Annotated in this window: 50 protein-coding genes, 4 tRNA genes and 1 pseudogene (1 of these 55 only partly in view); 22 read left to right on the forward strand and 33 right to left on the reverse strand. The window is 61.4% G+C overall.

Annotation, left to right across the window (positions count from 1 at the left end; all coding sequences use genetic code 11):
• Together CRO59_RS16410 and CRO59_RS16415 are read right to left on the reverse strand one after the other, a co-directional pair.
• A protein-coding gene (locus tag CRO59_RS16410; protein ID WP_003227083.1) for a MotA/TolQ/ExbB proton channel family protein crosses the window boundary here: on the reverse strand, window positions 1-129 show its 5' portion. 507 nt of this gene lie to the left of the window's left edge; the window shows 129 of its 636 coding nt (coding positions 1-129); the start codon lies at window positions 127-129; its stop codon lies off the left edge, out of view.
• A 111-nt stretch (window positions 130-240) separates the two neighbouring features.
• Entirely contained in the window at window positions 241-2454 is a 2214-nt protein-coding gene (locus CRO59_RS16415) for a DNA internalization-related competence protein ComEC/Rec2 (protein ID WP_097088474.1), read from the reverse strand.
• A gap of 136 nt (window positions 2455-2590) precedes the next feature.
• Here CRO59_RS16415 and CRO59_RS16420 point away from each other — a divergent pair, with 136 nt between their 5' ends.
• Window positions 2591-3109 carry a DUF2062 domain-containing protein gene (locus CRO59_RS16420; RefSeq protein WP_097088476.1) on the forward strand — a complete coding sequence of 173 codons (519 nt, stop codon included), beginning with the start codon at window positions 2591-2593 and terminating at the stop codon, window positions 3107-3109.
• Between the two features lie 140 nt (window positions 3110-3249).
• Here CRO59_RS16420 and CRO59_RS16425 read toward each other — a convergent pair whose 3' ends face one another.
• The 4 genes from CRO59_RS16425 to CRO59_RS16440 form a co-directional block, all read right to left on the reverse strand.
• The gene (locus CRO59_RS16425) at window positions 3250-4029 is read right to left on the reverse strand and encodes an ABC transporter permease (RefSeq protein WP_027612336.1); all 780 of its coding nucleotides are present in this window, start codon (window positions 4027-4029) and stop codon (window positions 3250-3252) included.
• Window positions 4026-4958 (reverse strand): ABC transporter ATP-binding protein, encoded by a 933-nt coding sequence (locus CRO59_RS16430; RefSeq protein WP_027612335.1) that lies wholly within the window; start codon window positions 4956-4958, stop codon window positions 4026-4028. Before CRO59_RS16430 ends, CRO59_RS16425 begins: the two co-directional genes overlap by 4 nt.
• 133 nt (window positions 4959-5091) lie before the next feature.
• A complete protein-coding gene (locus CRO59_RS16435; RefSeq protein ID WP_096794868.1) occupies window positions 5092-5715 on the reverse strand; it encodes a glutathione S-transferase family protein in 624 nt (207 codons plus the stop codon).
• 43 nt (window positions 5716-5758) lie between these two features.
• Complete coding sequence (locus CRO59_RS16440; RefSeq protein WP_097088478.1) at window positions 5759-6418, reverse strand: transglutaminase family protein; 660 nt, start codon at window positions 6416-6418, stop codon at window positions 5759-5761.
• A 248-nt stretch (window positions 6419-6666) separates the two neighbouring features.
• Between CRO59_RS16440 and CRO59_RS16445 the strand changes: the two genes are divergently transcribed.
• Together CRO59_RS16445 and CRO59_RS16450 are read left to right on the forward strand one after the other, a co-directional pair.
• Complete coding sequence (locus tag CRO59_RS16445; RefSeq protein WP_097088480.1) at window positions 6667-9114, forward strand: acyl-CoA dehydrogenase; 2448 nt, start codon at window positions 6667-6669, stop codon at window positions 9112-9114.
• Between the two features lie 89 nt (window positions 9115-9203).
• Entirely contained in the window at window positions 9204-9611 is a 408-nt protein-coding gene (locus CRO59_RS16450; RefSeq protein ID WP_007967565.1) for a PA2817 family protein, read from the forward strand.
• Window positions 9612-9675: 64 nt separating this feature from the next.
• Here CRO59_RS16450 and CRO59_RS16455 read toward each other — a convergent pair whose 3' ends face one another.
• The gene (locus tag CRO59_RS16455) at window positions 9676-10674 is read right to left on the reverse strand and encodes a LysR family transcriptional regulator (RefSeq protein WP_027612331.1); all 999 of its coding nucleotides are present in this window, start codon (window positions 10672-10674) and stop codon (window positions 9676-9678) included.
• 90 nt (window positions 10675-10764) lie between these two features.
• Here CRO59_RS16455 and CRO59_RS16460 point away from each other — a divergent pair, with 90 nt between their 5' ends.
• The 4 genes from CRO59_RS16460 (at window position 10765) to CRO59_RS16475 (ending at window position 14833) form a co-directional block, all read left to right on the forward strand.
• Window positions 10765-11391, forward strand: coding sequence for a hypothetical protein (locus CRO59_RS16460; protein WP_097088482.1), 627 nt, complete (start codon window positions 10765-10767; stop codon window positions 11389-11391).
• A gap of 91 nt (window positions 11392-11482) precedes the next feature.
• A complete protein-coding gene (locus CRO59_RS16465; protein ID WP_047600411.1) occupies window positions 11483-12253 on the forward strand; it encodes a 2OG-Fe(II) oxygenase in 771 nt (256 codons plus the stop codon).
• Between the two features lies 1 nt (window position 12254).
• Complete coding sequence (locus CRO59_RS16470) at window positions 12255-12893, forward strand: LysE family translocator (RefSeq protein ID WP_097088484.1); 639 nt, start codon at window positions 12255-12257, stop codon at window positions 12891-12893.
• Window positions 12894-13093: 200 nt separating this feature from the next.
• Window positions 13094-14833 carry a dipeptidase gene (locus tag CRO59_RS16475; protein ID WP_027612327.1) on the forward strand — a complete coding sequence of 580 codons (1740 nt, stop codon included), beginning with the start codon at window positions 13094-13096 and terminating at the stop codon, window positions 14831-14833.
• A gap of 131 nt (window positions 14834-14964) precedes the next feature.
• On the opposite strand, the gene CRO59_RS16480 is transcribed toward CRO59_RS16475, so the two are convergent.
• The 4 genes from CRO59_RS16480 to CRO59_RS16495 all read right to left on the reverse strand — a co-directional run bounded on the left by CRO59_RS16480 (window position 14965) and on the right by CRO59_RS16495 (window position 15327).
• A tRNA-Gly gene (locus tag CRO59_RS16480) sits at window positions 14965-15040 on the reverse strand.
• Window positions 15041-15042: 2 nt separating this feature from the next.
• Window positions 15043-15118: transfer RNA gene (locus CRO59_RS16485), tRNA-Glu, on the reverse strand.
• 55 nt (window positions 15119-15173) lie between these two features.
• Window positions 15174-15249, reverse strand: a tRNA-Gly gene (locus CRO59_RS16490).
• 2 nt (window positions 15250-15251) lie between these two features.
• A tRNA-Glu gene (locus CRO59_RS16495) sits at window positions 15252-15327 on the reverse strand.
• Window positions 15328-15711: 384 nt separating this feature from the next.
• On the opposite strand from CRO59_RS16495, the gene CRO59_RS16500 reads away from it, so the two are divergent.
• Complete coding sequence (locus CRO59_RS16500) at window positions 15712-16470, forward strand: hypothetical protein (protein WP_171061878.1); 759 nt, start codon at window positions 15712-15714, stop codon at window positions 16468-16470.
• 736 nt (window positions 16471-17206) lie between these two features.
• Here CRO59_RS16500 and CRO59_RS29295 read toward each other — a convergent pair.
• The 4 genes and pseudogenes from CRO59_RS29295 to CRO59_RS16515 all read right to left on the reverse strand — a co-directional run bounded on the left by CRO59_RS29295 (window position 17207) and on the right by CRO59_RS16515 (window position 21588).
• Complete coding sequence (locus CRO59_RS29295; RefSeq protein WP_371917821.1) at window positions 17207-18088, reverse strand: methyl-accepting chemotaxis protein; 882 nt, start codon at window positions 18086-18088, stop codon at window positions 17207-17209.
• Between the two features lie 27 nt (window positions 18089-18115).
• Window positions 18116-19174, reverse strand: a pseudogene (locus tag CRO59_RS29300) (methyl-accepting chemotaxis protein); the annotation flags it as partial.
• A 108-nt stretch (window positions 19175-19282) separates the two neighbouring features.
• Window positions 19283-20635 (reverse strand): PLP-dependent aminotransferase family protein, encoded by a 1353-nt coding sequence (locus CRO59_RS16510; RefSeq protein ID WP_027612324.1) that lies wholly within the window; start codon window positions 20633-20635, stop codon window positions 19283-19285.
• A gap of 191 nt (window positions 20636-20826) precedes the next feature.
• The gene (locus tag CRO59_RS16515; protein ID WP_027612323.1) at window positions 20827-21588 is read right to left on the reverse strand and encodes an SDR family oxidoreductase; all 762 of its coding nucleotides are present in this window, start codon (window positions 21586-21588) and stop codon (window positions 20827-20829) included.
• A gap of 239 nt (window positions 21589-21827) precedes the next feature.
• On the opposite strand from CRO59_RS16515, the gene CRO59_RS16520 reads away from it, so the two are divergent.
• The gene (locus CRO59_RS16520) at window positions 21828-22832 is read left to right on the forward strand and encodes an NADP-dependent oxidoreductase (protein ID WP_027612322.1); all 1005 of its coding nucleotides are present in this window, start codon (window positions 21828-21830) and stop codon (window positions 22830-22832) included.
• Window positions 22833-22958: 126 nt separating this feature from the next.
• Here CRO59_RS16520 and pyrF read toward each other — a convergent pair whose 3' ends face one another.
• Entirely contained in the window at window positions 22959-23657 is a 699-nt protein-coding gene (gene pyrF / locus CRO59_RS16525; RefSeq protein WP_007968913.1) for an orotidine-5'-phosphate decarboxylase, read from the reverse strand.
• Window positions 23658-23940: 283 nt separating this feature from the next.
• Between pyrF and CRO59_RS16530 the strand changes: the two genes are divergently transcribed.
• The 3 genes from CRO59_RS16530 (at window position 23941) to xopAW (ending at window position 26833) form a co-directional block, all read left to right on the forward strand.
• The gene (locus CRO59_RS16530) at window positions 23941-24702 is read left to right on the forward strand and encodes a response regulator (protein WP_371260451.1); all 762 of its coding nucleotides are present in this window, start codon (window positions 23941-23943) and stop codon (window positions 24700-24702) included.
• Window positions 24702-25751: a HAMP domain-containing sensor histidine kinase gene (locus CRO59_RS16535; RefSeq protein WP_097088488.1), complete on the forward strand. Its 1050-nt coding sequence runs from the start codon at window positions 24702-24704 to the stop codon at window positions 25749-25751. The genes CRO59_RS16530 and CRO59_RS16535 overlap by 1 nt, the downstream gene beginning before the upstream one ends.
• A gap of 233 nt (window positions 25752-25984) precedes the next feature.
• Window positions 25985-26833 (forward strand): EF-hand domain-containing protein, encoded by an 849-nt coding sequence (xopAW, locus tag CRO59_RS16540; protein ID WP_097088489.1) that lies wholly within the window; start codon window positions 25985-25987, stop codon window positions 26831-26833.
• Between the two features lie 638 nt (window positions 26834-27471).
• Here the strand turns inward: xopAW and CRO59_RS16545 are convergent.
• The 9 genes from CRO59_RS16545 to CRO59_RS16585 form a co-directional block, all read right to left on the reverse strand.
• The gene (locus CRO59_RS16545; protein ID WP_097088491.1) at window positions 27472-28512 is read right to left on the reverse strand and encodes an AI-2E family transporter; all 1041 of its coding nucleotides are present in this window, start codon (window positions 28510-28512) and stop codon (window positions 27472-27474) included.
• A 69-nt stretch (window positions 28513-28581) separates the two neighbouring features.
• Window positions 28582-29388 carry a DUF4892 domain-containing protein gene (locus CRO59_RS16550; RefSeq protein WP_096796782.1) on the reverse strand — a complete coding sequence of 269 codons (807 nt, stop codon included), beginning with the start codon at window positions 29386-29388 and terminating at the stop codon, window positions 28582-28584.
• Window positions 29389-29503: 115 nt separating this feature from the next.
• Window positions 29504-30358 (reverse strand): alpha/beta hydrolase, encoded by an 855-nt coding sequence (locus CRO59_RS16555; RefSeq protein WP_027612316.1) that lies wholly within the window; start codon window positions 30356-30358, stop codon window positions 29504-29506.
• Window positions 30355-31161, reverse strand: coding sequence for an alpha/beta fold hydrolase (locus tag CRO59_RS16560; protein WP_027612315.1), 807 nt, complete (start codon window positions 31159-31161; stop codon window positions 30355-30357). The genes CRO59_RS16555 and CRO59_RS16560 overlap by 4 nt, the downstream gene beginning before the upstream one ends.
• Before the next feature lie 118 nt (window positions 31162-31279).
• Window positions 31280-31723, reverse strand: coding sequence for a hotdog fold thioesterase (locus CRO59_RS16565; protein WP_027612314.1), 444 nt, complete (start codon window positions 31721-31723; stop codon window positions 31280-31282).
• Between the two features lie 31 nt (window positions 31724-31754).
• Complete coding sequence (locus tag CRO59_RS16570) at window positions 31755-33410, reverse strand: AMP-binding protein (RefSeq protein WP_097088493.1); 1656 nt, start codon at window positions 33408-33410, stop codon at window positions 31755-31757.
• A gap of 122 nt (window positions 33411-33532) precedes the next feature.
• Window positions 33533-33985: a phosphohistidine phosphatase SixA gene (sixA, locus tag CRO59_RS16575; RefSeq protein ID WP_027612312.1), complete on the reverse strand. Its 453-nt coding sequence runs from the start codon at window positions 33983-33985 to the stop codon at window positions 33533-33535.
• Window positions 33982-34329 (reverse strand): DUF4389 domain-containing protein, encoded by a 348-nt coding sequence (locus CRO59_RS16580; protein ID WP_007968953.1) that lies wholly within the window; start codon window positions 34327-34329, stop codon window positions 33982-33984. Before CRO59_RS16580 ends, sixA begins: the two co-directional genes overlap by 4 nt.
• 18 nt (window positions 34330-34347) lie before the next feature.
• Complete coding sequence (locus tag CRO59_RS16585) at window positions 34348-35373, reverse strand: NAD(P)H-dependent glycerol-3-phosphate dehydrogenase (RefSeq protein WP_097088495.1); 1026 nt, start codon at window positions 35371-35373, stop codon at window positions 34348-34350.
• A 196-nt stretch (window positions 35374-35569) separates the two neighbouring features.
• Between CRO59_RS16585 and CRO59_RS16590 the strand changes: the two genes are divergently transcribed.
• From CRO59_RS16590 to CRO59_RS16615, 6 genes are all read left to right on the forward strand, one after another.
• Window positions 35570-37693 (forward strand): TonB-dependent siderophore receptor, encoded by a 2124-nt coding sequence (locus CRO59_RS16590; RefSeq protein ID WP_097088497.1) that lies wholly within the window; start codon window positions 35570-35572, stop codon window positions 37691-37693.
• Between the two features lies 1 nt (window position 37694).
• Window positions 37695-38627 (forward strand): ABC transporter substrate-binding protein, encoded by a 933-nt coding sequence (locus tag CRO59_RS16595; RefSeq protein WP_097088499.1) that lies wholly within the window; start codon window positions 37695-37697, stop codon window positions 38625-38627.
• Window positions 38624-40528, forward strand: a complete 1905-nt coding sequence (locus tag CRO59_RS16600) for a response regulator (protein ID WP_027612308.1) — start codon at window positions 38624-38626, stop codon at window positions 40526-40528. The genes CRO59_RS16595 and CRO59_RS16600 overlap by 4 nt, the downstream gene beginning before the upstream one ends.
• A gap of 247 nt (window positions 40529-40775) precedes the next feature.
• On the forward strand, window positions 40776-41291 hold the full coding sequence (gene fabA / locus CRO59_RS16605) for a 3-hydroxyacyl-[acyl-carrier-protein] dehydratase FabA (RefSeq protein WP_003227150.1): 516 nt from the start codon (window positions 40776-40778) through the stop codon (window positions 41289-41291).
• Between the two features lie 11 nt (window positions 41292-41302).
• On the forward strand, window positions 41303-42523 hold the full coding sequence (gene fabB, locus CRO59_RS16610) for a beta-ketoacyl-ACP synthase I (protein ID WP_007968959.1): 1221 nt from the start codon (window positions 41303-41305) through the stop codon (window positions 42521-42523).
• A 390-nt stretch (window positions 42524-42913) separates the two neighbouring features.
• Complete coding sequence (locus CRO59_RS16615; protein ID WP_095137166.1) at window positions 42914-43102, forward strand: hypothetical protein; 189 nt, start codon at window positions 42914-42916, stop codon at window positions 43100-43102.
• A gap of 70 nt (window positions 43103-43172) precedes the next feature.
• On the opposite strand, the gene CRO59_RS16620 is transcribed toward CRO59_RS16615, so the two are convergent.
• The 7 genes from CRO59_RS16620 to CRO59_RS16650 all read right to left on the reverse strand — a co-directional run bounded on the left by CRO59_RS16620 (window position 43173) and on the right by CRO59_RS16650 (window position 51658).
• Window positions 43173-43715, reverse strand: a complete 543-nt coding sequence (locus CRO59_RS16620) for a DUF2058 domain-containing protein (RefSeq protein WP_007968960.1) — start codon at window positions 43713-43715, stop codon at window positions 43173-43175.
• A 26-nt stretch (window positions 43716-43741) separates the two neighbouring features.
• Window positions 43742-44575 carry a nucleoside triphosphate pyrophosphohydrolase gene (mazG, locus tag CRO59_RS16625; protein WP_097088501.1) on the reverse strand — a complete coding sequence of 278 codons (834 nt, stop codon included), beginning with the start codon at window positions 44573-44575 and terminating at the stop codon, window positions 43742-43744.
• A 123-nt stretch (window positions 44576-44698) separates the two neighbouring features.
• Window positions 44699-46942 (reverse strand): GTP diphosphokinase, encoded by a 2244-nt coding sequence (gene relA, locus CRO59_RS16630; protein WP_027612305.1) that lies wholly within the window; start codon window positions 46940-46942, stop codon window positions 44699-44701.
• A 101-nt stretch (window positions 46943-47043) separates the two neighbouring features.
• Window positions 47044-48420 (reverse strand): 23S rRNA (uracil(1939)-C(5))-methyltransferase RlmD, encoded by a 1377-nt coding sequence (rlmD, locus tag CRO59_RS16635; protein WP_097088503.1) that lies wholly within the window; start codon window positions 48418-48420, stop codon window positions 47044-47046.
• Window positions 48420-49322: a cysteine synthase CysM gene (gene cysM / locus CRO59_RS16640; RefSeq protein WP_027612303.1), complete on the reverse strand. Its 903-nt coding sequence runs from the start codon at window positions 49320-49322 to the stop codon at window positions 48420-48422. The genes rlmD and cysM overlap by 1 nt, the downstream gene beginning before the upstream one ends.
• Window positions 49323-49524: 202 nt before the next feature.
• Window positions 49525-50949 carry a sensor histidine kinase gene (locus CRO59_RS16645; protein WP_097088506.1) on the reverse strand — a complete coding sequence of 475 codons (1425 nt, stop codon included), beginning with the start codon at window positions 50947-50949 and terminating at the stop codon, window positions 49525-49527.
• On the reverse strand, window positions 50936-51658 hold the full coding sequence (locus CRO59_RS16650; RefSeq protein WP_097088508.1) for a response regulator transcription factor: 723 nt from the start codon (window positions 51656-51658) through the stop codon (window positions 50936-50938). The genes CRO59_RS16645 and CRO59_RS16650 overlap by 14 nt, the downstream gene beginning before the upstream one ends.
• Window positions 51659-51875: 217 nt before the next feature.
• Here CRO59_RS16650 and CRO59_RS16655 point away from each other — a divergent pair, with 217 nt between their 5' ends.
• On the forward strand, window positions 51876-54629 hold the full coding sequence (locus tag CRO59_RS16655) for a response regulator (RefSeq protein WP_097088524.1): 2754 nt from the start codon (window positions 51876-51878) through the stop codon (window positions 54627-54629).
• Between the two features lie 83 nt (window positions 54630-54712).
• Complete coding sequence (locus CRO59_RS16660) at window positions 54713-55702, forward strand: 2-hydroxyacid dehydrogenase (RefSeq protein WP_027612299.1); 990 nt, start codon at window positions 54713-54715, stop codon at window positions 55700-55702.
• Window positions 55703-55714: 12 nt separating this feature from the next.
• Here CRO59_RS16660 and CRO59_RS16665 read toward each other — a convergent pair whose 3' ends face one another.
• The gene (locus CRO59_RS16665; RefSeq protein WP_097088510.1) at window positions 55715-56155 is read right to left on the reverse strand and encodes a hypothetical protein; all 441 of its coding nucleotides are present in this window, start codon (window positions 56153-56155) and stop codon (window positions 55715-55717) included.
• A 133-nt stretch (window positions 56156-56288) separates the two neighbouring features.
• Between CRO59_RS16665 and CRO59_RS16670 the strand changes: the two genes are divergently transcribed.
• Both CRO59_RS16670 and CRO59_RS16675 read left to right on the forward strand, forming a co-directional pair.
• The gene (locus CRO59_RS16670) at window positions 56289-56723 is read left to right on the forward strand and encodes a hypothetical protein (protein WP_025112952.1); all 435 of its coding nucleotides are present in this window, start codon (window positions 56289-56291) and stop codon (window positions 56721-56723) included.
• Window positions 56723-57127: an META domain-containing protein gene (locus CRO59_RS16675; RefSeq protein WP_097088513.1), complete on the forward strand. Its 405-nt coding sequence runs from the start codon at window positions 56723-56725 to the stop codon at window positions 57125-57127. The genes CRO59_RS16670 and CRO59_RS16675 overlap by 1 nt, the downstream gene beginning before the upstream one ends.
• Window positions 57128-57243: the final 116 nt, after the last annotated feature.

The following is a 57243-nucleotide window of genomic DNA, read 5'->3' on the forward strand; positions in this document are numbered from 1 at the left end:
CAGATGCTCGGGGGTGACGCGGCTGGCGCGCAGGGTCCACAGACGCTCGGCGACAATCGCCATGGCCGCGATGGAACTCAGAATGATCGGCAACATCATCCAGCCGCCGGATTTGACCAATTCCCACACAGTGACAGTCCCCTCGAAAAAGTGCGCCACTTTACCATACCGGTTCGCGATTAAGACCCGCTGCCCCGACGACCTGATGCCGCATTCGGCGATCCCGCGATCAATGGTGTTTCAGCGCCAGAAACGCCGTTGTTGACGCATCAGCCACGGCGCCTGAAAGCCGCCCAGGCGCAGTTGAATGGCGCCGTGCTGCGCGCTGTCGTAGATGCGCAGCCCTTGCTGGCGATAACGCGCGAGCACCAGCGGGTGCGGATGACCAAAGGAATTGCCCTGCCCCCGGGAGATCAGCACCGAATGCGGACGTAATGCCCGCAGCAAAGCCATCGAAGAGGAACTGCGGCTGCCATGGTGCGGCGCTTGCAGCCAGTGCGTCGGCAGCGCCAACGGACTTTCCAGCAAAACCCGTTCGGCAGCCGTGTCGATATCGCCGGTCAGCAGCAGCCGCTCGCCATTGGCCTCGATCTGCAACACACAGGAGCGCTGATTGCTGTCATGGGCCGCCGACCATTGCCACAGCTGAAAACTGACCCCGTCCCACTGCCATTGACGTCCACTTTCACAGGCCTCGGCCTGCAGGATGGCGGGCAGCCCCGGCGGATCGCCGCTGATCACCCGCGTCACTTTCAAGCCCCGCGATACTGCCAACGCACCACCGGCATGGTCGGCGTCGGCATGACTGAGCAGCATCAAATCAATGCGCTCGACCCCCAGTTTGTGCAGCGCCGGCAGCACCACCCGCTCCCCCAGATCGAAATCGCCGAAGCGTGGACCGGCGTCGTAGAGCAACGCGTGATGACGCGTGCGGATCAGGATCGCCAGGCCCTGACCGACATCGAGCTGCCAGACATCGGCCTGGCCCTCGGCTACTCGCTCGCGCGGCGGCGCCAGCAGAATCAACAGCAACGGCCAGCCCAACGGTCGCAACGGCACCCCACGCGGCAACAGCAACAGCAAGGCGCCGAGACTGCCGAGCAGCAAAACCCACCACGGCAGCGACGGCGAGATCCACGCCGGCCAAGCCCCGGCGATCAGCGACAAGCCACGAAACAGCCAGTCGATCAAACCACCGGCCAGCCACAACAAGCCTGCACCGACGTAAGGCACCGGCAACAACAGCGTGCCGAGCAGCGCCGGTGGCAGCACCAGCAGACTGACCCACGGCACCGCGAGCAGATTTGCCAATGGCCCGCTGAGGCTGATCGGCAGGTTCAGCGCCAGCAACACCGGGCACAGACCCAGCGCAATCAGCCATTGCGCGCGGGTCCAGGTCTGCCACCATTTCCACGCGCCGAGTCGCCCGCCGAAGGTGAAAATCAAAATCCCCACCGCGGCGAACGACAGCCACAAACCCGGACGCAAACTGGCTAACGGGTCGAGCAACAGCAACGCATCGAATGCCAGCAACAGCGGCCACCACGCGCCGAGATGGCGAAAGCGCAGGCGCCACAACAACACCAGCCCGACCATCACGCAGGCCCGTTGCACCGGTACATCAAACCCGGCGAGCAAGCCGTAGCCGAGCGCCGCGGCAAACGCCAGCCCGCAGGCCCATGGCAGCCATGGCCAGCGCAGCGGCCACCAGCCGTAGCGCGCCAGCCCGGCGACCAACAGATAGATGACCGCTGCCAACATCCCGATGTGTTGACCGGAAATCACCAGCAGATGCACGGTGCCGGTGTCCTGCAGGATCTGCCAATCCTCGCGACTGAGCCCGGAGCCGTCGCCGAGCACCAGTGCCGCCAATGCACCGCCCCGGCCTTGGGCATCGACTGCCAGCAAGCGCTGACGAATGCTGTCGCGCCATGCCCAATTTGCCTCGGCCAGGCGCTGACCATCCTTGATCGTGCCGGTCGCGCCGATGCGTTGCGCCAACAGCCAGGCTTCGTAATCGAAGGCGTCGGGATTGAGCAAACCACCGGGGCGCCTGAGCTTCACCGCCAGGCGCCAGCGCTCGCCGCTGTTGAGCGGCGGCCCGGCGTACCACGCCAGACGCATCAACGACGGCAATTTTTCGTGTCGCGAGCGGGCATCGGCCAACTCGAACCGCACCACGCCCTCGCTGGTTTGCGGCAAACCGACCACCCGCCCTTCGACCCAACGGGTTTCGCCGTCAAGCGCTTCCGGCAGGCGATCATTCAACGCCCATTGCGCACTGACGCACGCCCAGGTGAAACCGAATAGCAGAAACGCCAGGGGATAGCTGCGAAACGGCAGCAACATCAGTCCCACCAACGGCAACAACATCATCAACCCGACCGGCGGTAAAACCGGCAAAAAAACCGGAACCAGCAGACCGACTGCCAGCGCCATCATCCCTGTGCGCATAAGCCCGTCCTTGAGAGTTCCTGCATTAGGCGTAGCTGGTATGAGGGCGGGTCGTCGTCAACAATTGTCACAAAGTCTGAATGGGCGCTTCGTAGAATCCAGACATACTTGCCGCCTTAACCGACCGAGAAGCCTTATGCCCCGGCGCTTATTCAAACGTTACATGCCCGATCCGACGAGCATCAGGGAACACAAATCCTTACGCTTTCTCGGCAAGTTGCTGCATGACCCGAACCTCTGGCACCTCAATCGGCATTCGGTGGCCCGGGCGATGGCCGTCGGCCTGTTCGCCGCGTTCCTGCCGATTCCGGCGCAGATGCTGGTGGCGGCGGCACTGGCGATCACCGTGCGCGGCAACATGCCGATTGCCGTCAGCCTCGTGTGGCTGACCAACCCGATCACCATGCCGGCGGTGTTTTTCTGTACTTATCAGGCCGGAGCCTGGTTGATGAATGTGCCCGCCCGCACCCTGCCCGATTCGTTGACCTGGGAATGGATCAGCGGAGAGTTGTCGACCATGTGGCAGCCGTTTTTGCTCGGGTCGGTGGTATGCGGGCTGCTACTCGGCATCCTCGCCTACTTCACGGTGATGCTGTACTGGCGCTGGTGGGTGGCGCGGCAATGGGCGCGGCGCAAGAAAAGCCGCAAGTCTTGAATGCAAAACGGCCTCCGCAGTGGAGGCCGTTTTTTTGTAGCGTCTGAATAGGCCCCATCGCGAGCAGGCTCACTCCTACATAGGAACGCGCCCTTCTGTAGGAGTGAGCCTGCTCGCGATGGCAGCGACGCGGTTTCGGATCAGGTCCGCATCCCGCGCCCACTCACCAGCAACCGCGCACAACCGAGGTACAACACCACCGTCGCCACCAGCATGAAGGTGATTGCGATACCGATGCGGATATCCGATACGCCAAGAATGCCGTAACGGAAGGCATTGACCATATGCAGCACCGGGTTGGCCAGCGACACGGTCTGCCAGAACGGCGGCAGCAAGGTGATCGAGTAGAACACGCCACCGAGGTAAGTCAGCGGGGTTAGCACAAACGTCGGGATGATCGAGATGTCATCGAAGTTGCGCGCAAACACAGCGTTGATGAAGCCGAGCAGCGAGAAGATCGTCGCGGTCAGCACCACCACAAGGATGGTCACGCCCAGGTGATGCACCTGCAGATGAGTGAAGAACAACGACAGGATGGTCACGATCACCCCGACCATCAAGCCACGCAGCACGCCGCCAATGGTGAAGCCGATCAGAATCGTGTGCGGCGACACCGGCGAGACCATCAGTTCCTCGATGGAACGCTGGAACTTGCTGCCGAAGAAGCTCGAGACCACGTTGCCGTAGGAGTTGGTGATCACCGACATCATAATCAGCCCCGGCACGATGTACTCCATGTAACTGAAGCCACCCATGCCGCCAATCTGCTTGCCGATCAGGTTACCGAAGATCACGAAGTACAGAACCATGGTGATCGCCGGCGGCAGCAGGGTCTGCGGCCAGATCCGCGTGAAGCGTTTGACCTCGCGATAAACGATGGTCTGGAGGGCGACGAGGTTGGGGCGGAACTCGGAACTCATACCGCCACCTTCGACAGATTCTTCTCTACCAGAGACACGAACAGCTCCTCGAGGCGATTGGTTTTGTTACGCAGGCTCAGCACTTCGATGTTCTGCTGCGCCAATTGAGTGAACAGCGCGGTGATGCCCATGGATTTGTCGACCTGGACTTCCAGGGTATGGCCGTCGAGCAACCGGGCGGGATAGCCGATCAATTGCGGCGCGGCGTGCAAGTCGTTTTTCAGATCCAGCAGGAAGGTCTCGACGTGCAACTGGCCCAGCAACTGTTTCATGCTGGTGTTCTCGACAATGGTGCCGTGGTCGATGATGCCGATGTTGCGGCACAGCTGCTCAGCCTCTTCCAGATAGTGCGTGGTGAGGATGATGGTGATGCCTTTCTGGTTCAGCTCGGTGAGGAACGTCCACATCGAGCGACGCAGTTCGATGTCGACGCCAGCGGTCGGCTCATCAAGGATCAGCAGGCGCGGCTCATGCACCAGGGCGCGAGCAATCATCAGTCGGCGTTTCATGCCGCCGGACAGCGAACGCGACGGCACATCGCGCTTGTCCCACAGGCCGAGCTGGGTCAGGTACTGCTCGGCGCGTTCCTTGGCGATCTTCGCCGGGATGCCGTAGTAACCGGCCTGGGTCACGACGATGTCGAAAGTCTTTTCGAACTGGTTGAAGTTGAATTCCTGGGGCACCACACCGATCGAGCGCTTGAGCGCGGCGGGGTTCTTGTCCAGGTCATGACCGAAGATATTCACCGTGCCGCTGGTCTTGTTGACCAGGGTCGAGAGAATGCCGATGGTCGTGGATTTGCCGGCGCCGTTGGGGCCGAGCAAGGCGAAAAAGTCACCTTCGGCGACGTCCAGATCGATACCACTCAAGGCCTGGAACCCGTTGCCGTAGGTTTTGGTTAGCTGCCGGATGGACAGAGCGGAACTCATATCGGATTTACGCACCAAGAAGGGAAGAAAAGGAAAGATTGGGCCGGGCGGCAAACAAAACAACCACGGCGCATGAGCGCAATGGTGCTTGCCGCCGCCACACAAGTACAGTCAAGAGTGTCGATAGTTATTATCAAGTCAACGCGGTCATGACTGCTTTCTGATAAGCCGGACGCTGCTTCAACCGTGCATACCAAGCCTGCAGATGCGGCTGCGCGGCACGTTCGATGGGCATCTCGAACCAGGCATAAATGAAACTGCCCAGCGGAATATCGCCCATGCCGATTTCGCTGCCGGACAGATATGGCTGGCTGGCGAGGGCCTGATCGGCCATGGCCAGTAGCGCGGTGCATTCCTTGATTGCGGCGTTGATCGCCGGCCAGTCCTGCTGGTCCGCTGGGGTACGCAACACGCCCCAGAACACGGTGCGGAACGGCCCGGCAAAACTCGAGGTGGTCCAGTCCATCCACTTGTCCGCGATGGCCCGGGCTTGCAGGTCTGCCGGATACCAGGCGCTGTTCGGCGCATGTTTGGCCAGCAGGTAACGGACGATCGCATTCGATTCCCACAGCACGAAGCCGTCATCCTCGATCACCGGCACCCGGCCGTTCGGGTTCATCGCCCGGTATTCAGGCGTGTCGACCACACCAAAGGCGCCACCGGCGTCAATCGCCTCGTAGGCCAGGCCCAGCTCTTCGGCGGCCCACAGTGGCTTCCTGACATTCGATGAGTTTTTCCGTCCCCAGATCTTCAGCATGACCGCCTCTTTTCCAATGCGTGGGCAGGCAGCATACGCCGGATCAGACCCGACTCAAATCACTCTGCATATCGCCCAAGACCTTCGCCTGATGTTCGCCGAACAGATGCGGGTAGCACTTTTCCAGGTGTTCGAAAAAGAATCGCTCCGGCACATCGGCGAACTGGCCGTGATCGACCAGATATTCCATCAGCAGCGCGCCGTCACGGTTGTACGGGTGGAAAACGCTGTCGTTGATCCCGTCAAAGTCCAACGGTGCGACGTTGAACAGCTCACAAAGTTGCTGATTGAAGGCCGGCGTGGCTTTGACCCAGCGCTCGTTGAGAAACAGCTCGGTGTAGCCGTGCATGGCAAACACATCGCTGCGCAGCAGTTCCAGCAGACGCGGGGTCGACAGGTGATTCTTGACGTCGGCCAGACCGATGCGTGCGGGAATGCCGCAATGCCGTGCGCACCCGGCCAGCAATGTGGCCTTGGGCACGCAATAGCTTTCCCCGGTGGCCAGCGCATAGCTGCCGCACAGGGTTTGCGGGTCGAGGCTGAAGGTATACGGGTTGTAGCGCACCGCTTCACGCACGGCGTAATAGAGACTGATCGCCTGCGCGAGCGGGTCGCGGCTGGCACCACGCTGTTGTTCGGCGAACTCCACCACCGCCGGGTGGTCACTATCGATGAAGCGGCCGGGGCTCAGATACTCGCGCATGACGATGTTCTCCTGGGTGAGCCCCGAGTCTAGCGACAGCTCAAGCACAGAGATAACGACGTTTCGGCCAAACATGCACGCAAAGACGCGGGAACGGCGAACGATTTCCTACGGGTGTTGCCCACCGAACCTACGAAAACCATCCGGGGTTTCCCACGAGTTCAATCACCATGTTCTGACCACCCCGTTTTACAGATGCCGTCTAAGCTCTGGAGGGTCGGTTTGCCTTGGTTCACGGAGGATTACATATGCTGTTGTTGTGGATACTGGTTCTGATCGTCGGTGTGGCGTATCTCGCCCACCGCCGCATCGCCCCCCTGCCCGCGTTGGGTATCGTCGCCGTATACCTGCTGGCGATGGGCATTTTCAGCCATGCCCCGGGCTGGTTGCTGCTGGTGTTGTGGATCGTGCTTGCTGTGGTGGCCGCGCCGTTGTTGCTGCCTGACCTGCGCCGCAAACACTTCACCGCGCCGCTGTTCAACTGGTTCCAGAAAACCCTGCCGCCGATGTCGCAGACCGAACGCGACGCGATCGATGCCGGTACCGTGTGGTGGGACGGTGAGCTGTTCAGCGGGCGTCCGGACTGGGACAAGTTGCTGTCCTACCCGAAAGCGCAACTGAGCGAAGAGGAACAGGCCTTTATCGACGGCCCCACCGAAGAACTCTGCGCGATGGTCACTGACTGGCAGATCGGCCAGTCGATGGACCTGCCGCCAGAAGCCTGGAGCCACATCAAGGAACACGGCTTCTTCGCCCTGATCATTCCCAAGGAATTCGGCGGCAAGGGCTTTTCCGCCTACGCCCACTCGCAAGTAGCAATGAAACTCGCGACCCGCAGTGGCGACCTCGCCTCCACCGTGATGGTGCCCAACTCCCTCGGCCCGGCCGAACTGCTGCTGCACTACGGCACCGATGAGCAACGCAATCATTACCTGCCGCGGCTGGCCCGTGGCGACGACATTCCGTGCTTCGCCCTTACCGGCCCGCTGGCTGGCTCTGATGCTGGCGCCATGCCGGACACCGGGATCATCTGCAAAGGTGAATGGGAAGGCCAGGAAGTCATCGGTCTGCGCCTGAACTGGGAAAAGCGCTACATCACCCTCGGCCCGGTCGCGACCCTGCTCGGTCTGGCCTTCAAAGCCTATGACCCGGAGCATCTGCTGGGCGACAAGGAAGATCTCGGTATCAGTCTGGCGCTGATCCCCACCGATACACCGGGTGTGGAAATCGGCCGTCGCCACCTGCCACTGGGTGCCGCATTCATGAACGGCCCGAACTCGGGCAAAGACGTGTTCATCCCGCTGGACTACCTCATCGGCGGCCAGGACATGCTCGGCAAGGGCTGGATGATGCTGATGAACTGTCTGTCGGTCGGCCGTTCGATTTCGCTGCCGGCAGTCGGCACTGGCGCGGCCAAATTCACCAGTCTGGTGACCGGTCAGTACGCGCAGATTCGTGAACAGTTCAACGTCCCGCTGTCGGCCTTCGAAGGCATTCAGGAAGCCATGGCGCGCATCGGCGGCAACGCCTGGATGATGGACGCCGCACGCATGCTCACCGCCAACGCGGTGGATCTGGGCGAGAAACCGTCGGTGCTGTCGGCGATCCTCAAGTATCACCTGACCGAACGCGGCCGCGAGTGCATCACCCACGCCATGGATGTGCACGGTGGCAAGGCGATCATCATGGGGCCGAACAACTACCTCGGGCGCAGCTGGAACGGCGCGCCGATCTTCATCACCGTGGAAGGCGCGAACATCCTCTCGCGCAACCTGATGATCTTCGGTCAGGGCGCCATTCGCTGCCATCCGTTCGTCCTCAAGGAAATGGCCCTCGCCGGCCGCGAAGACAAAGAACAGGCATTGAAAGAATTCGATGGCCTGCTGCTCAAGCACATCGGTTTTGCCGTCGGCAATGCCGCCAGCACCCTGGTGCTGAACCTGGGCTTCGGCCACTTCGAACATGCACCCGGGGACAGGATCAGTCAGGGCTACTTTCGCGCACTCAATCGGCAGGCAGCGGCATTTGCCATGCTGGCCGATTTCAGCATGATGTTGCTGGGTGGCGAACTGAAGCGTCGCGAGCGCCTGTCCGCACGTCTTGGCGATGTGTTGAGCAACCTGTATCTGGCCTCCGCTGCGCTCAAGCGTTATCACGACCTGGATTCGCCGGCGCATATGGAGCCGCTGTTCCGCTGGGCCATGGAAGAAAGCCTCGGCCAGTCGGAACGGGCGCTGGATGAGCTGCTGAGCAACTTCCCGAACAAAGTGTTTGGCTGCCTGCTGCGAGTGATCGTTTTCCCGTTCGGCCGTCGCCATAAAGGCCCGTCGGACAAGCTCGGCGCCGAAGTGGCAGCGGTGATCGGTCGTGCCAAAGGCGATCCGACCCTCGAAGAACTGCTCGCCGGCTGCTATCGCCCGCAGTCCGTCGACGATGCCGTCGGTGCCCTGCAACACGCCAGCGATCTGCTGAATGCCGCCCAACCGCTGCACAAAAAACTGCACACCTCGCTCAAGAGCGGTCAGGTCAAACCGGTGGCTGGCGAACACGCCATCGACGCCGCACTGGAGGCCGGGGTGTTGCAACCGCAGGAAGCACAGACCCTGCGCGATGCCGAAGCGGCACGGCGCAAGGTGATCGACGTCGATGATTTCGACAAGGAAGAGCTGAAGCAGGCTGAGGGCAAAGTCCGCTGATGCCGACGACCGTGTAGCTGTTTATTTGTGAAAAACGGGCACGAGAGCTTTATACTCCCGCGCCCGTTTTGCTCTTGAGGACTTATCTCGTGTCCAACGTCGTTGCCGATCATCTGGTTTTGCTCGACCATCTGCGCAGTATCCTGGTCGCCGTAGGTGAGGCCGAACAGGTTCCCGAAGAAAGCCATGCCTTGTTCCTGGAGCGCTTTGACGAACTGCTGGCGTCCCTGCCGATCGATCCGATCGAAAGCCAGTACCTGGGCCAGGACATCCTGACCCAAGTGATTACCCGTTACCCGCAAATAGCCCACCTGATTCCACGGGATCTGCTGTGGTTCTTCGCTGGTGACTGCCTGCACTACCTGTCCGATGAAGAAATCGACCTGTATCAGGCACTGGAAGAACGTCGCTACGAGGCCGAACAGAACGACGAACCGTTCGACTGGAATCAGGAAAAACAGTTGCTGGCGATGTCTGCTCAGGACAGCAAGCACTGATTTTCTGCCCGGTTGAGAAAAGGCCCGCATGGTGATCCATGCGGGCCTTTTTATTGTTCGGCGTTTACAACAATCCTTCGCTTTCGGGCAACTCGTAGGCCAGCGCCAGATTATTCGGCGCCCCCGCCTTCCCCGGCTTGCTCAACGTCGGCTCCTTCTCCAGGCACTCCACCAGATAATCGATGAATACCCGCAGCTTCGGCGGCAGGTAGCGCGTGGGCGAATGCAGCAACCACAGACCACCGTGGTAGGAAGCGAGGAACGTCCACTCCGGCAACACCTGCACGATCAACTTCTGCTCAAGCGCATAACGCGCGGTGAAGTACGGCAGGCTGCCAATACCAATGTGCTGCAACACTGCCCCGAGCCGCACGCCCGTATGGTTGGCGGCATAACGGCCACGTACGCCGACGGTCACCGCTTTGCTGCCCTTCTTGAATTTCCAGCGTGCATCGCTCGGGGTTTCCCCCAGATAGATGCAACTGTGATTGAGCAGATCGTGCGGATGCGTCGGCGTGCCATGTTCGGCCAAGTATTGCGGGGTGGCGCAGAGCAAATGGTCGATGGTCAGCAACTGCCGTCCGACCAGACCGGCCGGCGGACGGTCAGTGATACGAATCGCCAGGTCGACATGATCGTCAATCAAATCAACCTGGCGGTCTTCCAGCAGCAACTCGACATCGACTTTCGGATAACGCCGCAGAAACTCAGGCATGTGCGGATGAATCACGAAACGCCCGACCGCTTTCGGCACACTGACCCGCACCAGCCCTTCCGCCTCGTGGGTGAACTGCCCACTGATCTCCATCACCGATTTGGCGGCGCTGACCATCTCCTGACAGCGCTTGAACACTTCCTCGCCACCGTCACTCAAGCGCAGTTTGCGCGTAGTGCGCTGCAACAAACGCGTGGCCAAGGCCTTTTCCAGGCGGGAAATGCTGCGACTGATCGCCGACGGCGACGAGCCCAACTGGCGGGCCGCCTCGGAAAAACTGCCGGTCTCCACGACCTTGACGAAGATCGCCATTTCACCGAGCAGCGGCAGCGGAAGATTGATGCTCACAGCGCACAAGTCCTTTGATGTTTGAACGGATTATCACGTTATTGCACGATTCATATAATAAAAACAGACACTTTAATAAGGGCATGGAATATGACGCTTCGCCTCTTTTTCCATAGTGATGACCTCAAGGCTAATGTGGAAGTCCTCGACTGCACGCCCCACGAGAACGAATTTGCCGTGGTGCTGCGCGCCACGTTGTTTCATCCGCAAGGCGGTGGTCAGCCTTGTGACACCGGCATGATCGGCGAAAGCCAGGTGCTGCGCGTGGTGCAGGAGCCTGACCGGATCGTGCATTACGTCGATCGTCCGGTAAAACCCGGCATGACCTGTATTCATGTGGATGAACAACGTCGCCGCTACAACACCCGCATGCACTCGGCCGGGCACCTGATCGGGCATTTCGTGCAGGCCATGGGCTGGACGCCGATCAAGGCGCACCACTGGCCGGACGAGGGCCGAGTGCAATTCAAGCCGGGCGATGCCGCTCAGGAAGTCGACGCGCCAACCGTTCAACACGGTATCAGTCAGTGGATCGAACACGATCTGCCGCGCCTGACCTCACTGCGCGAAGGCGCGCGGGAAATCGGTTTTGGCGAGCTGCCGGCCTATGGCTGCGGTGGCACCCATGTACGCAGCCTGAAGGATTTGGGCGCAGTCACGATCGCCTCGCTTTCGCAGAAGAAAGGCACGTTATCCGTCCACTACAGCGTGGATTAAGCTTCTCGGGCGCTGCTCCGCGCAGCGTCCGACGCCGGGGGAACCGCACTCGCCGGTTCCGTTGACTATCGATAGATGGACCTAAAAAACAATGATGCTAGACGTCGAGCGTCTCGATGAGACGTGCATAAAAAAACTGGCCAACGAAGAAGTCCTCGCCATCCGCGTCAAAGGCTTCTTGCCCGAGCCGCTGGCGATCGAGATTGGCGACAAGATTCTTGCACCGGGCTTTGAGGGCTACATCAACGCGCCGAGTATCGGCCGGATCGGCATGGCGTTTTACGAGGCGGAAAACCAGCCGTTGCTGATCGAGGACTACTTCGAGCGCGCCACCCGCAACATCGCCGAACTGCGCGAGCGCTGTGCGCCCTATTCCTCGCCGGTCGACACCCTGCGCTGCATGCTCGACGAGTCGTGGCCGGCCGGCGCGCATCTGGAAAACCTCTATGGCCGCAAGATGTATGTCGGCCTGTCGCGGGTGGTCAAACCCGGCGTGTGCTTCCTCGCCCACCACGACATTTTCGCCAAGGACGCCCCGGACAGCTTTCAGGCCCGCAGCCTGGAGGCGCAGTTCGCCTGCAACGTGTACCTGAACATGCCGACCGAGGGCGGCGCACTGCAGATGTGGGACGACGACATCACCCCGGATCAGTTCGACCAGATGCGTGGCGACAGTTACGGCATCGACCCGGCGCTGCTCGGCCCACCGACCCTGGAAGTGCGGCCTGAGCCGGGCGATTTCATCATGTTCAATTCGCGCTGCATGCACTCGGTGACCCCGGGCGTGGCGGATCCGCGTCTGAGCCTTTCGTTCTTTGTCGGCTATCGCGGCAATGCTTCACCCCTGACCTTCTGGAGCTGAGATGTTATCGAACTACCTGGGCGAGTTTCTGGCGCTGGCCACCATTCACTTTCTGGCCGTGGTCGCTCCCGGCCCGGACTTTGCCGTGACCATTCGCCAAAGCGTGCGCTTCGGCCGACTGGTGGGCATCTGCACCGCACTGGGCATCGGCGCCGGCATTTCCGTTCACGTTCTCTACACCTTGCTCGGCGTTGGCGCCCTGATGCACACCACGCCGTGGTTGCTGACGGTGGCCAAGGTGATCGGTGGCGCATACATCTTTTACCTCGGCATCAGCCTGATCCGCAGTAAACCGAAGACCACGCTCGAAGGCGAAAAAAGCGCTGACGAACCGCTGGTCGAGCAGTCGCTGTTCAAGGCGTTCAGCACCGGTTTTCTGACCAATGCCACCAACCCCAAGGCCACGCTGTTCTTCCTGGCGATTTTCACCACGATCATCAGCGCCAGCACCCCACTGGAAATTCAGGCGCTGTATGGGGTGTGGATGTGCTTCGTCAATGCGCTGTGGTTCGTGATCGTCGCGCTGTTTTTTTCCAGCAGCCGGGTGCGGACCCTGTTCATGCGCATGGGCCATTGGTTCGAGCGCAGCATGGGCGTGATCCTGATTCTGTTCGCCGGCAGGCTGGTGCTGTCGATGTAAACGCTGCGCCCAAAGACAAGGCCCGATCAGTTGCACACTGCTCGGGCCTTTTTCGTTTGTGCGCCGCTTTTGCATTTCTGTGCGACGGATCCCACTTCAGGGACTCCCCTTCAACACCTTCGTGGTGTTAGTTTGGAAAAGATTTGTTTCAACTTTCAAACACTTCCCTCTCAACTGCCTGCAAAGGAATGCCCACCGCAATGAATTTTTCTCTCAAGCGACTGGCCGCTACCAGCCTGATCCTGGCCAGCTTTTCTGCGTTCACCCTGCCCGCGCAGGCCAACATCACTCCGCAACAGAGCGCAGCCATTCTCAAGAGTTTCGATGAGGCGAGCCTCACCGACTTCCGCCAGTTTCTGGGTGCCGTAGGCAAGAGCGACCTGGGTAAAACCGACAACCTCGGCCCGGCGATCAACGCCTTTCTCGACAACAAGACCCCGAGCGCGGAACAGCAGAACGAGATCTACCGCCTGCTGGGCATCTACACCCGCGCCAAGTACGGCAAAGCCGCCCTGGAAACCCTGCGCGAACTGGTGGAAATCCCGACCTTCCAGAAAGAAGGCGTGGCCCAGCACGACAATCCGGAGTTCATCAAGATCGCCGAAAAGATCAAGAACCTGGCCGAATCGTTCAACCTGAAGTTCCGCAACGTCGACAACCGCGTCTATGAAATCTCCCTCGACGGCAGCGGCGACGAAGTCGTGGGCATTCACGCGCATGCCGACGTGGTGCCGGTCACCCCGGAAAACTGGGTGCTGAAGGACGGCACCAAACTCGACCCGTTCAAAGTCACGCTGATCGGCGACCGCATGTACGGTCGCGGCACCGAGGACGACAAGAACGGCATCGTCGTCGCGATGTACGCGATGAAAGTGATCAAGGAAGAAAAGCTGCCGCTGGCACGCAACTTCAAACTGCTGGTGGACACCACCGAAGAAACCACCGGCGACGCGATCCCGTATTACTTCGAACACAACCCGACGCCGAACTACAACATGGCGCTGGACGGTGGCTACCCGGTGGTCATTGCCGAGAAAGGCTACGGCACGGTCATGGCCAGTTTCCCGCTGCGCAAGGCTGAAGGCAGCGGCGCAGAAATCATATCGATGACCGGCGGCCTGGCAACCAACCAGATTCCATCGGTTTCGGTGGCGACACTCGTCACCGACAAGCCTGAGCAACTGGCTGCGAGTCTGCAGAAAGCCGGCAGCGAATACGCGAAAAAACACGGTGGTGACTTCGAAGTCGCGGCCAAGGTTGACGGCAAAGACGTCAAGCTGAGTGTCACCGGTGTGTCCGCGCATTCCTCCGAACCCGAGTCCGGCGTCAACCCGGTCGCGCGAATGCTCGACTTCATCAACAGCCTCGACGGCAAGGTGGCGCTCAAGCACAACCAGATCACCGACGCTGCACGCTATGCGTCCACCAACTGGGGCCTGGATTATCTGGGTAAAAAACTCGGCGTGGGCTTCTCCGATTCGTTCATGGGTCCGCTGACGACCTCGCTGACCTACGTCGGCGTGGACGACAAAGCCTTCAAACTGGCAGTCAACCTGCGCGTGCCAAAGGGTAAATCGCCAGAAGTGCTGAAGAAGCAAATCGCTGACAAACTGGCGGCCTGGAGCAAGAAATCCCACGTTGCCGTGGACTTCACTTACTCGATCGCCGAACCGATGTACCGCAATCCGGAAGGCGAATGGGTCAAGGCACTGTTGGCGGTGGCCACTGAAAACCTCGGCATGAAGCACGAGTTCGGCACGTCTGCCGGCGCGACCTCAGTGCATGAACTGCCGAACGGCGTGCAATTCGGCCTGGCCCGCCCTGAAGTCAAATACACCGGGCATACCGATGGCGAGTTCAAGACGGTTGACCAGTTCCTGCTCGACCTGCAGATCGTCACTGAGATGATGGGCCGTGTCGGCCAGCTACCGAAGCTCTGATAAGGCATGGGCCCGTGATTCAGCGGGCCTGACGTGAAAACAAAAAAGGACCCGAAGGTCCTTTTTTGTTGCGCGCTGAATGCTGCACAAACAAAAACGCCGATCATCACTGATCGGCGTTTTTGTGAAATTGGAGCGGGAAACGAGACTCGAACTCGCGACCCCGACCTTGGCAAGGTCGTGCTCTACCAACTGAGCTATTCCCGCAATGGCGTCCCCTAGGGGACTCGAACCCCTGTTACCGCCGTGAAAGGGCGGTGTCCTAGGCCACTAGACGAAGGGGACAGGCTACAACTTTCACTAATAAAAACGCCGCTCACTGAGCGGCGCTTTTAGAATTTGGAGCGGGAAACGAGACTCGAACTCGCGACCCCGACCTTGGCAAGGTCGTGCTCTACCAACTGAGCTATTCCCGCATTGGCGTCCCCTAGGGGACTCGAACCCCTGTTACCGCCGTGAAAGGGCGGTGTCCTAGGCCACTAGACGAAGGGGACACGCTACAACATTCACTCCCTGCCGCGTTTCGCTGTGTGCTTTACGCTGCAAGTGGCGCGCATTCTATGGATGGTTTGAGAGGTCGTCAACCCCCGAATATAAATTTATTTAAATCAATGACTTCGACCTGCTTTACGGGAGCATTCGGGCTTTTCCGTCGCCCGACGATTGACGCCTATATTCCGCCACCCGCCAAGGCGTTATAGTCCGCAACACAATGATGGCAATCTGCGCACCTTGCGCCAGCATTCATATAAGCAGTGGGCAGCCGATATAGACAGAAGCTGCTGAATCAACTCGTCGAGCGGCGCTGGGCGCCTGAATGTCCAGCCACTACACTCGCATGCGAACCCTATAAAGAGGTCTTACCGGTGACACCACTCATGATCACCCTGCTAGTCATAGCCGGGATCGCAATTCTGATCGCCATTGGCTACATGAACCATGTGGTGGAAAACAACAAACTGGAGAAGGCCCGCACCAAAGTCGAACTCAACGACCGCCTGCGCCGCTGCGGTGAGCTGACCGAAACCTTCCCCGGCCAGTTCATGACCCCGGCACTCAAGCTGCTGCTGACCCGTCTGGAGCTGAACGTCTGCCAGCGCCTGCTGAACCTGGAAAAAACCAGCGCCACGACCAAGGCACGGATCACCGAACTCAGCGCACTGGTGGCCCAAGGCGAATCGATCCCGGTCAACAACCCGCCGGCACCGATCCTGACCGAAGCCAAAGCCAAGGACGTCCGCTTCCTGCTCGAAGCCTTGCACGGCCAGATCACCCGCGCCGCCCATGACGGCTTCCTGCCACCGAACGAAGCCAAACACTGGATCAAGGAAGTCCGCCACATCCTGGTCCTGCTGCACATCGAATTCTTCAACAACCTCGGCCAACAATCCCTGCAACAAAACCAACCCGGCCAGGCCCGCCTCGCCTTCGAACGCGGCGTGCAATACCTGCGCAAACAGCAAGACCCGCAGATGTACTCGGAACAACTGCAATACCTGGAAAAACTCCTGGCCCGCGCCAATGCCCAGGTCATGGACAAGATTGCCCCGGTTGAAGGCGAAGTGAACCAGTTGACCGAAGGCCTCAAAGAAGTCGAAGCCGATGCGGACTGGAAGAAGAAAGTGATTTACGACTGATGGTCGAGAGTTAAGAGAAGCCACCGAGAGGTGGCTTTTTTGTGGGGGGTGGGCTGACTGCCATTGCGAACATTCAGTTAGAGATTGGTTGGCAGTAAGGCCGCCTTCGCGAGCAAGCCCGCTCCCACAGTGGGCATGAGTTTATTCAGTTGGAGATTGGTCGGCTGTCAGGCCGCCATCGCTGGCAAGCCAGCTCCCACAGTTGGAATGGGGGCGCTCAGTTGGAGACTGGTCGGCTGTCAGGCCGCCATCGCTGGCAAGCCAGCTCCCACAGTGGGATAGGGTGAGTGAGTTAGAAAACTGGTCGGCTGTCAGGCCGCCTTCGCGAGCAGGCTCACTCCTACAGAAGAGCGAGATAGTGCACCGCTTCGCTCTTCACCACTCAAATGGCCGAGTGTCAGCTCGCCGAAAGCTCTTGATCTTGCCGTGCCGGCCCCTTCGGCAGGCTGAGTGGAGGGGTTCATCCGGGGGTGGGAGCGCAGCGACCGTTTGGCGAAGCCAAACACATCGAGAGGAGGTGCAGCGAAGCAAACCGGAGGCGATGCCCCCGGATGAATCCCGCAGCGAAGGAACCCGAGCCTAAGCGAGGGCCGAACGCTGGGGCCAAGCGTTTTGGTTACTTTTGGGCGTCTGCAAAAGTGACTCGCCGTAAGGGCGAAACCGCCAGCCGCAGCCCCCGAAGCAACGGATATTCACCCAAAACCCCCAGAACCTGGTCGGCCCAGAGGCCGCCAAGTCAAAGCCGAAAATGCCCAACCATCCCCTTGAGCTCCCCTCCCAACCGCGCCAGCTCAACACTCGAAACCGCATTCCCCCGCATCGCCATCGAAGACTGATCCGCACTCGCACGAATACTCGTCACACTGCGATTGATCTCCTCAGCCACCGAACTCTGCTCCTCGGCCGCCGCCGCAATCTGCTGATTCATCTGCTGAATCAACGAAACCGCCGCCGCAATACTGCCCAGCGCACTCTCGGTCTGCAGCGCATCACTGACCGCCAGCTTCACCAAGTCACCACTGCTCTGAATCTGCTGCACCGACGAATGCGCCGCCGAACGCAACGCACTGACCAGACGCTCGATCTCCTCGGTGGATTGTTGTGTACGCCGCGCCAACGCGCGAACCTCATCAGCCACCACCGCAAAGCCCCTGCCCTGTTCCCCGGCCCGCGCCGCCTCGATCGCGGCGTTGAGCGCCAGCAGATTGGTCTGCTCGGCAACGCTCTTGATCACATCCAGCACCGTACCGATGTTCTGGATCTGCGCACTGAGGCTTTCGATGCTCGAACTGGCTGATGTCGCCGAATCCGCCAGTTGCTCGATCCGCACCATGCTCTGGCGCACCACCTGCTGCCCGCTCTCGACCTTGGCATCCGCCGTTTGTGCGGCCAGCGCGGCCTCCTCGGCGTTACGTGCCACATCATGCACGGTGGCGGTCATCTGGTTCATGGCCGTGGCCACTTGCTCGGTCTCTTCCTTCTGGCTGTTGACCTCAAGGTTGGTCTGCTCGGTTACCGCCGACAGCGATTGCGCGGAACTGGCCAACTGCTCGATGCCCGCCTGCAAACCGCTGACGATCGTGCTCAGCCCAGTGCCCATCTGCTGCATTGCCAGCATCAGTTGCCCGATCTCATCACGCCGGGTGACCTCCACCCTCGCACCCAAATCCCCCGCCGCAATCTGTTGCGCCACCCGCATCACACTGCGCAACGGCGCGACAATCAACCGGGTGATGACCCACGCGGCAATCAGCCCGACCAGCAATGCCAGCGCCGAAGAACCGATGATCAACACCGAGTTTTTCTTCAATTCCGCCTGCATCGCGCCGTCCTCGGCGCCATACGCCTGATCCACGCGCTCCATCACCTGCGCCGCACGCTGGTGCAACTGTTCGTAGACGGTTTTTTCCTGGGCCAGCAGGCCGGTGTACTCGGCGAGCTTGTCGTTGAAACCGGCGATGTGCCCGGACACTTCATTGAGTACCGTCAGATAGCCCTCATCCTTGACCGTGGTCTTCAACTGCTCGGCCTGAGCCTGCGCCTGGGCGGCCTGCTCGATATTGCCCTTGCCGGCACTCTCGGCATCGCCCTTGCGGCTCTGATCCAGACGAACCCGCGCCTCGTTCATCGCCTGCAACATCAGCCGCGACACCTGGCTGACCTGGCTGGCCTGTTCGATGAACTGTGCGCCGTCCTTGCCCTCGCTGTCCTTCAAGGTATACGCGCCATCATCGGCCAGCCCGGCTTGCAGCACGTCCAGGTTGTTGGCCACGCTGGACACCGACCAACTGGCCATTTCCAGCGCCAGATCCTTGGCCTGGGTCAGCGAGACAAACTCATCGAAAGCCTTGCGATAAGCGCCCAGTGCCTGTTCGACATCGCTCATCACCGCCACGTTGGCCGGGGACTGCGCCTTGAGTTGCGCGGCCTGGGCCAGCAAACCGTCTACGCCTTCGTGCAAGGCATCGACGGTTTTCGGATTGCTGTGCAGCGCATAGTCCTGCTCCAGCAGCCGCACCTTGAGCAGTGCACTGTTGAGCGACGACATCTGCTTCAGTCCATCGAAGCGCTGACTGATGGTCTGCAGGGACCAGACACCAATGGCAGCCACCAGCGCAGTCAACAGCAGCACCAGCACGAACCCGATACCCAGTTTCTTCGCCATACCGAGGTTGGCAAAACGTCCTTGCACGGCGGAAATCATTGCGCGTAGTCCCCTGCCAAAGTCTGTTGCCGAAGATTCGCAACGGCCATGGAGCAGCACAAGTCTCTGGCGACGGAATAATGGCAAAAAGCTACGCACGCGTCGTTTTCAGAACGCTTGAGGTCGATTCACACCGGTACTGCGAAAAAACTGCCGGGCCCTCGGATCACAGGCATAGGCCACGTTGATCCGCTGCCACTCACTGGGTTCGCCACTCGGACTGAAGGCCCCCGGGTCGCAAAGGCTGACACCATTGCACTGCGCCTGACTGTGCAAGCGGCCAGTATCGCCCAGCGGGGCACGGGCCCAGATGAACAGGCCGCCACACGGCTTACCGAAAACCTCCCAGTCGGCGTCCTCCAGCGCCTGCAACGCGGCGACCCGATCGGTATTCAACCGTTGACGCTGGCGCTGGACCATTTTGCGATAGGCGCCATTGGCCAGAAGACTGGTCAGCACCGCCTCATTGAAACTCGAAGCGCCCATGCTACTGATCATCTTGATTCGCCCCAGCCGCGCTATCAGCGCTGGCTCGGCGTAGACAAACCCGACGCGCAGCGAGCTGCTCAGTGTCTTGGAAAAGCTGCCGACATAGATCACTCGCTCATCGAGTGCCGCCAGGCGTGTGCCATTGCCATTGTGCAGGTCGGCGTAGACATCGTCCTCGATCACTCGCACATCGTGAGCGTTGCACAACCGCAGGATCTGTTGGGCAACGCCAAGTGTCAGGCAAGAGCCGGTGGGATTGTGGTGGTGACTGTTGATGAACATCGCGACCGGCCGGAACTGCCGCAACAGTGCTTCCAGCGCCTGGGGATCCGGCCCGCTCGGCGTGCGGCGCACTTCCAGCAACTGCACGCCGTACAGGCGCAACAGCTCGAACAGCGGCGCATAGCCCGGGGTTTCGACGACAACGCAGTCACCGGCCTTCAACAATGTGCGCGCGAGCAGATCAAGCGCCTGGCTCGCACCGGAGGTCGTCAGCACCTGTTCATCCAGAGCCTCGACGCCGATCAGCCTGAGGCGTTTGACGATCTGCTCGCGTAACGCCGGCAGCCCCAGCGGGCTGCTGTAATTGAACAGACTCGCCATGTCGGTACGGGCCACCTGACGGATCGCATAACTCAGGTCGTCGGATTCACGCCAGCTCTGCGGCAAGCCTCCCTCGCCGAGTTTCAACCCGCTGTGTGCCTGCCCGCAGTCAATCCCGATCACCCCACGGCCCTGCGCGGCCACCATGAACCCGGCGCCCTGACGCGGGGCCAGAACGCCTTGCGCCACCAGCCGTTCGCAGGCCTCGGCCACACACGACTGACTCAGCAGATTGGAGCGCGCAATCTGCCTGACGGAGGGCAAACGCGTGCTCGGCGCCACACCGCTTCGCGAGATCCACTCAGTCATGCCATCAACAATCTGCTGTACGACCGGCACCATTGCCTGTCGGTCAATTCTCAATTCCATGAGCACGCAAACTCCTGTCCATTTTGCTGGCGGCAGTAAATCACAGCCGCGTCGCTCAGGCTGTGCGACAACGCCGTCAAAAGCAGCCGTTCTAACCGTTTGATACACATTGTTTAGCGGTTTAACGGAACTGGCGCCCAGCAACAGGAAAACCCGCACTGAGGCGGGTTCCAGAGTCTTGCCACTCGGCGTCAGAAAGCCGTGACGCCGCCATCCACGGCCAGGGAATGACCGGTGGTAAACGCCGCGCCATCGCTGCACAGATACAGCACGGCGCTGGCGATTTCCTCGACCTTGCCGATGCGCCCCACCGGGTGCATCGCGTTGGCGAATTCGCCTTTCTTCGGGTCAGCCTCGTAAGCGCGACGGAACATGTCGGTATCGATCACCGCCGGGCACACGGCGTTGACGCGGATTTTCTTCTTCGCGTATTCGATCGCCGCCGACTTGGTCAGGCCGATCACCGCGTGTTTCGACGCTGCATAAATGCTCATCTTCGGCGCCGCGCCAAGGCCCGCCACCGACGCGGTGTTGACGATCGCCCCGCCGCCCTGAGCGAGCAACAACGGCAACTGATACTTCATGCACAACCACACACCTTTGACGTTGACGCCCATGATCGCGTCGAACTCGTCCATCGAGCCGTCGGCCAGTTTGCCCTGCTCGATTTCGATCCCGGCATTGTTGAAGGCGTAGTCCAGGCGACCGTAGGTATTGATCACCTCGTCCATCAGATTTTTCACTTCGCTTTCGACGGTAACGTTGCAGCGTACGAAGGTCGCTTCGCCGCCGGCTGTACGAATCAGCGCCACGGTGCCTTCGCCCCCTGCCGTGTCCAGGTCGGCCACCACCACTTTCAAACCTTCGGCGGCGAACGCCTGGGCGGTCGCCCGGCCGATACCGTTGGCCGCTCCAGTGACTACGACCACTTGGCCGGAAAACGTCATGCTCATTGTTATGTCCTCGAAGGGAGAGATGCAGGAGGGATATGCAGACTCGCAGCATAGTCACCGGGGCCCGTCCCGAGTCAGCACTATCAGAAGGCTGTTTATGCCTTCATCCGTCGCAGTGATAAAAGCCTGTGGGCCACTATCACTGCACTGGATCATTGCGCATTCGCCACATCAGCCGACCTTGCAGCATTGGCCTCGAGGGTCTATCAACAAGGCTTCATTCAGTTCGAGTGCCTGCCATGACCAGTCAGACCAATCGCCAGTTCCTCCTCGCCAAACGCCCGGTGGGGGCTGCAACCCGTGAGACCTTCACCTACCAGGAAGTCCCGGTCGGCGAACCGGGCGCTGGTCAGATACTGGTGAAAAACCAATACCTGTCCCTCGACCCGGCCATGCGCGGTTGGATGAACGAGGGCAAGTCCTATATCCCGCCGGTAGAAATCGGTGAAGTCATGCGCGCCTTGGGCGTGGGCCAGGTCATCGCTTCGAACAACCCGGGCTTTGCCGTCGGCGACTACGTCAACGGCGCCCTCGGCGTGCAGGATTATTTCCTTGGCGAACCCAGAGGTTTCTACAAAGTCGATCCGAAACTGGCGCCGCTGCCGGTGTATCTGTCCGCGCTGGGTATGACCGGCATGACCGCTTACTTCGCCCTGCTCGACGTCGGCGCACCGAAGGCCGGCGACACCGTGGTATTGTCGGGAGCTGCCGGGGCAGTGGGCAGCATTGCCGGACAGATCGCCAAGATCAAAGGCTGCCGGGTCGTCGGCATCGCCGGTGGTGCCGACAAGTGCAAATACCTGATCGATGAACTGGGCTTCGACGGCGCTATCGATTACAAGCACGAAGACGTGCTGGCCGGACTCAAGCGTGAGTGCCCGAAAGGCGTTGATGTGTATTTCGATAACGTCGGCGGCGAGATCCTCGACGCTGTGCTCAGCCGTCTGGCGCCGAAAGCCCGGGTGGTGATCTGCGGCGCCATCAGCCAGTACAACAACAAGGAAGCGGTCAAAGGCCCGGCCAACTACCTGTCACTGCTGGTCAATCGTGCGCGCATGGAAGGCTTTGTGGTGATGGACTATGCCGCGCAGTACGCCGGTGCCGCGCAGGAAATGGCCGGCTGGATGGCCAAAGGGCAGCTCAAGAGCAAGGAAGACATCGTTGAAGGTCTGGAGACCTTTCCGGAGACGCTGATGAAACTGTTCAGCGGGGAGAATTTCGGCAAGTTGGTGCTGAAAATCTAAGACCACTCAGAAACCAATGTGGGAGCGAGCCTGCTCGCGAAAGCGGTGGATCAGTCGGCAAGGAATTCGACTGACACGCCCTATTCGCGAGCAGGCTCGCTCCCACATTTGGATCTTCGGTGTTGCTTAGGCGATTTCGGCCACGACCGAAGCCAGTGCCTTGGCCGGATCCGCCGCCTGACTGATCGGACGGCCGATCACCAGATAATCGGAACCGGCATCCAGCGCCTGACGCGGGGTCAGGATACGGCGCTGGTCATCTTGCGCACTGCCCGCCGGGCGAATCCCCGGGGTCACCAGTTGCAGCGACGGGTGCGCCGACTTCAGTGCGGTGGCTTCCAGCGCCGAGCACACCAGACCGTCCATCCCGGCCTTCTCGGCCAGCGCAGCCAGACGCAGCACTTGCTCCTGCGGTTCGATATCCAGACCGATACCGGCCAGATCCTCGCGCTCCATGCTGGTCAGCACGGTCACACCGATCAGCAGCGGTTGCGGGCCGCTGCGCTTGGAAAGCTCTTCACGGCAGGCCGCCATCATGCGCAGGCCACCGGAGCAATGCACGTTGACCATCCACACGCCCATCTCGGCCGCGGCTTTCACGGCCATCGCGGTGGTGTTGGGAATGTCGTGGAATTTCAGGTCGAGGAACACCTCGAAGCCTTTGTCACGCAAGGTGCCGACGATTTCCGCGGCGCAACTGGTGAACAGTTCCTTGCCCACTTTGACCCGGCACAGTTTCGGGTCCAACTGGTCGGCCAGCTTCAGTGCGGCGTCACGGGTGGGGAAATCCAGGGCGACGATGATAGGAGTCTGGCAGGCGGACATGGATGGGCTCTCAGGCAAGTCGAAATCGGCGCGCATTGTAGCGGAAGCGGCGCCAGCGCGGCACCCGATGATCGGTAAATCGTCGCCGCAAACGTGATCAGCATAGCGCTCGCGGCTATTGTGTCGAATCCGATACACAACCGACACGCCGCCAACAAGCGCCCGCGCTAGCCTCGCCAGCCGCAACACGTCCTTACATCAGCACTTCCCGCCTCACGGCAGGACGCCTATGCTGAAACCACCACCTCGCAGCCCATCTTTGTGGTTGGCGGCCTACTGGCAGATGAACAGCCCCATGCACAACACCCAGACCACCGTGACTGATGAGCAGAAAGACGACAAGCGCTGGAGCATCCGTGCGCTGATCGTCGATGACGATGTGCCGATCCGCGAGCTGATGATCGACTACCTCGCGCGTTTCAACATCCACGCCAGCGGCGTCACCGACGGCGCGGCCATGCGTCAGGCGATGCAGGCCGAGCATTTCGACGTGGTGGTGCTCGACCTGATGCTGCCCGGCGAAGACGGCCTGTCGCTGTGCCGCTGGCTGCGCGCCGAATCGGACATCCCGATCCTGATGCTCACCGCCCGCTGCGAACCCACCGACCGCATCATCGGCCTGGAACTGGGCGCCGACGACTACATGGCCAAACCGTTCGAGCCACGGGAGCTGGTGGCGCGGATCCAGACCATCCTGCGTCGGGTACGCGATGACCGTACCGAACAGCGCGCCAACATCCGCTTCGACAACTGGCGCTTGAACAGCGTGCTGCGGCAGTTGATCGCCGACGATGGCCTGGTAGTGCCGCTGTCCAACGCCGAATTCCGCCTGCTCTGGGTCTTCATCGAACGCCCGCGCCGCGTACTCAGCCGCGAACAACTGCTGGATGCCGCCCGTGGCCGGTCGATCGAAGCGTTCGACCGCAGCATCGATTTGCTGGTGTCGCGCCTGCGGCAAAAACTCGGCGACGACCCGAAAGCCCCGCAGTTGATCAAAACCGTGCGCGGTGAAGGTTACCTGTTCGACGCGCGAGACATCGGCTGATGCGAGCGCGCTTCGACACGCTGTTCGGCCGCCTGTTTGGCATGCTGTTCGTGGCGATCGTCCTGGCGCACCTGCTGGCCTTTGCCTGGTTTCATCACTATGGGCCACCCCCACCGCCACCCCCGCCGGAATTTGCCGCGGGCGTCGACGGTCAGCGGCCGCCGCCGGATCCACGTTTCGCCCATCGCCCGCCGCGTCCGTGGTTCGGCGGGCCGCTGGTGCCGCTGACTTTCCAGTTCATCTCGCTGATGATCGCTGCGTGGTACGGTGCCAAACTGCTCACCCGGCCGATCCAGCGCCTGAGCGACGCCGCCGAACGCCTCAGCGAAAACCTCGACAGCCCGCCGCTGGACGAATCCGGCCCGCGTGAAGCCCGACAAGCGGCGCACACCTTCAACCTGATGCAACAACGCATCCGCGAACAGGTGCAGCAGCGAGCACGCATGCTCGGCGCCGTCTCCCACGACCTGCGCACTCCGCTGTCGCGGTTGAAGCTGCGCCTGGAACAGATCGACGACGAAAAACTGCAAGGTCAGATGCGCCAGGACCTTAACGACATGATCGGCATGCTCGACGCCACTCTCACCTACCTGCACGAACAGCGCACCAGCGAAGCGTTGCAGTTGATGGACGTGCAGGCGCTGGTCGAATCGCTGTGCGAGAACGCTCAGGATCAAGGTGCAGACGTTGAAGTCAGCGGCCATTGCGCACCGCTGCAGGTGCAGCCGATGGCGCTGCGCTCGTGCATCAACAACCTGATGGACAACGCCCTGCGCTACGCCGGACAGGCACGCATCGAATTGCAGGATCAACGCGAGCAATTACTGATCCGCGTGATCGACCACGGCCCGGGGATTGCCGAAGACAAGCGCGAGGCGGTGTTCGAACCGTTCTTTCGCCTGGAAGGCTCGCGCAACCGCAACTCCGGCGGCGTCGGCCTGGGCATGACCATCGCCCGCGAGGCAGCGCAGCGTTTGGGTGGACAATTGAATCTGGAAGAAACCCCGGGTGGCGGCCTGACCGCAATCATCCGCCTGCCGCGCACTTAAAAAACACACCTATCCACCGTGGGAGCGGGCTTGCTCGCGAAAGCGGTGTGTCAGTCGACTTCTGTGTTGAATGATCGGCCGCCTTCGCGAGCAAGCCCGCTCCCACAGAGGATTTTTGGTATTCCCGCCACTGTGTACCACTCGGTACAAAGCCAAAACACCCAGGACATCTTGCCCCTTGAGTCTGCACAAGCCGGTACACCCACCGGTTTTACAGTCCAAGGAGTGAGCCCATGATCGGTAGCGTCAGCAACTACACGAGCTATACCAGCACCAGCAGCACCACCCAGAACGCCCGCAGCCAGCAATTGCAAAAGCAGCTGTTCGCCAAACTCGACAGCAACGGCGACGGCGCGGTGGATCAGGACGAACTGAAAAGTGCCCTGTCGCAGAAATCCGACGATGGCCTGCTGGTCAACCTGAGCAAACAATTCGGTGATCTGGACAGCGACGCCAGCGGCAGCCTCAGCATCGAAGAAATGACCGCCATGGCGCCCCCACCGCCACCGCAGGATCAAGCCCCCAACACCGATCTGGCCGACGCCCTGATCAGCGCCCTCGACGCCGATGGTGATGGCGCCATCAGCAGCGACGAACTGAGCAGCGGCCTGACCAGCGCCGGCAGCAGCGCCGACAGCAACCAAATCTTCTCGGCCCTGGACAAGAACAAGGACGGCACCGTCAGCCAGGAGGAACTCACCGCCAGCCTGACCCCGCCTCCACCTCCGCCGCCTCAGATTTCCAGTGATGAATTGTTCAGCCAACTGGATGCCGATGGTGACGGCAGCATCAGCGCGACCGAACTGAGCAGCGCGCTACAAACCAGTGACAACAGCTCAACGAACAGCACCGACACCAGCGCCGCGCTGCTCAAGGTACTCGACAGCGACAGCAGTGGCGGCGTGAGCAGCGATGAACTGAAAGCGGCGCTACAGGCAGGTCGGGAACACCCGCCCGAAGATCAGACCACCAGTACCCAGACCACCAGCGAAGCGCTGAACCGGATGATTGCCAACTTGAGCAAACAGTACTCGCTGGACAATGCTGCGTCGGTGGGCAAGTACCTGAATGTGGCGACTTGAGTTGATGGGGTGATGGGTGATCGTTTCCATGCAGCGGTGTGGGAACGGTCATTTGGGTACAGCGGGAAGAGAGTAGTTGGTTGAGAAGGCCTCATCGCCAGCAGGCTGGCTCCTACAGTTGGATGGAGTGCATTCAGTTGGAGATTGTTTGGTTATAAGGCCGCCTTCGCGAGCAAGCCCGCTCCCACAGTGGGAATGGGTTTATTCAGTTGGAAATTGGCCGGCTATAAGGCCGCCATGGCGAGCAGGCTCACTCCTCCAGAAGAGCGAGATAGTGCACCGCCTCGCTCTTCACCACTCAAATGGTCGAGTGTCAGCTCGCCGAAAGCTCTTGATCTTGCCGTGCCGGCCCCTTCGGCAGGCTGAGTGGAGGGGTTTATCCGGGGGTGGGAGCGTAGCGACCGTTCGACGCAGTCGAACACATCGAGAGGAGGTGCAGCGAAGCAAACCGGAGGCGATGCCCCCGGATGAATCACGGAGCGAAGGAACCCGAGCCACGGCGAGGGCCGAACGTTGGGGCAAGCGTTTTGGGTTACTTTTTAGGCGTTTGTAAAAAGTGACTCGCCGTAAGGGCGAAACCGCCAGCCGCCACACCCAAACCAACGGATATGCCCACAACCCCAAAAAAGCCAGGGCGCCTAAACCCGAGCCTGACTCTTACTCCAATCCGTCAACAAACTATAGGCCACCGCCAACAACGTAGGCCCGATAAACAACCCGATAAACCCAAACGCAATCAACCCGCCAAACACCCCAAGCAACACAATCACCAACGGCAGATTCCCCCCGCGGCTGATCAGATAAGGCTTCAACACGTTATCCACGCCACTGATGATGAACGTCCCCCAGATCCCGAGAAACACCGCCATCCCGTATTCACCTTTCCAGGCCAGCCAGGCCGTGGCCGGAATCCACACCAACGGTGGCCCCATCGGAATCAGACTCAACAGGAAGGTCACGATCCCCAGCACCAACGCCCCCGGGACCCCGGCAATCAGAAAGCCGATCAACGCCAGAACCGCCTGCGCCGCCGCCGTACCGATCACCCCGTTGACCACCCGCTGCACAGTACCGGCCACCAGCTCGATGTAATACCCGGCACGCTCACCAATCAGGCGCTGCAGCAGACCGTGCACAAACGCCGCCAAGCGCGGCCCGTCGCGATAGAAAAAGAACACAAAGACAATGCTCAGGGTCAGCTCGAGAATCCCGCCGCCGATCTGCGCACTGCGCGCCAGCAACCAGTTACCGACCTGCCCCAGATACGGTTTGATCGACACCATCAGCGCTGCGCCCTGCTGATCAATGCTGTTCCAGATCCCCACCAGCCGCTCGCCCACCAATGGCACGCTGCCGAGCCAGACCGGCGCCTCCGGCAGACCATCGACCTGCACATCCTTGATGAACGCCGTGGCATCGCGCACGTGATCGGCCAGGTTGAACCCGAGCCACACCAGCGGCGCCGCCACCAGCAACATCCAGCCCAGGGTCAAAATGGCCGCGGCGAGTGATTCGCGGCCATTGAGCCAGCGGGTCAGCAGACGCATCAGCGGCCAACTGGCGAACGCCAGCACCGCGCCCCAGAACAGCGCCGACCAGAACGGCGCCATCACCCACAGGCTGGCACCGAACAGCACCAGCAGGAGGATTTGCACCAACAGCCGATCGTTATTGAGCATGTACAGTCTCGAAGAAGTCAGTCGGTCAAAGAGTAGGCGAACACGCCGCGCGTGCACGCCCGATGCAGCTTACCGCAACAGATCGATGCGCAGGCCAGAGCCGTCGGCGCTCCCCGCCTCCATCCGTGCCGCCCGCACCCCCTGACCGATCAGCGCCTGACGCCAGGCCTCGGCCTTGGGTCCGGCAATCGTCACGCGTTGGGTGGTGTCGAGGTTCAAGCCACGGGAAATCAGTCGTAACCAGGTGTCATCCGGATCGCCGGTCAGCTTGGGAAAGTCCAGTTCACCGGTACTTTTGAGCTGTCGCAACAGCGTGGCCGAGGTCGGCAGCAGCTCGCCCAACGGTGCGCCCGCTTCGAACTGTTCGACATGCAGATAGGCTTTGCGATTGCCGCGGGTGATGCTGTAGAGCGCCACCAAGGTGTTGTCCTTCGGTGCGGCCAGACGCAACAGCAGATAGGCCTGTTGCTCGTCGGCGCCGTACAGCTTGGCGTTACCGAACACTTCATTGGCCCACAGGCTGCTTTCGCCACAATCGCGGGCCTGGCACCAGAACAGCAACTCGGCGTCCTGCTTTTGCAGGGCTTCGCGGGCGGCGGTGAAGGCTTCGGTGGCGGAATGCTCAGGCGGCAACTCGTAGGTGACCGAAGTGGTCTGGCCGCGCGCCGTGACCTGGCCGTCAAAGCGCAACTGGCCGCTGATCTTGCGGATCGAGCCCAGCGGATAGATCCGCTCAAGCTCCACAGGAGGGCGATAGTCAACGATCTGCGCATCGGCCAGACGCGGCACGATCTGCAAATCCTGGCTGCCGGGCACGTCGGCGGCGAACGAAACGGAACTGAAACAGCACAGCGCCAACAGACTGAGTGACCGCATAGTCAGGCTCATCGGATCGGCATGGCTTGGCGGGTCGGGGGCGCAGCGGTATAGAAATCCATCGTGTTTGTCTCCCATTTCAACCCGCCCAGCCTCGACAGTTGCCCGGTGCAAGTCAAGGAATGGCGAAGAAGCGATTGAAACAGTCTGCGACAAGGTCGGCACCGGACTCATCGTTCAGGTGCAAATGATGCCCGCCCGCCAGCTGTTCCTGGCTAAAGGGTAGCCGCTCCAGCAACTCCGGATGTTTGGCCAGCATGCCGTCGGCGGCGACCACCAGTTGCGCCGGGCAGGTGATGCGCTGGACGAAAGCCATCGCCTGCTCCTGCGTCAGGCGCAACGGCGACGGCAGGGTCAGGCGATTGTCGGTGCGCCAGGTATAACCGCCGGGCACCGGCATCAGACCGCGTTGCGCCAGCAGTTCGGCGGCTTCGCGACTGACCGCCACCAAGCCCTTCATCCGTGCTTCGATAGCGCGGTCGAGGGTGTTGTAGACCGGCTTGCGCTTCTCGCGCAAATCCAGTTGCGCCTGCAGGGCCATGCCCATGCGCTCGGCAGCATTTTCGCCTTTGTCCGTAGGAGGAATCACCCCGTCGATCAACGCCAGGTGGCTGATGCGCTCCGGCAACGAACCGGCCAGCACCAGCGAAACGATCGCGCCCATCGAATGCCCGAGCAGGCCGAAGCGCTTCCAGCCCAATTGCTCGGCGACCTGCAACACGTCGTGCGCATAGTCCCACAACGCATAACCGGCGCCGTTGGGCCGATGCCCGGAATGCCCATGCCCGGCCATGTCCAGCGCGATGATGCGCAGGCCTTTGAGCTTGGGCGCCAGGCGCGCAAAGCTGTTGGCGTTGTCGAGCCAGCCATGCAGGGCAATCACCGGCAGACCGTCCTCCGGGCCGAACAAATGCGCGGCCAGTTCGATATGCGGCAGGCTCAAGCGCACTTCTTCGAAGGTCGGGCTCATGCGCAGTCCTTCTGTTGGCGGCGCTCCCAGCGCGTAAACAGCTCTTTGAGCAGGCGCGCCGTGTCTTGCGGACGTTCCAGCGGAAACATGTGCCCGCCCGGCATGCTCAGTGCTTCACCCTGCGGCAGGCGCCCGACGAATCGGCTGTGATGACGCATGACCACGCGGCTCTTGTGGCCACGCACCACCGCCAGCGGCACTTTCAGCTGACGAGTGCGACCGGGACTGGTGTGCGGCACGCCGCGATAGATGCTGATTTCAGTGGCCGGATCAAAGCGCAGACGCAGCTTGTCGCCAACCGTATGCAGCCCGTGCTGCAGGTAGGCATCGAAGCATTCCGGATCGAAACCGCGAAACAGGGTCTTGCCGGCAAAATAGCTGCGCGCCGTGTCGAGATCGGCGAACTCTTCGCGCCGCCCCAACGTACGTCCGGCCGGGGTCAGTTTGTCGATAAAACCGAAGCGCTTGGCCGCGCGGATCACCCACTGGTCTGTGCGAGTCAGCACCGGCGAGTCGAGCATGACCACGCCGCGATACAGCTCAGGGCAACGCAACGCCGCGTGCAGGTGCAACACACCGCCAAACGAATGGCCGACGCCCCACACCGGCTGATCCTGTTGCTGCAGATGGTGGATCAGTTCGTCGACCAGGTTGTACCAGTTGTCGTCCGCCGGGAAACGCGGGTCATGGGCATGCTGTTCCAGATGCGCGACCCGATACTCGGGCGCCAGCGCCGCGAACAACTTGCCATAGGTGCCCGAGGGAAACCCGTTGGCGTGGGCGAAAAAGATCGGTTGCGACATGCAGGTTTATCCATGAGCGGAAACATGCCGCTGATTGTCCGCAAGAGCGCGGCCCTGAGCAATGACCGTAACTGCCAGGAATGATGACAGTCCGGTCATGGCGATGGCGCATCTGACCTCAACGCGCCGGCGGCTGCTCGCCCAATGGCACCACCGCCATGGTCAAACGCGACACACAACTGGCCTTGCCTTCATCGCTGGTCAGGCGGATGTCCCAGACATGCGTGGTGCGACCGATGTGAATCGGTTTGGCCACCGCGGTCACCCGCCCGCTGCGCAAACCGCGCAAATGGTTGGCATTGATCTCCAGCCCCACGCAGTAGAACTTGCTGGCATCGATGCACAGATAACTGGCCATCGAACCGACGGTTTCCGCCAGCACCACCGAGGCGCCGCCGTGCAGCAGACCGTAAGGCTGGTGAGTGCGGTGGTCGATGACCATGCTCGCCGTCAGCGATTCCTCGTCGAAGGACTCGAAACGGATATCCAGCACTTCGCCGATGGTGTTTTTCTGGATTGCGTTCAACTGCTCGATGTTCGGAGTGGTGCGCCACAAGCTCATCGCAGGCTTCCTTTGTTGTTTTGATGGTCACTCAATCCTGCCACAGCACCGCCTCGCTGCGCGCACTCCATTCTTCAAACCGCGCGCCATAGGTGTCTTCGATGACATTGCGTTTGATCTTCAAGGTCGGCGTGAGAAAACCGTTTTCCACCGCCCAACTGTCCTTCACCACCACCAGCCGCCGCAGGCGCTCGTGCTTGTCGAGCACGGCGTTGACCTCTTCGAGCAGTTTTTCCAGGCTCGAATGCAGGCTGGCCCGCCCCTCCTCCTGATTGACCGTCGACAGTACGCACAAGCCCAGCGGCGCACTCAGGCCATCACCGACCACACAGACCTGTTCGATCCGTGAGTGCACTGCCAGCCGGTTTTCAATCGGCGCCGGGGCGACGTATTTGCCTTTGCTGGTCTTGAAGATTTCCTTGAGCCGGCCGGTCAGGCGCAAGCGTCCCTCGGCATCCTGCTCACCCTTGTCGCCGGTACGCAGGAAGCCGTCCTCGGTGAGGGTCTCGGCGGTTTTCTGCGGGTCCTTGAAATAGCCAAGCATGTTCGCCTGACTGCGCACCAGCACCTCACCGGACTCGTCGATGCGCACCTCGACCTCCGGGCACGGCTTGCCGATCCAGCCTTGCTTGTACTGACCCGGCAGGCAGATGTGCGAATAGCCGCAACTCTCGGTCATGCCATACACCTCCAGCACATCGAGGCCGAGTTTCTGATACCAACTGAGCAAGGTCTGCGGCACCGGTGCCGCACCGGACAGCGCCACGCGCAAGGCATCCAGCCCCAGCCCCGCCAACACCTTGCGCCCGACCCGTTTGCCAATGAACGGCAGGCCAAGGAGGAAATCCAGGCGCTTGGCCGGAATCTTGCCGTACACGCCCATCTGGAATTTGGTCCAGATGCGCGGCACGCCGAACATCGCCGTGGGCCGCGCCCGCTGCAGGTCGGTGATGAAGGTGTCGAGGCTTTCGGCAAAGAACACGGTCTGCCCGGTGTAGATCGAGGCCAGCTCAACGAACATGCGTTCGGCGACATGGCACAGCGGCAGGTACGACAGCAGCCGGTCTTGCTCGTTAAGCCCGAACAGTTGCGTGCCGCGAGTCGTGGCGAACCCCAGATTGGCAAAGCTGTGCATCACGCCTTTGGGCAACCCGGTGGTGCCTGAGGTGTAGATGATGGTTGCCAGTTGTTCGCCTGGCGGGCGCGGATCGTCACGGATTGGCGAGCTTTTTTGCAGGTCATCCCAACTGAAATCGAACTCGCCGGGCGGGTGCAGCGGCAGGCTGATGGTCGGCAAATCCGCCGGCACACCGACCGACATGCCCGGCCAGTCATCGAGTTTGCCAATGAACGCCAGCACACTTTCCGAATGCGTCAGCACCTGATTCACCGAGTCGGCGGTGAGGTTGGGATACAGCGGCACCGAGACGTGCCCGGCCATCCAGATTGCCAGATCGGCAATGATCCAGTGCGCGCAGTTTTTCGAGATCAGCGCGATGTGGCTGCCCTGCGGTAATTCCCGGGCGCGCAGCCAGTGCGCGGCACAACGCGCTTGATGACCGACGTCGGCCCAGGTCAGGGTCTCGACCTGCCCGCCGCCGATGGGCTGCACCAGAAAACGCTGGCGCGGGTGCCGGGCCTCACGCTCGTAGAACACGTCCAGCGGCAAACGGAAGGCGGCAGACATGCGACTCGCTCCTGTTTTTTGGGTCTGGAGCAAGCGTAGTCAACCAAGCAAGTGCTTGGTTGGAAAATTCAAACAAATAATTTCAACTGAAAATGAGGGCCCGCTCCCACAAGGAATCAGTGTCAGGGGTGCTTGAGGCTGTTGAGGGTCATCGAGCCGATCAGCAGTTCAGGGCTTTCCAGCTCAGCCAGACCGGCAGTGCCGACCTTCTCCGGCGGATGCCCGGCGCCGTGCTGCAGATAGCTCAGCAGGTTGCCCACCAACGGGTTATGGCTGACCAGCAGCACATTGCTCACCGACACCAGTTGATCGGTGACCTTGTCCGGATCGCTCTCTGGCTTCAGCCAATCGACCGTGCGGATCTCCGGCTCGAACCCCAGCGCCTCGCGGACAATCTGTGCGGTCTGTTGCGCACGCAGATAAGGGCTGGCGTAGATCGCCGTCAGCGGCTGGCCGATCAATTGCGCGGCGCTGCTCAACGCTTCTTTGCGACCGTGTTCGGTCAACGCCCGCTCGGAGTCAGGGCACGAGCCGTAAGGCACCGCCTCGCCGTGACGCAACACCCAGAGTTTCATAGCTTGGGTTCCTCATCGCGGGCCGGATGCGGCGCTGGCGGCACGGCGTGCGGTGCTTCGCCTTCCGGGGCACGCGGGGTTGGCCAGTCGGCAAACGGCCAGGGTTTCTGGTCGCTGTGAAAGCTGCCGAAGCGGCCGATCTGCGCGAGGAACTGGCTCAGGCTGTCGCCGAAATTCATCAGGCTGGCGCTCGGCGCGCCGTAAATCAAACGATAGATCAGTTGCACCAGCACCACGGCGCCGAGGATGAACTGCGCCACTTGCCAGACCAGCACGTAGACGATCATCCACAGCACCCGCAGGAGAATGGATTCGTACTTGGCTTCGGTTTTCGGATCGTTCATGGCTCGCTTCCTGTTGAATCAGTTGAAACCGCTGGTGGAAATAAAGTCGACGTCGGTTTTCGGTTCGGCACGCATCAGTAGACCGATCACCTGCTCCAGCGTGCGTCCTTCAAACAGAATCGCATGCAGCCCGGCGACCAGCGGCATGTACACGCCAACCTCCTGGGACTTGGCCTTGAGTACCTTCAGAGTGTTCACGCCCTCGGCGACTTCGCCCAGACGCGACACCGCTTCATCAAGGCTCAGGCCCTGACCGAGGGCAAACCCGACCTGATAGTTGCGGCTCTTCGGCGACGAGCAGGTGACGATCAAATCACCGACCCCGGCCAGACCGAGGAAGGTCATCGGGTTGGCACCCTGGTTCACCGCGAACCGGGTCATCTCGGCCAGGGCGCGAGTGATCAGCATGCTCTTGGTGTTCTCGCCCATCTCCAGCGCCACCGCCATGCCGGCGATGATCGCGTAAACGTTTTTCAACGCCCCACCCAGCTCGACGCCGAAACGGTCAGCACTGGCGTAAACGCGGAAGGTGCGACCATGCAGCGCAGCCTGCACCGCTTTGCAGAGTTCTTCGTCTTCGCTGGCGACCACGGTGGCGGTCAGCGCGTGTTCAGCGATCTCCCGCGCCAGATTCGGCCCGGACAGCACGCCGATGCGCGCCAGCGGGGCGATCTCTTCGAGGATCTGGCTCATCAGTTTGAAGGTGTGGGCTTCGATGCCCTTGGTCAGGCTGACCAGCATCTTACCGCTCAGGCGCTCGGCGTGGGCGGCCAGCACCGTGCGCAATGCGCTCGAGGGCAGCGCGACGAAGCACAGCTCGCAGGCATCGAGGGTGGCCTGCAGATCAGTGACGGCAGTCACTCCCGGCAGAATCTTGATGCCTTTGAGGTAACGCGGGTTCTCGCGGTTGACCCGGATGGCCTCGGCCTGCTCGGGGTCACGCATCCACTGCCGGACTTGATGGCCGTTCTCGGCCAATAGATTGGCCACGGCGGTACCAAAACTTCCGCCTCCCAGGACCGCAATCGGGCGCTGTTCAGTCATATGCAATCCGTTAATCCATACCAGTGGCGATGCCGGCATTATACGGGGCGACCGGAGCGCGGCCAGCCCCTGCGTCAATTACCGACACTTGTAGGAAGAAGACCAATAAAGCCGAGGAAAATGCCCGCATCGTGACTGGAAAAGTCACTGTCCTCGGTTAACATGCGCGCCAATTCTTTGCGATCAAGGCCGTGCCGTGTCTTTTGGCTCTCCCCCCTCGCGTTCGTCACTGCTGCTGGCGCTGCTGTTCAGCCCGGTGTTGCAGGCGGACGACCTGTTTGTCGACAGCGAAACGCTGCCGCAGGTGCTGACGGCTACGCGCCTGAAACAGACGCCGGCGGAAGTGCCGGGGAGCATGACCGTGCTTGACAGTGAGCTGATCAACGCCAGCGGCGCGCGGGACATCAGCGAGTTGCTGCGGCTGGTGCCGGGGATGATGGTCGGCAACATCAGCGGCAATCAGGCGGCGGTCAATTATCACGGGACCAATGCCAGTGAAGCGCGGCGCATGCAGGTGCTGATCGATGGCCGCTCGGTGTACCGCGCAGGCCTGGCCACGGTGGACTGGAGCGATATTCCGGTGGCCATGGAAGACATCGAGCGCATCGAGGTTTTCCGTGGGCCGAACACCGTCAGCTACGGCGCCAACGCGCTGATGGCGGTGGTCAACATCATCACCCGCAACCCGGCGGACAGCCACGGCACGCGCCTGAAGGTCACCCGAGGCCAGCGCGGCATCAACGATTTCTATGCCAGCCAGGGCACCGGCTGGAATGGCGGCGACTTGCGCCTGTCGCTGTCTGGCCAGGAAGACGATGGCTTCGACAGCGACCGCACCGGCGCCGATTACCGTGACAGCCGCCGCTTGAACCGCTTCAGCCTCGCCGTCAGCCAGACCCTGAGCGACAACCAGAGCCTCGACTGGCAAATCAACGCGAAGGACGGCAGTAACCAGCGGCCCTACACCTACCGCCCTGTGTTCTCGGGGATTACCGCTGCCGGGAACAATTCCGACGTGGTCGCCAAGGATTACGCCGGCTCGGTGCGCTGGAATCTCGACATCAATCCCGAACACAGCCTTTATATACAAGGTTCGGCCCAGCACTGGGATCGCCAGCAAGTGTGGCGTGCCTGCGATGCCGAAGTGTCGTTCAGCCCGCAACTGACACAGCTGTGGCAACTCAACCCGAACTACACCGAACGCCTGGCGCGCAACATCACCCGCTTCACCGGCCCCGGTCCGGAAGCCGGAACGCCGCAGGAGATGGCCCTCGCCAATCAAGTGCTGGATCAATGGCGCAACGGTGCCAGCCAGACCCTGTGCGGCGACATCGACCAAAGCGCCCGCGAGTCGCGCTACGACCTCGAATTGCAGGACACCCTCAGCCTGTCCGACAGTCTGCGGCTGGTCAGTGGCCTGAACTATCGTTACGACCGGGCCGACTCCGAGACCTACTTCAACGGCACGCTGGACGACACCACCTGGCGCGCGTTCGGCCAACTGGAGTGGCGCGCCAGTGAACACTGGCTGCTGCAGGGCGGCGCCATGTTCGAAGACACCCAACTGATCGGCAATTCGCTGACGCCCCGCTTCGCCGTCAACTACCTGATCAACCCACGCCATGGCCTGCGCGCGGTGTACTCGGAGGCGATCCGTTCGCCGGACATGTTCGAGAACAACGTCAACTGGAGCTATCAGGTAAGTAACCTGCGGCCGTCCGCCTACGGCCAGTCTTCGGCGCGCTACTTCGTCAAGACCCGTGGCCCGGGCAATCTCGATCAGGAACACATGCGCTCGCGCGAGTTGGGCTACAACGGCTATTTCGCCGAGCTGGGTCTGGCCGTGGACGTGAAGCTGTTCTACGACGAAATCACCGGGATGATCAGCGAGCCGCTGCGTAACAACCAGTACATCGCCAGCAACGCCAACAGCTCGCGCTTTCGCGGCACCGAAACCCAGCTCGACTGGCGCCTGAGCATGATTGATCGCCTGCGTTTCACCTACGCCTTCGTCGACGCCGAGGCGAGCAACCCGCTGGATCAGCAATTCACTGCGCGCAACAGCGGTTCTGCCGGCTGGCTGCGTGATTGGGGCCACGGCTGGAACAGCGCCCTGTTCTATTACGGCGACAACGCGCTCAACGGCTACCGCTTCGAGCGGGTCGACACGCGCATCGCCAAACGCATCCCGCTGGGCAAAGCCCAACTGCAACTGGCCGGCGTGCTGCAGCAGCGGCTCGACAATGAACCGACCACTTTCGTCGACAACAATTACGACGAACGCCGGGTGCTGTACTTCAGCGCCGAGCTGGAGTTCTAGGGTGCGCTACGCCACGCCAAACAAGGCGCCGACCCTCGGCCACTGGCTGGCGGGTGTCTGTCTGTTTTTGACCGCGTGGCTGCACGGCGTGGCGGTGCAAGCCGCAGACATTCTGTTGACCGGCGCCGAAGAAAGCCCCGGGGTGCAGGCCTTCGTCCAGGCCCTGAGCGAGCTGCGTCCCACCGACAATGTGCGGTTCCAGCCGCTGGCCAGCCTGCCGGCACCGGGCAAGTTGCCGAGCAATTTGCGGATGATTCTGCTCGACCTGCCCAGCCTCGACTGGCGCCTGCAGGAGCCCCAAGGCCCGGCGACGCTGGTGTTGCGCATCAGCCGACTGCAAGCGCGGCAACGCCTGGGTGGCGCACAACCGCCGCACTTGAGTCTGCTGTGGAGCGATCCTCCATTGGGGAGGCAACTGCAACTGATTCGACGGATTCTGCCGCAGGTGCGCCGGGTCGGCGTGCTGTTCGACCAACACAGCGAATTCCTGCTCAAGGAGCTGCATCAGGCCGCAGCGCCGCTGAATCTGCAAATCGTCAGCCAGCGTTGGGACAACACCCAGGACAGTCGCCCGTTGCAAAGCGTGCTGAGAAACAGTGATGTGTTGCTGGGCCTCGACGATCCCGATCTGTACAACCCGAAAACCGCGAAAAACCTGTTGCTCAGCAGTTACTCCCGGCAAGTGGCGCTGGTCGGGCCGAACGCGGCGTTCGTGCGCGCCGGCAGCCTCGCCAGCACTTACAGCGATCAGCCCGACTGGCTGGCGATCCTTGACCAGTTGCTGGATCGCCCGCCGGCGACGTGGCCGCGCACGCTCTACCCCGATCGTTTCAAGGTCTCAAGTAATGTGCAGGTCGCTCGTTCCCTGGGTATCGAGCCAATCGATGAAGCGTCTGTAGCCCGCCAGTTGGCTGAAGGAGAAAGCCACCCATGAATCTGCGTCGCCGCTGGGACATCAACACCCGCACGCAATTGATCAGCCTCGGCCCGGCCCTGCTGCTCACGCTGCTGCTGATCAGCTTCTTTACCTTCGTGCGGATTCAGGATTTACGGCAGGAGCTCAATCACACCGGGCAACTGATCGCCAATCAACTGGCGCCAGCCACCGAATACGGGGTAATTTCCGGCAACAACGAAGTGCTGGAAAGCCTGCTCAAAGCGACCCTGGCCACACCGAACGTGCGTTTTCTGGAAGTGCAGGACAGCGCCAACCGGATTCTCGCCTACGTTGAGCAAGCCGCCGACGCGCACAATCGCCCGCATCAGGTCGAGGTGTTCCAGGCCCCGGTGCGCCTGCAACGGATCGCCCTCAACAGCGATTTTTTCCACGACGCCAAAGCCAGCAACAACGTGACCAGCGAAGACTATCTGGGCCGGGTGATCGTCGGTCTGTCCAACGATGCCTTCAGTCAGCGCCAACAGGAAATTCTGCTCAAGGCCGGGATCCTGGCGTTGTTTGCCCTGCTCTTCACTTTTGTTCTGGCGCGGCGTCTGGCAGGCAGTCTGTCGGCGCCGATCCGCGATATCGGCAACGCGGTCAAGGCGATTCAGCAAGGCGACTACAAGACCCCGCTGCCGATCGTTGATGACACGGAATTGGGTGCCCTGTCGCAGCACATCAACAACCTTGCCCAGGCACTGGAACAGGCCAGCCGCGAACAGCATCAGGCGATGGCGCAACTGATCCAGACCCGTGAAGAAGCGGAAAAGGCCAACAACGCCAAATCCGATTTCCTGGCGATGATGAGCCACGAACTGCGCACCCCCATGAACGGCGTGCTGGGCATGTTGCAGTTGCTGGAAACCACCGACATGACCGAGGAGCAGATCGAGTACGCGGCGCTCGCGTCCGAGTCCACCGAACACCTGCTGAAAGTCATCAATGACATTCTCGACTTCTCGCGGATCGAACGCTCGGAGCTGGAGCTTGAGCACATTCCGTTCAACCTCGCCGACCTGATCGGCGCGTGTGCCCAGTCGTTCCAGCACAGCGCGGTGCAGCGTGGCCTGGACCTGAACCTGCGGATCCCCGAGGACATGCGCGCCTTGCAGGTGCAGGGCGACCCGACGCGGATCCGGCAGATTCTGGTCAACCTGGTGGGCAATGCCTTGAAGTTCACCGAGCGCGGCCGGGTCAGCATCGAGGCGCAGTGGCAGTCGCTGGATCACGAGTTGCTGTGGTTCACCTGCTCGGTGCGCGACAGCGGCATCGGTATCTCCTCGGAAAGTCTGGAGTTGATGTTCAACGCCTTCCAGCAGGCCGACAGTTCGATTTCCCGGCGCTATGGCGGCACCGGCCTCGGCTTGCCGATCGCCCGCACCCTGGCCGAACGCATGGGCGGGACGTTGCGCGCGCAAAGCGAAGAAGGCCTGGGGTCGGTGTTCACTCTGGAAATCCCGCTGGCCTTATATAAGCAGACGTTGCCGCAACTGGCGGCACCGCGTGCAGCCAATGGCAACGGGCATGGTGAGGGGCGCAATGTGTTGCTGGTGGAGGACAACCCGGTCAACCAGACGGTCATCGAAGCCATGCTGCGCAGCCTGGGCTTTACCGTCAGCGTCGCCACCGATGGCGCGCAAGCGGTGCGCAGCGCCGAAGGCAATGATTTCGAAGTGATTCTGATGGACTGCCGCCTGCCGATCATCGACGGTTACGAGGCGACTCGGCAGATCCGTCAACTGCCCGGACGCGGCGAGGTACCGATCATCGCGCTGACCGCCAACGCCTTGCAGGGCGACCGCGAAACCTGTCTGTCGGCGGGCATGAACGATTACCTGGCCAAGCCGTTCAAACGCAATGACCTACAACAGATTCTGCAGCGCTGGGTGCAGTAGTGACGGTTTTTCGACCATCTGCGACTGGCGTGAAAAGCGAAAGTGCGGCAGTCTTAGGCACCCGAACGAGCCTCAAAAGAGGCTTGAATAAAAATTTCAGTGCACAAGTGTACATTCATGTCCTTGGTGCTGTGACTTTCACCACAACGCAATAGTCTATGAGTAGGCTGCCGGTACGAGGCATGAACGCGTCGATCGGCCGGGAAGATTTGCCCCACCTGCCGCATGGGATTATTGAGGAGCTCGCATGACCAAACAAAACGCCTTTACTCGGGAAGACCTGCTGCGCTGCAGTCGCGGTGAGCTGTTCGGCCCAGGTAACGCGCAACTGCCCGCCCCGAACATGCTGATGGTGGATCGCATCACCCTGATCAGCGAAGAAGGCGGCAAGTACGGCAAAGGTGAATTGGTCGCCGAGCTGGATATCAACCCTGACCTGTGGTTCTTCGCGTGCCACTTCGAGGGCGATCCGGTGATGCCGGGCTGCCTGGGTCTGGACGCCATGTGGCAACTGGTCGGCTTCTTCCTGGGCTGGCAAGGCCTGCCGGGCCGTGGCCGTGCGCTGGGTTCGGGCGAAGTGAAATTCTTCGGCCAGGTCCTGCCGACCGCCAAGAAAGTCACCTACAACATTCATATCAAACGCGTCCTCAAGGGCAAGCTGAACCTGGCCATCGCCGACGGTTCGGTGACTGTCGACGGTCGCGAAATCTACACCGCCGAAGGCCTTCGCGTCGGCGTGTTCACCTCCACTGACAACTTCTAAGGGTTATTCGCATGCGCCGCGTCGTTATCACTGGTCTGGGCATTGTTTCGTGCCTGGGCAATGACAAAGAGACCGTCTCCGCTAACCTGCGTGCAAGCCGCCCTGGCATCCGGTTCAACCCGGAATATGCTGAAATGGGTCTGCGTAGCCAGGTTTCCGGCTCCATCGACCTCAACCTTGAAGAACTGATCGATCGCAAGATCTATCGTTTCGTCGGCCACGCAGCGGCTTACGCCTACCTGGCCATGAAAGACGCGATCACTGACTCCGGCCTGACCGAAGAGCAAGTGTCCAACCCGCGTACCGGCCTGATCGCCGGCTCCGGCGGCGCGTCGACCCTGAACCAGATGGAAGCGCTGGACATCCTGCGCGAGAAAGGCGTGAAGCGCGTTGGCCCATACCGTGTAACGCGGACCATGAGCAGCACCGTTTCCGCGTGCCTGGCCACGCCGTTCAAGATCAAGGGCCTGAACTACTCCATCGCTTCTGCCTGCGCCACCAGTGCTCACTGCATCGGTACCGCCATGGAACAGATCCAGATGGGCAAGCAGGACATCGTCTTCGCCGGTGGCGGTGAAGAAGAGCACTGGAGCCAGTCGTTCCTGTTCGACGCGATGGGCGCCCTGTCCAGCAAGCGCAACGACACCCCGGAGCAAGCCTCCCGCGCCTACGACGCCGACCGTGACGGTTTCGTCATCGCTGGCGGTGGCGGCATGGTCGTGGTTGAAGAGCTGGAACACGCTCTGGCCCGTGGTGCCAAGATCTACGCCGAAATCGTTGGCTACGGCGCAACGTCCGACGGCTACGACATGGTTGCCCCAAGTGGCGAAGGCGCGATCCGCTGCATGCAGATGGCAATGTCCACCGTCGACACCCCGATCGACTACCTGAACACCCACGGCACCTCGACTCCGGTCGGCGACGTCGCGGAAATGAAAGGTGTGCGTGAAGTGTTCGGCGACAAGGCTCCTGCGATCAGCTCGACCAAGAGCCTGTCCGGTCACTCCCTGGGCGCCGCCGGCGTTCACGAAGCGATCTATTGCATGCTGATGATGGAAGGCAACTTCATCGCCGGCTCCGCCAACATCGACGAACTGGACCCTGAAGTGGCCGATCTGCCGGTGCTGACCAAGACCCGCGAAAACGCCACCATCAACACCGTGATGAGCAACAGCTTCGGCTTCGGCGGCACTAACGCCACGCTGGTGCTGAAGCGTTGGGAAGGCAAGTAAGTCCCCGCTGCAGAGCCACACATGAAAACGCCCCGACTGGTTCGGGGCGTTTTTTTGCCTGAAATAAATGGCAGTTAACCGTAAACCCCTGTGGGAGCGAGCCTGCTCGCGAATGCGATATTCCAGCCACCCTCTCATCACCTGACCCACCGAATTCGCGAGCAGGCTCGCTCCCACAAGTGGACTTGCTGAGCTTCTGAAAATGAAACTTCTGTCATGAAACCTTGCACCCTGCGACCGAATGTCGCGGATTACGCGGGCTGCAGCACTGTTGCAAAAACCGCAACAACACCTTGCGCAAATCAAGCGTTTACTTAGCAAGCTAACAAATCATATAAAAGAGTCCTGCACACGCCTTGCTGCAGATAACTTGAGATTTGGAGCTAGCAGATGACTGTAAAAGTAACTGAACGCGACGATTCACACATGTCCCACGAAGGCGTAGCCGCCGGTATCCGCATCTGGGATGTGCATCAACAAGACTTGCTGGTCGGCATGTTCCACAACGAGATCGACGCCCACAACTACAAGGCCGAACTTGAACTGCAGGAACAGCAGCGGGATCTGAAATCCGCCTGAAGCAACCACAGCATTGAAAACGACAAACCCCGCCATGAGCGGGGTTTGTCGTTATTACAGCTTTATCGGTTTACCACATCAGGTCATCCGGGATCTGATAGGCCGCGTACGGATCGTCCTCGGCATTGACCTCTTCGGTCTGCACGTTGAGCTGCACGATACGTTGCGGGTCGCGCTCCTGGATCTTCAGGGCCGCTTCACGCGGGATCACCTCGTAACCGCCGGCATGGTGCACGATCGCCAGCGAGCCGCTGCTGAGCTTGTTGCGCATCAGCGTGTTGACCGAGATGCGCTTGACCTTCTTGTCGTCGACGAAGTTGTAGTAGTCCTCGGTGGTCAGCTTCGGCAGACGCGAGACTTCGATCAACTGCTTGACCTGCGCGGCACGGGCCTTGGCCTCGGCCTTCTCCTGCTGCTGGCGGTTCAGTTCCTGGTCACGCTTGACCTTCTCGGCCATGGCTTCCTGAGCGGCGCGCTGCTGCGAATCATCCAGCTCGGCCTGCCCTTTGTGGGCCAGACGCTGTTGCTTCTGCTTGTCTTTGCTGACCTGCTTGGCCTGCTTTTGGTTGACCAGGCCTGCTTTGAGCAGCTGGTCGCGAAGGGAAAGGCTCATTAATGCTTACTCACTTGGGCAACGGCTCAGCCGCGGCTGGGCAGATTCTTTTCCTGACGTTTGGCTTCGCCCCACAGGGCGTCCAACTCTTCGAGGGTGCAATCTTCCATGGGACGACGGGTGTCGCGCAATGCCTGTTCGATAAAACGGAAACGTCTTTCAAACTTGGCGTTGGCGCCACGCAGCGCGGTTTCCGGATCGACCTTCAGGTGCCGGGCCAGATTGACCACGGAAAACAGCAGATCGCCGATCTCGTCGGCCACCGCTTGCGGATCGTTTTCAGACATGGCTTCGAGCACTTCATCGAGCTCTTCGCGCACTTTGTCCAGCACCGGCAACGCATCCGGCCAGTCGAAACCGACCTGCCCGGCACGCTTCTGCAATTTGGCCGAACGCGACAGCGCCGGCAGCGCGGCAGGTACATCATCGAGCAGTGACAGCTGCTCGGGCACGACAGATTTTTCGGCGCGCTCTTCGGCCTTGATCTCTTCCCAGCGCTGCTTGACCTGCTCTTCGCTCAGGCGCGGCACATCCAACGGTGCGTACAGTTCGCCGGTGGGAAACACGTGCGGATGACGGCGGATCAGCTTGCGGGTGATGCTGTCGATCACTCCGGCGAATTCGAAGCGCCCTTCTTCCTTGGCCAACTGGCTGTAATAGACCACCTGAAACAGCAGATCACCCAGCTCGCCCTGCAAGTGATCGAAGTCGCCCCGCTCGATGGCGTCGGCCACTTCGTAGGCTTCTTCGAGGGTGTGCGGGACGATGGTCGCGTAGGTTTGCTTGATGTCCCACGGGCAACCGTACTGCGGGTCGCGCAGGCGGTTCATCAGGTGGAGCAGGTCTTCAAGTGAATACATCTGTCTGTCTCTACAAGAACCTGTGGGAGCTGGCTTGCCAGCGATACAAACAACTCGGTCTCTCAGGAAAACCAAGGTGATGCAATCGCTGGCAAGCCAGCTCCCACAGGGATCGTGACCTCATCACGGAGTACGGTTACGCCGCGTCTCGATGATGTTCGGCAACTGCGAAATCCGCCCCAGCAAGCGCCCCAGCGCATCCAGCCCGGGAATCTCGATGGTCAGCGACATCAACGCAGTGTTGTCTTCCTTGTTCGAGCGGGTGTTGACCGCCAGCACGTTGATCCGCTCGTTGAGCAGCACCTGCGAGACGTCCCGCAGCAGACCGGAACGGTCGTAGGCGCGGATGACGATGTCCACCGGATAGGTGAGCACCGGCACCGGGCCCCAGCTGACCTGGATGATCCGCTCCGGCTCGCGCCCGGCCAGTTGCAGCACCGAGGCGCAGTCCTGCCGGTGAATGCTCACGCCGCGACCCTGGGTGATGTAGCCGACAATCGCATCGCCCGGCAGCGGCTGGCAGCAGCCGGCCATCTGCGTCATCAGATTGCCGACGCCCTGGATCTGGATGTCGCCGCGCTTGCCCGGCTTGTAACCGGTAGCTTTGCGCGGGATCAACTCCAGCTGTTCGTTGCCACGCTCCGGCTCGACCAATTGCTGCGCCAGGTTGACCAGTTGCGCCAGACGCAGGTCGCCGGCACCGAGGGCGGCGAACATGTCTTCGGCGGTTTTCATGTTGGCCTTTTCGGCCAGCTTGTCGAAATCCACCGCCGGCAGACCGAGGCGATTGAGTTCGCGCTCGATCAGGGTTTTACCGGCCGCGACGTTCTGGTCACGGGCCTGCAACTTGAACCAGTGAACGATTTTCGCCCGCGCCCGCGAGGTGGTGACGTAACCCAGGTTCGGGTTCAGCCAGTCGCGGCTCGGCGTACCGTGCTTGCTGGTGATGATCTCGACCTGTTCACCGGTCTGCAGGCTGTAGTTGAGCGGCACGATCCGCCCGTTGATCTTCGCGCCCCGGCAGTTGTGACCGATTTCGGTGTGCACGCGGTAAGCGAAGTCCAGCGGCGTCGCGCCCTTCGGCAAGTCGATGGCATGACCGTCCGGGGTGAAGATGTACACCCGGTCCGGTTCGATATCGACCCGCAGCTGTTCGGCCAGACCACCGATGTCGCCCAGCTCTTCGTGCCATTCGAGCACCTGCCGCAGCCAGGAGATTTTCTCTTCGTAGTGGTTCGAGCCGGATTTGACGTCGGTGCCCTTGTAGCGCCAGTGCGCGCAGACGCCGAGCTCGGCCTCTTCGTGCATCGAGTGCGTACGGATCTGCACTTCCAGCACCTTGCCTTCCGGACCGATTACCGCGGTGTGCAGCGAGCGGTAGCCGTTCTCTTTCGGGTTGGCGATGTAGTCGTCGAATTCCTTCGGGATGTGCCGCCACAGGGTGTGGACGATGCCGAGCGCGGTGTAGCAGTCGCGCATTTCCGGCACCAGCACGCGCACGGCGCGCACGTCGTAGATCTGGCTGAATTCCAGACCCTTGCGCTGCATTTTGCGCCAGATCGAATAGATGTGTTTCGCCCGGCCGCTGATGTCGGCGTCGACGCCGGTGGCCTGCAATTCGTCCTTGAGCTGGGTCATCACATCGCTGATGAACCGCTCACGGTCCAGCCGCCGCTCATGGAGCAGCTTGGCGATCTGTTTGTATTGATCAGGCTCCAGGTAACGGAAGGACAAGTCCTCCAGTTCCCACTTGATATGACCGATGCCGAGTCGGTGCGCGAGCGGCGCATAGATGTCGAAGACTTCCCGGGCAACGCGGTTGCGCTTCTCGTCATCAGCGGTTTTCACCGCGCGAATGGCGCAGGTACGTTCGGCCAGTTTGATCAGAGCGACACGAACGTCGTCGACCATCGCCACCAGCATCTTGCGCAGGTTTTCCACCTGGCCCTGAGTGCCCATCACCATCGACTGGCGCGGGCTGAGGCTGGCACTGATTGCCGCCATGCGCTGCACGCCGTCGATCAGTTTGGCCACGACGGGACCGAAGCGCTGGCTGACCGCCGCGAGTTCGATCTGACCTTCGCGGACGCCGCGATACAGCACCGCCGCGACCAGCGAATCCTGATCGAGTTTGAGGTCGGCGAGGATCTCGGCGATCTCCAGTCCCGTGCTGAAACTGCCGGAGCCTTCGGCCCACAGATTCTTCTTGGCATTGGACTGCTGTTCGGCCTCGCGAGCGAACTCGCAGGCTTCTTTCAAGGCTTCGCGATCCAGTGCCATGTCGACACTGACCGCGTGATCGAGCCAAGCCTCGAGATTGATACTGCCGTCAGTGTTGATCGGCTGGTGTGCTCTCACCTGTACCATGCTGCTTTACCTTCCCTACGACGCAGATTCAATGCGTCAAATCGCTGACCCTCAACGCCCGTATGCGCTCGCGGGGCTAAAGCGAGCGCCGCCCGGACAGGTCAGACGGATTCAGACGAGCCATCCTGGCTCGCTTCAAATAACGCCATGGCCTCGACATGTGCCGTCTGAGGAAACATATCGAGAATCCCGGCACGTTTTAACCGGTAGCCCTGCCTGATCAATTCGACCGTATCGCGCGCCAGAGTTGCAGGGTTGCACGATACATACACCAACCGTTTGGCACCCAGGGTCGCGAGCTTGCGCACCACCTCGAAAGCACCGTCACGCGGTGGGTCCAAGAGTACCGCAGAAAAGCCGTTTCCGATCCACTGAGCATCGGTCAAAGGCTGGGATAAATCGGCTTGAAAAAACTTTGTGTTATGCAAATTGTTGCTAGCGGCATTCGCAGCGGCGCGGTCGACCATGGTCTGCACGCCCTCCACCGCCACCACTTCGCGCACGCTTTTGGCCAGCGGCAAGGCGAAGTTGCCCAGACCGCAGAACAGGTCGAGTACCCGCTCGTCACCGGTCGGCTTCAGCCAGTCCAGCGCCTGCGCGACCATCGCCTCATTGACCCCGGCGTTGACCTGAATGAAATCCCCCGGGCGCCAGGCCAGATCCAGATCGCACTGCTCCAGGCGATAACCCAGCGACTGCGTGGCATCCACCGGTTGCGGCTCGCCGTCGCCATGCAGCCACAGTTGCGCTTCATGGAACTGGCAGAATTCCTTGAGGATCGTCAGGTCGGCTTCAGACAACGGCGCCATGTGTCGCAACAACACCGCCAGCGAAGAACCACTGAACAACTCGACGTGCCCCAGCGCTTGCGGTTTGCTCAAACGACGGAGCATCTCCGGCAAACGGGTCATGATCGGTTGCAAGGGCTGTACCAGCACCGGGCATTCGTTGATGGCGACGATGTCCTGACTGCCGGCAGCGCGGAAACCGACTTCAAGCTGCTTGGCTTTCATGTCCCAGCGCACGGCGATCCGCGCGCGGCGGCGATAGCCGAATTCCGGGCCAGTCAACGGCGCAGCCCATTCGTCAGGCGCGACCCCGGCAACCTTCGACAGCTGCTCGGCGAGCATGCGCTGTTTCAGGGCAAGCTGTTCGGTGTGGGGCAAATGCTGCACGCTGCACCCGCCGCAGCGGCCGGCATGCTGACAGGCTGCCGGGCGACGCAATTCGCTGGCCTTGAACACGCGCTCGGTGCGCGCTTCGACCACTTTGCCGCGGGCGCCAAGCACCCGCGCCTCGACCTCTTCACCGGCGAGGGCGCCGAGGACGAACCAGGTTTTGCCTTCGAAAAACGCGATGCCGCGACCGTCATTGGCCAGGCGCTCGATGTTCAAGCGCTGTTTTTTGCCGGTCGGAATTTGCGCGGCCTTGCTGCCGCCGGTGGGCTGGAAGCGCAGGCCTCTCTCGTGCTTGGCCATCAGTTGGGCGCGTCGAAAATGCCGGTCGACAGATAACGGTCGCCACGGTCGCAAATGATCGCGACGATCACCGCGTTTTCAACTTCTTTGGACAGGCGCAGCATCGCTGCCACCGCACCGCCCGAGGACACGCCACAGAAGATGCCTTCTTCGCGGGCCAGACGCCGGGTGACGTCCTCGGCTTCGCTTTGCGCCATGTCGACAATGCGGTCGACGCGGTCGGCCTGATAGATCTTCGGCAGGTATTCCTGCGGCCAGCGACGGATACCGGGAATGGCCGAGCCTTCCATCGGTTGCAGCCCGATGATCTGCACGCTGTCGCTCTGCTCTTTCAAGTAGCGCGAGACGCCCATGATGGTGCCGGTGGTGCCCATCGAACTGACGAAATGGGTGATGGTGCCCTGGGTCTGACGCCAGATTTCCGGGCCGGTGGTGGTGTAGTGCGCTTCAGGGTTGTCGCCGTTGGCGAACTGATCGAGCACCTTGCCACGGCCTTCGGCTTCCATCCGCTGGGCGAGATCGCGAGCGCCTTCCATGCCCTCTTCCTGACTGACCAGAATCAGCTCGGCACCGTAAGCGGTCATCGCCGCTTTACGTTCGGCACTGGAGTTGTCCGGCATGATCAGGATCATCTTGTAACCCTTGATCGCGGCGGCCATCGCCAGCGCAATCCCGGTGTTGCCCGAGGTCGCTTCGATCAGCGTGTCACCGGCGTGGATCTGCCCGCGCAGTTCGGCACGGGTGATCATCGACAGCGCCGGACGATCCTTGACCGAACCCGCCGGGTTGTTCCCTTCGAGCTTGAGCAATAGGGTGTTGCTGGTGGCACCGGGCAGGCGCTGCAAACGCACCAGCGGAGTGTTGCCGACGCAATCGGCGATGGTTGGGTACTGCAGGGTCATGGCGTATTCGCAATCCAGACGTGCGGGGGCGCCTATCATACCGGCAAACGTTCGCAGGCCATATCACGCAAAGTGCGGTGCTTATGGTTTCTGGGAATAAGCAGATGAATGTCGCACCGGTGGTGCGACTTTTGAGTTCAGCGGTGAATCGAAGGGCCCCTTCGCGAGCAAGCCCGCTCCCACAGGAGGGTGGCGGTGTTGGTTATACAATCTGCGGACGCCCCACATCCACTGTGGGAGCGGGCTTGCTCGCGAAGGCGTCAGCCGTCACGCCGCCGTCATCGGCAATCAGCCGAAAATTCAAGCGCAACCCCGCCCCACCATTCTCCGCCCACACCATCCCACCCTGACGCTGCACCGCATTCCTCGCAATGCTCAGCCCCAGCCCAAAACCGCCGTCCCCCGGGCGCGAGCCGTCGAGGCGGGTGAAGGGCGAGAAGATCCGTTGCAGATCGCCCTCGGCCACCCCGCCGCCCTGATCCTCCAGCCACAAATGCCAGTAATCGCCGTCACGCTGTCCATCGAGGCGCACGATGCCGCCCTCGGGCGAATGCCGAATAGCGTTGCGCAGAATGTTCTCCAGCGCTTGCGCCAAAGTATTGAGGTTGCCGCGCACCCAGCACGACGCCGGCACCGCGCACTGCAATTGCAGGCTCGGCCAGCCGCTTTCGTAACAGGCGTTGTCGGTGAGCATTTCCCACAGCGCCTGAATCTGGATCGCTTCGTCCGGCAGCGGCGCACGCTCGGTGTCGAGCCACGCCAGTTGCAGGGTGTCTTCGACCAGTCGTTGCATGCCGTCGACTTCACGGCTGATGCGCTCGCGCAGTTGCCGTAGATCCTGCTCGCTTTCACTGGCCACCCGCAGCCGGCTCAGCGGCGTGCGCAGTTCATGGGACAGGTCGCGCAGCAATTGCTGTTGCAGGGCGACGGTGGATTGCAGGCGTTCGGACATTGAATCGAAGGCCCGCGCCAGTTCACCGAGTTCGTCCGGGCGCTGGGTAATGCCGCTCGACAGACGCACATTCAATTGGTCGGCACGCCACGCATTGGCCTGCTTGCGTAGATTGTTCAGCGGCACCACCAGCAAGCGATACAGACCGACACACAGCAGCAAGGTGAACAATCCCGGAATCACGCCATTGGTGATCACCCGCCAGAACACCCGGTATTTTCCCGGCAGGAAGCGCTCGGGCAACTCGATCACCAGACTGCCGGCGGACGGATTCTGCGGAAACGGTACGCGCAGCCATGGCCGGCCTTGCTTGTGGATCGGCCAGTCGAGGCCGCGTAAAAAGGTCAGGTGCTGGATTTCCTGTTCATTCAGCGGATCGCTGCTCAACGACTGCAGATTGCGGTCGATCACCCCGACCCAGGCGGCTTCGCGCAGCTCCATGCTCTGCAACCAGTTATCGACCCCGTCGCGCTCACCACGCTGCCACGCCCGCTCGGCTTCGCTGGCATAGCGGCTCAGAGTGCCGCGCGCCTCGTCGGAGAGATACTGGTTGCGCTCTTCCATGTAGCGGCCCCAGGACCAGCTCAGCCAGATCATCAACAGACAGAACGCTACCAGCAGACACGCCAGTTTCCAGAACAGCGAATGCCGCCCCGGCAGGTCAGAGACTTTCATCGGTGGCACTCAGCACATAACCCTTGCCCCACACCGTGCGCACTTCCCGTTCGGCGTAACCGATGGCCTTGAGTTTGCGGCGGATCTGGCTGATGTGCATGTCGAGGCTGCGGTCGTGGGCCGCATAGCCGCGTTGCAGCACATGCTGATAAAGGAAGGCCTTGCTCAGCACTTCTTCGTCGTTGCGATTGAGGGTTTCCAGCAGACGGTATTCGCTGCGAGTCAGACCGGCAGCATGCTGGTTATAGAAGACTTCGCACTGTTCGTCGTCGAAGCGCAGCGCGCCGTGGATCGCAGCCGGGGCAATCGCTGCCGGGCGCCGATCCAGCGCCACCCGGCGCAGGATCGCCTCGATCCGTACATGCAGCTCGGCCATGCTGAACGGCTTGGGCAGGTAATCATCGGCGCCCAGGCGAAAACCGCTGATGCGATCGGCCTCGGCGCCCAGCGCCGACATCAGCAGCACCGGCGTCGAATGGCTCTGGCGCAATTGCGTCAGCACCTTCAGGCCGTCGAGCCCCGGCAGCAGAATGTCCATCAGCACCACGTCGAACGGCTGGTGACGCGCAATGTTCAGCCCTTCCTGACCGTTCTGGCACCAGGTCACCGCAAATCCGCTGCGGCCCAGATGCTCGTGAACATAGGCGCCCAGCACCGGGTCGTCCTCAATGGCGAGAATGCGTGGCAGGTCGGTGGAAACAGGAGTCATGAGTATCTGCTAATAATTCTCAGTTGGCCGATTATTCAAGATTGCCCGCCATCGGGCAACCCAAGCTTGACCGGCCGGACAAACGCGCCAGGCAGCGCCGACCAATGGCGACATGATTTTTCCGAAGATTGCCCGCCTGCAAATCGCTACACTGCGCCAATGTCGCGTGCCGGACGCACGTGCGAGTCAACAGTTCAGCGGGATGCAGGAGATGGGTGTGCTCAAGAAACTGGGAATCAAAGGTCGCGTGTTGTTGCTGACCCTGTTGCCCACCAGCCTGATGGCGTTGGTGCTCGGTGGCTATTTCACCTGGATGCAACAGTCCGATTTGCAGACCCAATTGATGCAGCGCGGTGAAATGATCGCCGAACAACTGGCGCCGCTGGTGGCGCCCGCCATGGGCCACGGCAACACCGATCTGCTCGAACGCATCGCCACCCAGTCCCTCGAACAGCCTGACGTGCGCGCCGTCATCTTCCTCGCCCCCGACCGCACACCGCTGGCGCACGCCGGCCCGACCATGCTCAATCAGGCGCCCAGCGGTGACAGTGCACAACTGCAACGGCGCAGCGGCAATGACGCCACCCGTTACCTGATGCCGGTGTTCGGCAAGCATCGCAACCTCGCTGGTGATCTGATCCCCGAAGAATCCGACCGTCTGCTCGGCTGGGTCGAACTGGAGCTGTCGCACAACGGCATGCTGCTGCGCGGTTATCGCAGCCTGTTTGCCAGCCTGCTGCTGATTGCCGCCGGTCTGGCGGGCGCGGCCCTGCTCGCGTTGCGCATGGGCCGCACCATCAACCGCCCGCTGAGCCAGATCAAACAGGCAGTTGCCCAGCTCAAGGACGGTCATCTGGAAACCCGCCTGCCACCGCTCGGCAGTCAGGAACTGGACGAGCTCGCCTCGGGCATCAACCGCATGGCCGGCACCTTGCAGAACGCTCGCGAAGAACTGCAGCACAGCGTCGATCAGGCCACCGAAGACGTGCGGCAGAATCTGGAAACCATCGAGATCCAGAACATCGAACTGGACCTGGCGCGCAAAGAAGCACTGGAGGCGAGCCGGATCAAATCCGAGTTCCTCGCCAACATGAGCCATGAGATCCGCACGCCGCTCAACGGCATTCTCGGTTTCACGCATCTGTTGCAGAAAAGCGAACTGACCCCGCGCCAGCTCGACTATCTGGGCACCATCGAGAAGTCCGCCGACAGCCTGCTGGGGATCATCAACGAGATCCTCGATTTCTCGAAGATCGAGGCCGGCAAACTGGTGCTCGACCATATCCCGTTCAACCTTCGCGACCTGTTGCAGGACACCCTGACCATCCTGGCCCCGGCAGCCCACGCCAAGCAATTGGAGCTGGTGAGTCTGGTTTATCGCGACACGCCGCTGTCACTGGTCGGCGACCCGCTGCGCCTCAAGCAGATCCTCACCAACCTGGTCAGCAACGCGATCAAATTCACCCGCGAAGGCACCATCGTCGCCCGCGCCATGCTCGAAGAGGAACACGAAGACAGCGTGCAGTTGCGCATCAGCATTCAGGACACCGGCATCGGCCTGTCGAGTCAGGACGTGCGCGCATTGTTCCAGGCATTCAGTCAGGCCGACAACTCGCTGTCGCGCCAACCCGGCGGTACCGGTCTGGGTCTGGTGATATCCAAGCGTCTGATCGAACAGATGGGTGGCGAAATCGGCGTCGACAGCACCCCGGGCGAAGGCTCGGAATTCTGGATCAGCCTGAGCCTGCCGAAAACCCGCGACGACAGCGAAGACCTGCCGGGCCCGCCACTGCTCGGGCGTCGCGTGGCGGTGCTGGAAAATCACGAACTGGCGCGTCAGGCGCTGCAGCATCAACTGGAAGACTGCGGCCTCGACGTCACGCCGTTCAATACGCTGGAGAGCCTGACCAACGGCGTCACTGGCGCGCACCAGACCGATCAGGCGATTGATCTTGCGGTGCTCGGCATCACCAGCAACGACATGCTCCCGGAGCGCCTGAACCAGCACATCTGGGATCTCGAACACCTCGGTTGCAAAGTGCTGGTGCTGTGCCCGACCACCGAACAGACGCTGTTCCATCTCTCGGTGCCCAACCCGCACAGCCAGCTGCAAGCCAAACCAGCCTGCACGCGCAAACTGCGTCGGGCGTTGGCCGATCTGGCCAATCCACGCCAGCCGCGCAACGAGCCGGGTGAGCCGCTGTCGAGCCGCGCGCCGAAAGTGCTGTGCGTCGACGACAACCCGGCCAACCTGTTGCTGGTACAGACCCTGCTCGAAGACATGGGCGCCAAGGTGCTGGCCGTGGAAAGCGGCTACGCAGCAGTCAAAGCGGTGCAGAGCGAATCCTTCGATCTGGTGCTGATGGACGTGCAGATGCCGGGCATGGACGGACGCCAGACTACCGAAACCATCCGCCAGTGGGAAAGCGAACGGCATAGCACACCGCTGCCGATCGTCGCCCTCACCGCCCACGCCATGGCCAACGAAAAACGCGCCTTGCTGCAAAGCGGCATGGACGACTATCTGACCAAACCGATCAGCGAGCGGCAACTGGCGCAAGTGGTGCTGAAGTGGACCGGTCTGGCCTTGCGCAATCAAGGAACGGAACGGGCCAGCGACAGCGCGGCGGGTGGCAGTGAGTTGCCGGTGCTCGACCACGAAGAAGGCTTGCGTCTGGCCGCCGGCAAGGCCGATCTGGCAGCCGACATGCTGGCCATGTTGCTCGCCTCGCTGGAGGCTGACCGCGAAGCCATTCGTGCCGCCAGTGAAGCCCGCGATCAGAATGCACTGATCGAGCGCGTGCATCGCCTGCACGGTGCGACCCGATATTGTGGCGTGCCGCAGTTACGCGCGGCCTGTCAGCGCAGTGAAACCCTGCTTAAACAGGGCGATCCGAAGGCAGTGGTGGCGCTGGAAGAACTGGAGCGGGCGATCAATCGACTCGCGACGCAAGCCAGGATCAGCGCCTGATCCACGGCAATGCCGGCAGCGGCATCCGCCGTTAAAGTGGTGGCCGTCAACGCTGACTCGCCACCCCGTTCCAGGAGGAATTCATGCGCACGCTCGTTTTCAGCAGCCAGACCTACGACCGCGACAGTTTCCTCGGCGCCGCCTGCCCGGCCGGGATAGAACTGCACTTTCAACCGGCCCGGCTCAGTCTCGACACCGCCGCCCTGGCCGAGCAGCATGAGGTGGTCTGCGCCTTCATCAATGACGATCTCAGTGCGCCGGTGCTGGAGCGCCTCGCCGCCGGTGGCACACAGCTGATCGCCCTGCGCTCGGCGGGCTACAACCATGTCGATCTGCTCGCGGCAAAACGCCTCGGGCTGGCCGTGGTGCGGGTACCTGCCTACTCGCCACATGCGGTGGCCGAACACGCGGTGGCGCTGATTCTGGCACTCAACCGACGCCTGCACCGCGCCTACAACCGCACCCGCGAAGGCGATTTCACGCTGCACGGCCTGACGGGTTTCGATCTGGTGGGCAAGACCGTGGGGATTGTCGGCACCGGGCAGATCGGCGCGACGTTCGCGAAAATCATGCACGGTTTCGGTTGCCAATTGCTGGCCTACGACCCGTACCCAAACCCTGAGGTCGTGGCGCTGGGCGCACGTTACCTGAGTCTGCCGGAGCTGCTCGCGCAGTCACGAATCATCAGCCTGCACTGCCCACTCAACGCCCAGAGCAAACACTTGATCAACCGCGAGTCACTGGCACACCTGCAACCGGGGGCGATGTTGATCAACACCGGACGCGGCGGCCTGGTCGACACGCCGGCGCTGATCGACGCCTTGAAGGACGGCCAACTGGGCTATCTGGGACTGGATGTGTATGAAGAAGAGGCGCAGCTGTTTTTCGAGGATCGCAGCGACTTGCCGTTGCAGGACGACGTATTGGCGCGGCTGCTGACCTTCCCAAACGTGATCATCACCGCGCATCAGGCGTTTCTGACCCATGAAGCGCTGGGCGCGATTGCCGCGACCACCCTGCACAACATCGCGACCTGGGCTGCAGGTGCACCGCAGAACCAGGTCGAGGGTTGAAGGCTTGCCGGTTTACTTCGGCGACAGCGACGAGGCCAGGATCAGCAACGCCAGCCAGCCAAAACCGAAAAAGCGCTGCTTCATCGAATGACCGTTACGCAGCAGGAACCAGACAAAGACCATCGGCAGCAGGAACACCATGATCTTCAACCAGCCTTCCACCGGACGCGAACCGTCGGCGTTGGCTTGAGGTTGAGGTGCGGGTTCCGGTTGCCGACGGCGGCGACCGACCGCCGCCGGTGAAACGCGCGGCGCGGGTTCAGGGGCTGCTGGCGGGATAAACGCCTCGGGCACGGATTTGTTGCGCGGCAGGCTGCCAAATGAAATCGTCGCAGCGGCGGCTTGCGCCGGTGTGTGCTCGTGCTGCTGCGCCATCGGAGCACCACAATGAATGCACGCCTTTGCTTCCGAGCTGATGCTCCGCTTGCATTCATAACATTCGATCAGCGCCATGTTCCGTTCCCTCAGAGTGAAGGGCGGCAGTTTGCCATGAGCGCCGGACGATTTGAACCGGATCGAAGGTCGCACGTGTACGCCATCCTGCAATCCAGCCCGTGCTAGCATGTCGCGCAGATTTGGAGGACCCATGGTCGAACACGATTTCCGCTACACCCTGATGAACCCGCAACACACCCTCACCGAATGCCGCGCCCTCGTACCGGGCCGCTATCAGGTCACAGGCAACGGTGGCTCGATCCGCAACGGTGACGTCCTGTTGGTCACCCTCAAAGGCAGCAAGGACTTGTCCATGCGCCTGACCGTCGACACCGTGCGCCACCTGATCAATCCGCCGGGCCAATGGACCGCGATGACCACCGGCCCGGTATTCGGCGAACTGGCGATCCACACCTGGCAGGTCAACTGCGACAGCTGCGCCAAGGAGCTGAACTTCGAGTTCGCGGTGGACGCCAAGCTGGGCAAGACCGCCGAGAAACCGGCCGCCACGGCGCGCATCGCCGAGCTGGGCTGGAAAGCCGTCGGCGACAAGCACCTGTGCCCGAAATGCCAGGAGCCTGCGTGATGAAACGCCTTGCCCTGCCGCTGCTGGTCGGTGCCGCTCTGGTGGGCTGCGCCGCAGAGCCTGTGCAACTGCAGCAGAACCGCAGCTACATCCTGGAGTGGATCGGCGAGCGGCCATTGATGGATTACAGCCATCTGACCGTGACCCTCGGCGACGATGGCCGCGCGTATGGCAATGGCGGCTGCAACCACTGGTTCGCGCCGTACACCCTCGAAGGCGACAAGCTGAGCTTCGGCCCGATCGGCAAGACCCGCAAACTCTGCGCGCCGGCGCTGATGGAGCAGGAACAACGCTTCCTGCAGGCGCTGCAAGGCGTTGAGCGCTGGGACATCTCGCCGATCGAGCAGATGCGCTTCTGGCCGGCGCAAGGCAAGCCGTTGCGTTGGTGGCTGGAAGAGGGCTGATCGTTCAGCCGTAGAAAAGATCGCAGCCTGCGGCAGCTCCTACAGGTGTACACATGACCTTGTAGGAGCTGCCGCAGGCTGCGATCTTTTTTCTGAACGCCAGTTACTGTGGCGAG

This window comes from Pseudomonas sp. LAMO17WK12:I5 (genome assembly GCF_900215165.1).
Lineage (GTDB): Bacteria > Pseudomonadota > Gammaproteobacteria > Pseudomonadales > Pseudomonadaceae > Aquipseudomonas > Aquipseudomonas putida_A.

Coding starts and splice junctions, on each gene's coding strand:
- CRO59_RS16415 (WP_097088474.1), bottom strand. CDS start 2,454: ATGCGCACAGGGATGATGGCGCTGGCAGTCGGTCTGCTGGTTCCGGTT.
- CRO59_RS16420 (WP_097088476.1), top strand. CDS start 2,591: ATGCCCCGGCGCTTATTCAAACGTTACATGCCCGATCCGACGAGCATC.
- CRO59_RS16425 (WP_027612336.1), bottom strand. CDS start 4,029: ATGAGTTCCGAGTTCCGCCCCAACCTCGTCGCCCTCCAGACCATCGTT.
- CRO59_RS16430 (WP_027612335.1), bottom strand. CDS start 4,958: ATGAGTTCCGCTCTGTCCATCCGGCAGCTAACCAAAACCTACGGCAAC.
- CRO59_RS16435 (WP_096794868.1), bottom strand. CDS start 5,715: ATGCTGAAGATCTGGGGACGGAAAAACTCATCGAATGTCAGGAAGCCA.
- CRO59_RS16440 (WP_097088478.1), bottom strand. CDS start 6,418: ATGCGCGAGTATCTGAGCCCCGGCCGCTTCATCGATAGTGACCACCCG.
- CRO59_RS16445 (WP_097088480.1), top strand. CDS start 6,667: ATGCTGTTGTTGTGGATACTGGTTCTGATCGTCGGTGTGGCGTATCTC.
- CRO59_RS16460 (WP_097088482.1), top strand. CDS start 10,765: ATGACGCTTCGCCTCTTTTTCCATAGTGATGACCTCAAGGCTAATGTG.
- CRO59_RS16465 (WP_047600411.1), top strand. CDS start 11,483: ATGATGCTAGACGTCGAGCGTCTCGATGAGACGTGCATAAAAAAACTG.
- CRO59_RS16470 (WP_097088484.1), top strand. CDS start 12,255: ATGTTATCGAACTACCTGGGCGAGTTTCTGGCGCTGGCCACCATTCAC.
- CRO59_RS16475 (WP_027612327.1), top strand. CDS start 13,094: ATGAATTTTTCTCTCAAGCGACTGGCCGCTACCAGCCTGATCCTGGCC.
- CRO59_RS16500 (WP_171061878.1), top strand. CDS start 15,712: ATGATCACCCTGCTAGTCATAGCCGGGATCGCAATTCTGATCGCCATT.
- CRO59_RS29295 (WP_371917821.1), bottom strand. CDS start 18,088: ATGCTGGCAATGCAGCAGATGGGCACTGGGCTGAGCACGATCGTCAGC.
- CRO59_RS16510 (WP_027612324.1), bottom strand. CDS start 20,635: ATGGAATTGAGAATTGACCGACAGGCAATGGTGCCGGTCGTACAGCAG.
- CRO59_RS16515 (WP_027612323.1), bottom strand. CDS start 21,588: ATGAGCATGACGTTTTCCGGCCAAGTGGTCGTAGTCACTGGAGCGGCC.
- CRO59_RS16520 (WP_027612322.1), top strand. CDS start 21,828: ATGACCAGTCAGACCAATCGCCAGTTCCTCCTCGCCAAACGCCCGGTG.
- pyrF (WP_007968913.1), bottom strand. CDS start 23,657: ATGTCCGCCTGCCAGACTCCTATCATCGTCGCCCTGGATTTCCCCACC.
- CRO59_RS16530 (WP_371260451.1), top strand. CDS start 23,941: ATGAACAGCCCCATGCACAACACCCAGACCACCGTGACTGATGAGCAG.
- CRO59_RS16535 (WP_097088488.1), top strand. CDS start 24,702: ATGCGAGCGCGCTTCGACACGCTGTTCGGCCGCCTGTTTGGCATGCTG.
- xopAW (WP_097088489.1), top strand. CDS start 25,985: ATGATCGGTAGCGTCAGCAACTACACGAGCTATACCAGCACCAGCAGC.
- CRO59_RS16545 (WP_097088491.1), bottom strand. CDS start 28,512: ATGCTCAATAACGATCGGCTGTTGGTGCAAATCCTCCTGCTGGTGCTG.
- CRO59_RS16550 (WP_096796782.1), bottom strand. CDS start 29,388: ATGCGGTCACTCAGTCTGTTGGCGCTGTGCTGTTTCAGTTCCGTTTCG.
- CRO59_RS16555 (WP_027612316.1), bottom strand. CDS start 30,358: ATGAGCCCGACCTTCGAAGAAGTGCGCTTGAGCCTGCCGCATATCGAA.
- CRO59_RS16560 (WP_027612315.1), bottom strand. CDS start 31,161: ATGTCGCAACCGATCTTTTTCGCCCACGCCAACGGGTTTCCCTCGGGC.
- CRO59_RS16565 (WP_027612314.1), bottom strand. CDS start 31,723: ATGAGCTTGTGGCGCACCACTCCGAACATCGAGCAGTTGAACGCAATC.
- CRO59_RS16570 (WP_097088493.1), bottom strand. CDS start 33,410: ATGTCTGCCGCCTTCCGTTTGCCGCTGGACGTGTTCTACGAGCGTGAG.
- sixA (WP_027612312.1), bottom strand. CDS start 33,985: ATGAAACTCTGGGTGTTGCGTCACGGCGAGGCGGTGCCTTACGGCTCG.
- CRO59_RS16580 (WP_007968953.1), bottom strand. CDS start 34,329: ATGAACGATCCGAAAACCGAAGCCAAGTACGAATCCATTCTCCTGCGG.
- CRO59_RS16585 (WP_097088495.1), bottom strand. CDS start 35,373: ATGACTGAACAGCGCCCGATTGCGGTCCTGGGAGGCGGAAGTTTTGGT.
- CRO59_RS16600 (WP_027612308.1), top strand. CDS start 38,624: ATGAATCTGCGTCGCCGCTGGGACATCAACACCCGCACGCAATTGATC.
- fabA (WP_003227150.1), top strand. CDS start 40,776: ATGACCAAACAAAACGCCTTTACTCGGGAAGACCTGCTGCGCTGCAGT.
- fabB (WP_007968959.1), top strand. CDS start 41,303: ATGCGCCGCGTCGTTATCACTGGTCTGGGCATTGTTTCGTGCCTGGGC.
- CRO59_RS16615 (WP_095137166.1), top strand. CDS start 42,914: ATGACTGTAAAAGTAACTGAACGCGACGATTCACACATGTCCCACGAA.
- CRO59_RS16620 (WP_007968960.1), bottom strand. CDS start 43,715: ATGAGCCTTTCCCTTCGCGACCAGCTGCTCAAAGCAGGCCTGGTCAAC.
- mazG (WP_097088501.1), bottom strand. CDS start 44,575: ATGTATTCACTTGAAGACCTGCTCCACCTGATGAACCGCCTGCGCGAC.
- relA (WP_027612305.1), bottom strand. CDS start 46,942: ATGGTACAGGTGAGAGCACACCAGCCGATCAACACTGACGGCAGTATC.
- rlmD (WP_097088503.1), bottom strand. CDS start 48,420: ATGGCCAAGCACGAGAGAGGCCTGCGCTTCCAGCCCACCGGCGGCAGC.
- cysM (WP_027612303.1), bottom strand. CDS start 49,322: ATGACCCTGCAGTACCCAACCATCGCCGATTGCGTCGGCAACACTCCG.
- CRO59_RS16645 (WP_097088506.1), bottom strand. CDS start 50,949: ATGAAAGTCTCTGACCTGCCGGGGCGGCATTCGCTGTTCTGGAAACTG.
- CRO59_RS16650 (WP_097088508.1), bottom strand. CDS start 51,658: ATGACTCCTGTTTCCACCGACCTGCCACGCATTCTCGCCATTGAGGAC.
- CRO59_RS16660 (WP_027612299.1), top strand. CDS start 54,713: ATGCGCACGCTCGTTTTCAGCAGCCAGACCTACGACCGCGACAGTTTC.
- CRO59_RS16665 (WP_097088510.1), bottom strand. CDS start 56,155: ATGGCGCTGATCGAATGTTATGAATGCAAGCGGAGCATCAGCTCGGAA.
- CRO59_RS16670 (WP_025112952.1), top strand. CDS start 56,289: ATGGTCGAACACGATTTCCGCTACACCCTGATGAACCCGCAACACACC.
- CRO59_RS16675 (WP_097088513.1), top strand. CDS start 56,723: ATGAAACGCCTTGCCCTGCCGCTGCTGGTCGGTGCCGCTCTGGTGGGC.